Here is a 57,671-nt window from a genome sequence, read left to right as displayed (position 1 = left end):
ACATAATATCTGTGTGAAGTGTTGGGAAAGCTTGTTGTGCTTCTTTAATATGCGTAGAAACACTTCTTGTTAAATCTTCGGCCATCAATGCTTGCTTATGTAATGATTTAGCTGCTGTATCAACTGATTTAGCAAATTTATCTACACTTTTATTAAAAGTGTGTAAATCTTTAGCCATTGATTTGTATGCAGGTATTCTACCCTTAAAATCTTCACGCCAATCCTTTATCTCTGTAGCAGTATCTTTTAAACCGTTAGCTTGTTTTTTAAGCTCTTCTTGTGGTAAGGAATTCAAGAATTTTTCTATCGGTTCAATATATGCTTCTCCTACTTCTACTGGAAAACCATTATACATATTAAGTGACGCTGCAATTACATCCATGTATTCTGCACTGTATTCTGCTAATTGTTTTTTAGTTTCTGGTAACAGATTCTTGGCAGCCTGTACATTTTTAATAATATCCCCAGAGTCCTTATTGGCTTTATCTAAAACCATAATACTATCTTTTAATAGCATCAATTTATGTATTTTACTAAAATCATTTTCCATCATTTGCAGATTCGTTAGGATAGACTGATATTTTTCTTGCACATTTGGATCAGCTTCTTTTGCGTTTATGTTCTCAACAAAGCTCTTTATGTGTGATCCTTTTAATGTTGTCAGGAATTCATTCATGCTGTGTGCCAATTCACTTGATTCGAGTACAGCCGCATCAACATTTTTCGCCTGATTGGCATCAGCTAATCGTTTAGAGTGTATTTGAATTAATTCTAGACCAAATTTTAAATCGTCTACACCTTGACTAATCTCATTCATTTTATCTGATAAAGATTGGTCAAACACAACTACAAATAGTTTTTTTACAACGTATGTCTTCCCGTTGTAATTTACTCTAAACCATAAGGGACCATCTTCCCCCACTACTTCAAGAGTTTCATCGTCTCCAACTTGAATAGGATTATATCCTTTTAAAACTGTTCTTGAACCGTATATATTATGATCAAAAGAATTGATTTTCACCCATCCTTTGACCATTTTTCCTGTTCGATCGAATTGAAATTGTTTACCTTTGTAGGTTACATCACCTTTTTGAATTGCCCCATCATCATTTGCGAAGTACCAATGTGTTGCCTGCGGAAACCAGCCTTTCTGGGCAGCACCAGTTGTTCTATCAAAGTAATAGTCCTTCCCGTTTACAGTATTCCATCCCACTGCTAAATTACCATTTTGATCGAAGAGATATGTATCGTCTCCTGAACGCAATAATCCAGTATGTTTCACGCCTGGTTTGTCATAATAGTATTTCTTTTCTCCGTCTACAACCCAGCCAACCGCATCATTATTTTTTATATCTGATGTTGCCATGATTGTCCTATATAAGAACACAGAAAATTGCTCTCTTGTGACAAGTCCATTTGGATTAAAATTGCCATCACCAGTACCATTTGTGATTTTATTTCCAGCTAATATTTTGACATATTCGTTAGCCCAATGACCTTTCATATCCGTAAAGTCAAAATTCCCTTGCGGTTTTAAATTGAATGTTCTGACAAGCACTGCAGCCATTTCAGCACGCGTCATATTATTTTTCGGATTAAATTGTTTCTCTACATTTACGCTAAATATGCCCCGTGCAGTAAGTGCCAAAATTTCCTTTTTAAAATTGCTGTCACCAATATCAACAAATGGATTATTTGTACTATCTTGCGGTTTCAAATATCGATACAAGAAAGCAGCAAGATGTTCGCGAATAATAGGATCCGTAGCACCGAAATACCCATTTCCGTATCCTGTTATAATCTTATTCTCAGCCATATACATCATTTCTTTATATGCCCAGTGAGTTTTAGGAACGTCAATAAATGATGATAAATTTCCTTGATTATTTTGTTCTGCATACGCTGTTCCTACTGTACTGAATAATAAAATACATATCACAGAACTTAAAAATAATTTCTTAATTGTATTCATAATAGATCTCCTATTCAATTTTTAAAAATATAATTGCAAAATCAGCACTTATTTTATCCTTCATTTACGGCGTTTTATATAATTATTAAATTTCTATTCATACTGATATTTCGTATAAGGACAACCTAAGTCATTCTGTCTAAACAATAATTAATTCATAAGATGTTTCATTTTTTAAATGTAGTAGCCCGTTTATGGAACCTTCTTAATATACAGTAAAACCAAGTTTTTTAATTTGAAAATCCCTTAGTGTAAAATTCGCATTATGTTGACGAGATCCATAATAATACCAATCCCCTTTCTCTTTGACGCGGCCTATTTGATTTAAAACTTCGACTTCCTCTGTAAACATTGGTGCATAGGTAGAAAATAATTAAAATAATGATAATATAAGTCCTATGATTTTCTTCATACTCGCATCTCCTTATCAATTCGTAAAAAACCTTTTAATTATATATTAGGTTTTATTTGTATTTAAATAAAAAAATATAAATATGCATAATTACATATTACCTTCTCAATAGAGTGTACCCTATTGAGAAGAAATTCTTTCCTTGATATTATTAGTCTCAGAGACTCTCAATAACACTTATCAAAAATATATTTGAAATGAGGAGAAAAATGGTTTATGGATACGCTCGTGTAAGTGCACAAGATCAAAATCTAGATACACAGATTGAACAGCTCATGAAATATGGAGTAGATGAGATTATTAAAGAAAAAGTAAGTGGAGTAACCAAACAAAAGCCAGAGTTAGACTCTATACTTTCAAAACTAACTACTGAGGATACTTTAGTCGTAACTAGAATGGATCGTTTAGGTCGAAATACCATTCAGCTTTTACAATTAGTAGAACAACTTCGGGAAAAGGATGTTCACTTTGCGATTTTAAATTTAGGAATTGATACAAGAACTCCAACGGGTAAGTTCTTCTTAACTGTCATGGCTGCCTTTAGTGAATTAGATCGTGAAATGATTAAAGAAAAACAACATGCGGGAATAAAGCTAGCAAAACAAAAAGGAGTATATAGAGGAAGAGTGAAGAAATATACGGATAAGCACCCAGGTATGAATCATGCGATTGAATTGCGCAAGCATACCAATAAAACAGTAAAGGAAATATGTCAGATTACAGGATTGAGTCAGGCCGCTCTATATCGTAGATTAAAAGAACTTGAATAAATTTCTTTTTTATATTTGTAATTAAATCCCAGAGTGGCCCCTCATTTCCCGAATCGTTTCCGTACCCCTTCTGGTGGAAATAATACATATATATCTTTAAACACTATCTTCCTCCACTCTCTTTTTAAATGTTATATATTGATTTAACAATTATAATTCCATAGATATGTATCAAACCTCATGCAACCTTCAAATGCTTTAATCCCATTTCAAGCGCACCAGTTCCACCAAATCCTTGATTAAATAAAAGGGGGACATCATACTTCTTTGCGTACTCTTTTGCTACATCAATAGATACATGGCCACATGCACCTTTTTGAATGACAATAACATCGCATTTTTTTATAACACTTCGAAAGGTTTTCTTTACGCCTCCGTGATTTTTCCCATCATGGAAAATAACCTGGCAGTCTCTTTTTTTGACTAACTTCTCTAACGTTCTTCCATTTGATCCACCTAAAACTAGAATTGTACTCATTCCCATTCACTCTCCTTATCTTTCTTCTTAATGTATGTACTTGGTGATGTTAATAACACAAGTGTACAAGCAACAATATTCATTAACACAAAACAAACTATTAATAAAATAACGAAAATCGGGGACAACAAGATAAAAATAAAGCCACTTACTACCAAACAGATGAAAATGAAGCCATCGCTCATGTCTTCGTAACCATCTAATCCTCGTACAATATTTAAACTATGCATCCATACTGTGATACTATTCCAATTTTCTATTAACAGATAGCCACCACCCAACAGAAAAGCCCAGCCAAGCAACGTTCCTAATAATCCGGAATTTCGTCCTATATAATACCCCGAAACAAAATTCGCAGCTGTACCAATTAACATTCTCATTTGTATTCCTCCATATCTATCTCATTTTAGCGTTATATGCAAATTTCATTTAACCATGGTTTTATTATATCAGAAAATTATGAATATTCAATAAATAATTTTTAGGTACTCTTTATTTTTTTTATAAAAGGGTTGTGTTTTTTCTTCCACAACCCTCATTTCCTTCTTAATCCACAGGTACTTCTTCTTGTCCATGTGGAATTTGTGCAATTGGTGTTACAATTTGTGCATATTTGTTTACCTGCACTTTAAATTGTCGTGGTTCTAAGAAGTTTACCTGTTGAATTAAAACTTCAATATGAAACGTATCAACTTTTTTCCCACGGTCAATTTTTGTAATTCTCGCATTGTAAAACTGATCCCCATTTAGGAAATATCGTTGTACAGCTTCTGTAGCAAGCATACGCTCATTACTGGTCATTTTCATCGGTTCAATACCAAATCCAGCCTTTGTAAACAAATACGGGACATCATAACTACTATTAGAAATTTTTCGTAGTAAGTCCTCTACAGTTTTTGTCTTTGCGATATATTCCTCTTCTTTTGTATCAAATCCCTTTGGCTTATCTCCAAGCATCTCGATTTCATCTTGATTTACTTGCTCTTCCTCTTGTACTTGAGATTTCATCATGTAACGATGAATCGTATTATAGGTAGCAACGCCTACTACTAACATAATAATTCCCAATATAACTAAGTACTTACGAGGCAGATTCGTTAACACATTCATGACTTTCTTCATTTCTTCACATCCCAAATCAGTCTATAACATTACGGATTTGCGACATATGTTGTCCTCTTGCCGTATAGTTTAGACCTGTAATTTGTACACCCTTATTATCACCAATATGAATCATTTTCTGATTCCCTAAATAAATAGATACATGGTTCGGGTTTTCATAGAAAATTAAATCTCCTGGTTGTGCACGACCGATATCTGGCACCTGTTTTCCTTGTCCAATTTGAGCACCTGTCCAATCTCCAAGCTGGACACCTATACTAGTTTTAAACACATATTGTGTAAATCCAGAACAATCTGCACTACCTGCAGCTGGATTTCTAGCACCGGATACATAGCTTACTTTCCCTTGTCCAACCCATTTTTTTGCTTCTTCCAATACCTTTTGTCGTTTGGCATTTGTCATTGTAGGAGCACCACCTGATGATAACCCTGGATCATCATTTTTCTTAAAGAATTTCATTGGATCTGTTGGTTGGTCATTAATACGAATTTGGAAATCTAAATGGACGGCGTATCCATTCATATTAAGGAAACCTGTATCTCTATCAAAGTTAGAACCGCCCATTTCCCCAATAATTTGCCCTTTTGTCACCATAGTTCCTGGTGCAACTGATATTTTACTCAAATGTAAGTAACGAGATACAATACCATTTCCATGGTCTACATAGACACCTAGACCGCCACCGTTTACATTTCCTGTTTGGTTTGTTACAATACCCGCTTCCATCGACCATACGGGGTCCCCAGCTTTTCCGGCGGTCATGGCCCCAATATCTACAGCATTATGTTGTTTTCCACCACGAACTGCATCAAACGTATCTGTAATACGACCTGATTTCGTTGGCCATTTCCAACCTTTATCAGAAATCCATTCTCCAGAAACATCCGCCACACATCCTAAATCTTTGTAATATTTCAAAACTTTGGAAACGTACGTGTAATCCCCATAACACGCTCCAACTTTGGTTCGGAAGTTATTAGGGTCAGAACAACCTGCTGGATTTTCACGAGCATGCTCCCTAGAAAACGCAATGGCTGTTTCTTCTGAATATCCACCTTTTGCTAATGCATAGCTAATGAATCCTGATCCAAAATTATAAGATTGTAAGGCTAGGGCTATATCTCCATTCGCCTTTGCTAACACATCTTTAAATTCTTGTACGCCTGCTTCAATAGAAATGTTGGGATCATTAATACATCCTACACGTGCGTTCCCCTTGACACCTATACAAGATGGGCTCATATCTCCATAATGGCCCTCTGAAGCCTGCATCGGGTCATTTCCTGCTCCACCTGATTCCTGCATCATTTGGGCTGCTAGAATACCAACATATTGAGCAACACCATGTTTTTCTGCCATTTCTTTAATCTTAGGAAGATATCCTGTAACTTTTGCATTAAGGTTAACAGGCTCTCCGCCAGGACTCACATTACCTACACACATACCACCAATAAATCCACCAGTAGTAGGAGCAAGATGTCCATACAAACCTTCTAACATCCCGGCTTCTAATATCTCACGCGCACGCTCTTTTTGACTTTTACTAAACTTTGCGAGTTCCATCGCTTTCTCTAGCCCATGAGAAGATGTTGTCACTTTTTTACTTCCACTCGCATTAATCTCATCTATTTTTTTCTTAAAATCTGTATCTCCTAATATCTTTTTTACATCTGGTCCGGAGTAACTTTCAGATTTTGTTTTTTGCATCTCCTTTTTCTTTTTTTCGCAAGGACCATTCGGTCCTGCCTCACATACCTCTTTTTCCGTATATTCTTCATATTGGATATCCAAGAAATATGATATAGCATCGTGCGGATCTTTACCAGTCAAATCATTATCGTATCGCGCCATATCAAATGCGACAACCTCTTTCCAATCCACATTCAATGCCATTGAAACTTCCATATATTTTTTTACTTGTTCCTCTGTCTTACCTTCATCATCGGTAAAAGGTACAAAAGAGACTAAAATCACACACACAGCAATAATTACTCCCATAATTAAAGCGGCAGGTACTCCAACCGCTGCCACAACAGCACCCACAATTTTTAATATACCTGCTTTTAGCATTTTGGCAGCAGCTTTCGCTGCCGCCCTTCCTGCTTTTCCTGCCAATTTTGCCATCTTCCCGCGCGCTTGCATCCCTTTTTTCTTAATAAAGTGGGAAGCTACATCTTTTAAAGGATTACTTTTTTTCTGTTCATTTGGATCGTTAGGATTTTGACTCATAGACTTATCACACCATATTTTCCATTTTGAGAATTTCTTCCTCTTCGCTGTGCTAAGCGAGGGTTTGGCGCAAATGGAATCAGATTTTGTGGGTCATGTTCTGATAAATTTAAATGCGTCTCTGTACGGACTACTTCTTCCTGTGTTTGTGTTACTAAGATTTCTTCTCTTGGCTTAATACTACTGTCTTTCACTTCACAAGCTCTTTCTATCCTTTGGTTTGCTTGTAAACGCGTATCTCCTTTTCCGAATGGCGAAATACGTGACACTGTACCGTCTGTTGTTGTCGCAACCATGTAACTACGATCTCTTTCTACAACCATTTGTACATTCTTATAGCCACCTTGGTCTAAATCAGACATATAGAAGTGACCATTGTCTACTTTGTGATTGACCGTAAGTGGTGGTTCATTAAATACCAGTTTCTGTTGTAACGGTCTTTGATTTTGGTTTCCTACTAATTGATTTGGATTTACATTGATCGAGCGATTGATATTGATTTTTCCACCACTAGAATCTTGAACATACGCTGGTGTAGCTTTCATACCATTACGGTACTGCGTTAATTGTCCCTCCGAAATATTTAAATCTTGATATACGACTTGTCCCGAACCAATACTACTATCACCACTAGCGTAACGAGATACAACTTGCGTCACACCACTAGAATCTTTTGCTTCAATCCAGGATTTATTATTTGTCGTAACAAGACGTACTGCACCTTGAACAACCGATTGTTTTCCAGTAGCATCCGTTGTTGTTGGTACCATTCTCTGAATCTCTTGAATTTCTTTTGCCTCTGTTTGAACAGCATTGTTATAAGGATTATGTTTACTTACCATACGTGCAGTCGCTTGATAAGCACCCGCACCACCAATCACACCCGCGGCGTAACTTAAGCCTTTTGTCACATTATAGTGACGCTCTGCTGCATTCCCTCCTAATGATGTATTAACAGCAGCATTAGTTCCACTTATCACTCTTTGTACTGCATTCCCTCCAGATTGTTGTACAGCACTCGCAGCACTATAGTATGCATTTGATACTGTATCAATGCTATCCGCAAGCATAAGGTGTTTCGCACCTTCCATTACACTCATGCCAAGTTTTGTACTCTGCTGTGTCATACGTCCCACTGCAGATGTTGGGATAGACATTTTACCAGCACTTTGTGCAATATTTGCTACACTTGTTGATGCATCTGCATAAGAGCGTTCAATTTCCGCAACGGAAAGATCTCCTGCATGTGCTATACTCGCTTGCGTTTGTGTCGCCGCATATACAGCTTTATTGATTGCGCCACCTGTTGCAACACCATGTGAACGAACACCTTGAATCGCACTAGTAATTCCAGAACCGACTTGTTGACTCACCGTTCCAAGACTTGCATGGCTTTGTAATCCTTTCGTTAATTGCGAAGCAAAGGCATCTTTATTAATATACGATTGATTATGTAGACTCTTACCACTCGTATCTTTCGCCTGTACGGGCATCGCTCCCGCTTGTACTGCCGCTTGTTGCGCCACTGCTTTAAATTCATTTCCTTTTTCATTCAGGTGCGACTGCCAAGCTTGCTCTTTTTGTGGTTGAGACATAGTTGGAGACAACTTTTTCATAAAGCTTGCCTGTTGTTCTGCTGCATAGCCTTGTTTAAAGGATTCTGTAGAGGCTTGTACCAGGTTCTCAACATTACTTACTTGTTTCGCTTTCTGGCTTCCTGCTCCACTTCTCAAACCGTGCGTTTTCACACCGTTGACTGCCTTCTGAATGCCTGCTGTGCTAGATACACCCATAGCATTTAAACCAGGATCTTTTTGTAACTGTTGTGATAAATGAGAAGCGAAAGCTTCTTTATTCGCATAGTTTGTACCGTCTTTTTGCTGTACAATACCAGCTGATTCCACCGCTTGTTGCGCATGATTTTGAAATCCTTGTACTTTTTGATCTAAATGCTTATTCCATGCTGCTTCTTTTTCTTGTTGCGGCATATCTGCCGGGAATTGTTTCATAAATCCAACCTTATGGTCTGCACTATACGCTTTCTTAAATGCAGCAGTAGAAGCACCGACAAGGGCACCTACTTGTCCCATATTTTGATGGCCACTTTCTAACGTTTCTCCTTTTACATCCTCGACTGCTTTTCCGACTTTTCCTAAAGCAAGTCGAGAAGCAAACGCATCTTTATTCACATAGGATTTATCAAACAGATTATTTCCTTGCTTATCCTTCGCATCAACTGGCATAGCTCCCGCTTTTGTTGCCGCCTGTTCTGCGTGGTTTCTAAATCCTTGTACTTTTGTGTTCAGATGGTCGCTCCAGTGTTTCTCTTTCTCTTCTGCTGACATATTTTCTGGTAACTGACTCATAAGCGTATCTTTATGGTCTGCCTCATACCCCTTTTGGAATGCATTCGTTGCAGCGTTAACTAACTCTCTAGCATTTCCATATGGTGTAGCGGTTTTCTTCATATTTTGTAAATCTTGTTTCCGCTGATTTGAGAAACGAGATATCTGATCATTGTTTGTTTTCGCTACTTTTTTAGCAATCTCTGCATCGGAAGCACTAGGGAATGCTTGTTTTAAGCGACTTGCAACTGCAGAATCGGGATTATCCGCTTTCCAATTTTCAAAATCTTTTGTAGCTAAATCCTGTGCAATATCTTCATCGGTTAGTTCTGGATAAGATTTGTCATTTAGATTTGAATACGTATCCGCACCCTTCTTTACACTCGAACCAATATGTTTTCCTAAGGCTACAGCCCCTTCGCCAACTGCAGCAGCAGATCTTCCAGTAACTGCACCAGTAAATCCGCCCGCTTTACTGCCAGCAAATGTCCCTATTGCCATTCCTTCTGGTCCAAGACCAGCTCCTGCTGTCATACCTGCAAGTCCACCAGCCGCTTTACCAATTGAACTTCCAATTTGACCAGCTTTCAACATACGAGCTGCACGAGATGTTGTACCAACATCTGTCCCTAAATTCGCTCCTAATGCATCTTTCGGGTTATCAGCATCTTCTTTTGTCTTTTCTTTATCCCCTTTATCATCAGGTTTTGCTTTTGAATTACGGTAGTCATCACGAACACCTTTAACGAGTCCAGCCACACTTGCTAAAGCACCCATACCCATCATCGTACCTGCTCTATGAATGCCACCTGATGCATTGGTACTAAGGCCAATAAAACTTTTTACAATCTCACCTATTGGGATAAACATAGCAAGTAAAATTAATTTGATTAACGGACTATTTGCTGCTCCAATTAAAGAAATAATGAGCCATAAGGTAATTGCATGAATTGCTTGTATGAACACCGCTCCTATAAATTCACGTATCCAATATAATGTCTGTTGTTTCTTTTGTGGAAATAGCCACATGCCTACCATTAACGGACCAATTAACATTAAAACGTATAGTGACACCGCTCGCATTAAGTAGTAAAAGTTTGCCCAGACGATGAGACCAGCTTCTATAAACAAACCAAATATAATAAACATATAGTCATTTTCATGACCTTTCAAACCCAGCTCAGTAATGGTAAGTCCAGCCCCACCAAATCCAGGTTGTAGAAATTTAGTACCCTTATCTGGATCAAAATCCCCCCCACTTGCTACATTAACAGCGTCTCTAAACTCTATTATTATCCAAGAATTGATTTCAAATATGAGTGTATAGAAATAATCGAGGTGCCAAAGAAAAATTGAAATGATCATCAAATCCTTCGCATACTCTATTAATGCTGTTCTATTATTTGGATTAATAGCTGTTGCCGAATATTTTGCCGCCGTAATAACTACACTGACAAGGACACAAAAAGCAACAAGCTTGAACATGACAGGCATGCCTGTGTCTAATACTTTGGTTAGAGAATTACCTGAAAATAAGAAATCTAAGTTTGTCCCCTTTCCTTCTGTTCCCTCTCCTCCAAACACTAAAACTGGCAGCGGATCCAAAGTTGCATACACCGGACTAAGAAAAGCCTTTACTATAGCAATAATTAAGCCTCCGACCCACTCTACTATTTTCTCAAGCATAATTTCACCTTCCTTTTTAAGAGTACGCTATTATCCTGCGTACCCTTGTACTTTCTTCATATTGTTTAAAAGCTCTTGTAGTACCGCTTCATTCGATTCAATGAACATCATTTCTTTGTCAGATGGATCAGTTTGAATCCAAACCGAACTATCTCCTACTCGGAAAATCCCTTCTCCTTTTCCAGGGTTGTTGAGAATAATATCAAGCTCCCCAGCAGTTAAGTTAAAGTTCTCCTGGATCTTTTTCTTATCTATCTTATTTTGTTCTAAGAAGAAATAGGAGAAAGTAGATTGCAAGATACCACGAGCTTTTACATTTTCTAAAATACGAACGAAGTCCTGACTCGCCCAACACATACCAGCATTTCTTTTACGTGAACGACGTGCTACTTTTTCCAAGAAGTTAACCGTTTGTTCATAGTCGATAAACTGCCACATCTCATCCACATATAATACTTTTCGCTTGATAGCGTGTTCTGGACTCTTAATCCAATGCTCCCAAATATAGTTCAAGATAACGTGGAAAGCGATTGGTTTTAAGAATCCTTCTTCTAAATGACTAATATTAAAATTAACAACACGAGATTCATTTAACTGTGTTTCTACACCACGGCCAAAATGACTTTGTCCATCAAATAATGGTTTTGAACCATCGCGTAAGAATGGACGAATCGCAGCAATTAGCTCTTCTGCTTTCACATCGTCTCCATGATGTTCTACTATGACATCGTAGATTTCTTTTAACTCTGGTTCTGGCTTTCTCACTTGAGACTGAATTAATTGTCCATCCACCTTCTTCACTTCATCCATATATAAAGATGAAGGGTGTGAGGTAATACCATGTTTATCAAACACTTCACGAATTGCATCTTCTAGCATTGTACGCTGGAATACATTTAATCCTGGTTGATCAAAGTCTTGTCCGCGAATAATAATGTCAAAGAATCCAAGTATTTCATTGATTTTCTCTAAAATCGGTACAAACCTTACATACTTCACGCCATCACGCTCTACAAGTTCTTTCTTATCATATTGTTCAAGTGCTTCTAGCTCTTCATCTTTATCCGTAATCTGAAGTTCTGTTACAGCAATTGCACAAGGGTTGATAATGATATTACTTTCAGGTGAAATATTTAAATTAATGCCACCTAGACGTTTTGTAATTTTTACGAATTATGATGATAGGTAAAGCTTTGATGTAATCTCCACCTTTTCCCCCACCTCACACCGTACGTGCTAGTTTCCTAGCATACGGCGTTCCATCGTATCCAACTGACTCTATAAATTAATTTATATTACTATCGGTTCATTGCCAGCTTTGGTTCTTAGCACATTTAATTTATCCATTTGCTTCTCGTTAAGATTGAAAGACCGAAGGTATCGTTTAATCTTGGTGTGATTTGTCATGTGTATTAGCTTGTGTATAAACCAATCTACAATAACCAAGTTGTTGTACTTGTCGTTCCCACCTTGGTTAATGGGAATAATATGGTGACAATGTACACGATCAACACCGATTTCTTCACCGGTTATATAACACTTTCCATATTGAGCAACGTATTTAGATATCCGATTATCGTTGTACTCAATACTTCTACTCTTCGAGTAGGTGTTCATAACTTGATTAAGAACATCTTTTGGTATTGCTCTCAAATTACTATGCACTTTGTTACGTCCTTTCTCTGTATAATTACAGACAACCTGTGAGAAATTCCACGGATTTTTATGATGCACACCTGTAATTGGTAAGAGCGGCGTTCTTTGCACAACGTAAATTTTAGAATTTGGTTGTATTCCTCTGGCTTTCTTTTTGAAATTAGCAGATGTGTTACAAAATTTTATGTGCTTCATTTTATACCTAAGTCTGACTCTTATGGTTTTCCAAAGAGTATACTTCACCACTGTTAAATCCATATAAATTGTGACTGCGTATTTATAATAATTCTGTACACCAATAAGAGCTATGTTAAACTTGTTAACACTTTCTGAAGTAGGTACTTTTTGAATATCTTTGATTTTCTCTTTCAATAGTCGTTTCGTTTTAGTAACAGCCTTGTCAGACATACTGGTTTTAGCAATATATCCGAATTTGGCTTTACCTTGTTGTACAACTTTGATTTTAAAGCCAAGAAAATCCGATGCATTCTTCTTAAGATTAACTACTTTAGATTTATCTGGATTGATTTCCAATCCCAAACGGGATTGAAGAAAGTCAACAGTCGCATGATAAAAGCGTTGTGCTTCCTCATAAGTTCGGCACATTATTTTGAAGTCATCAGCATAGCGTACGATGTAACCACATTTTAAGTTTGTATATTTCCTGGCATACTGCCGAAATCCTAAATGCTTAGTAGAAATTCTATGAGGTTTATAGGTTTCCCATTGACTACTAACCCACCAGTCCAGTTCGTTTAGAACGATATTTGAAAGTAAGGGAGAAATAATCCCTCCTTGCGGAGTTCCTTTACTAGGAATACCCTCTCCTTCAATTTCAGATTTTAGGATTTTCGAAATAACACATAAAAGCGATTTATCTCTTATTCCCAGTGTCCACATTTGTTTTAGCAATTTTCCGTGGTCAACGTTATCAAAGAAACCTTTAATATCAATGTCAACACAGTAATGTTGGTTCCCTATGTTGATTAGGCTTACCACTCTACTAAGAGCATGATGGGCACTTCTGTTTGGTCTAAAACCATAACTATGGTTATGGAATTTCGCTTCACAAATAGGTTCTAATACTTGGAGAATAGATTGTTGTACCAACCTGTCCCAAATTGTAGGAATACCCAGAGGTCGCTTTTTGTCACTTCCCTCTTTAGGAATAAAAACTCTTTTAACAGCTTGTGGTTTGTAATCACCTAAACGTTTTCTGACTTCATGAATAATCTTTGTATCATTTAAATGCCAAATATCTTTAATAGTTAAATTATCAACTCCAGGAGTTTTACTCCCCTTATTGGTTTTAATGTTGCGATATGCTAATCGAATATTTTCTTCAGAACCGATAATGTTAATCAATTTGTAAAAATTGTTACCGTTAAGACTACTGGAATATAATTCATCATACTTACTTTGCATGTTGTAATATTCATTGTGTCTTAGTTTGGTTTTCTTTAACATGGACTGTAACCTCCTTTCAGTTTCGGGAGAATTACATCTCTTTAGTCTTACTCGAAACCATGTTAACCGTAAGTAACTGTCAGTCTTCAATCGACTAGTGGCTATCCCTCTGCGTTCATTACACGCTTCACAGGTACTGTGCCACCACTTTCACTGCCATAAATCTAGGTTATACATCTAACTAATATCATTAGTGTTTTCCCTAGAACCACTTCACAGGGATGCAAGCCCTCGGTGTCGGCAGCTTACCACGTTCCATCATTCCTATCTGTACATACACTGTTAGGTTTCCCCTATGAGCCTGCTACCTTGATATTGCCTATAACAATATATGGACTTTCATAAAGGAGAGTTTTACTCATCCACAGTAGCGACACTAATTGTGTCAGCATACCTTTCGATATGCTCCCGATATAGGCCCGTACCATCAGAGATTCGTCTGCACTACTAAAAACTCGCTAATAGTTTATCGTGCATCCTAACCATAAGTGTTTTATAGACTTCCGGCTTATAGGTTACACCGTCCACCTCTGGACGGCTTTCGTGTCTCTAAGACTTACGGTAACTCTCAGCCGACTTCACCGAGCTTCATACAGTAAGGTTCTTGCTAACTTCACTGCATGTCGAAGGATTAAAGGAAGCCCTTCAAGGCGTTACCCTATCGTTTGACTTCTCGGAATGATAGTTCACTGTAGAACTGTAAGTTCGACAATGCCCAAGCTTTTCACTTAGGAACGTGTCGCGCCTCCTTCTGGATCGATAATCATTGCATGCGTATCTGCAAGTGACGTTTCACGGGCTAACTTCATTTTTAAAAGTAAACTTTTTCCGGAACCTGAGATCCCTGTTACACCAATGTTATAGTTTGGAGGACGATAATCTGCATTCCCGAATGAATTTAAAAATTCTACTTGCCCAGTAATTTTGTTCTTTCCTATTGGTATCCCACCATTAAACCTTCCAGAACCTGACACAAAAGGTGCAAATGTACATAACGCACGTCTATCGATATTTCGATAGGTATCTTGTAACGTATTTAGTGCTCCTAGCGGCATAACAGCTTTCAAACCACTCTTCACACGATTCCAAGTACTTGCTATCTTAAAGTGAGATGCTTGCATTTCATCTTCAATATACTCACATAAAACGTCCAATTCTTTCTTTGATTCTGCGTAAGCAACACCCATTGTACTCACCATATAGGAGTCGTTTTCATTGAACTGGATTTCATCCATTAAATTGTTTGTATCTTGAATTTTTGCATCTAAGTCTTTTTCTTGGTCAATGTTTCCTCGTGTACGTTGGAAAGAAAGATTGGAACGTAACATCGTCAGCTGCATATCTAATGATCGCATTGCTTTAGCTTTTGGTTCTTTATGAATATCGATCATGACATCCACTTCCCCAGCCGAAGTTAACATGTTGAGCCAATTGGTTTGCATCATACGCGGGTACCCATCACGTGGAATATAAAACGGACGAAAGAACGTATTACTTCCTAAAGATTGTTTAATGACCCCATAATCTTCTGCATCAATTTTCATTCCTTCTGGAGCAATAACATCAAACACTGTTGTTTGATTGTCTAATTGCGTCGGTATTTCCTCTTCTTCCAACTCTTCCTCCTCTAGCTCCAATTCGTCCCTCTCTTCTGCTTCTATTTTTTTCTTTTCCTTTTTCTTTTTTCCGAACAACTTCATGTTTACGCCACCCCGTTATTTGATTTTTCTGCCTTTTCTTCCGCTAGCACTTTCTTCATTAACTCTAGTTTTCTTTCATTCGTTTCCCCTGTTGAATAGAGGGAGAAATTCTCGTTTTCAATTAAATCCTGGAAACGAGCTTTTATAGCTTTACGACGGTTAAATGCTACATATAAAAGTTCTATTAATTTATCTTTCGTTAACATTTCTACATTAATTTTTGCTTTCGATAGTAGATTTCGAGATGCATTATAACGACGATATAGTTCGTTAAATGCCTTATCTACAATCTTTTCTTCTAACTCGTCCTCTGTATCAGCCGTAATCGTACTAATATCAACCTTGTATGGATAAATTAAATAACGTTTTTGTTCATATCGAGGTTGCGAACGCTGCCAGTACTCTAAGTTATCGATAACTTCTTGTCCATATAGAACCGTCTCTGGTGTAAGGTCCTTCGCACCTTTCATCGTTTCTGTCATTTTGCGTACAGGATCTGTTAAATCCACAAACTTACTTTGAATATATACTTTCGTATTAAACTCTAATGTGGTTAACCATGATTCAATTTTGATATCAATTGCTTCTTGTTCCATATTGGAGAGCAAGTAATAGTTAACTGGATGTGCTTCCGCAATCAGGACAAATGTGTCATCATGATACCGAATCATATGATTATCGATTTCCTTAATGTCCTCTACAAAAGTACGAAAGAAGTCAACATTATCCTCATCAATTTCCGATTCAGCAGGCGTATTTTTTTTATTTTTCTTTCCAGTTTTTTCAGTAGTGTGTTTCTCTACTCCACCTTGCTTTTTCCCATTTTTCTTAGAACCAAACAGCGGTTTTCCATTCATTTTCCGATAAAAGAAAAATCCTACAATGGCTATCGCCGCAAAATATATCATTTCTAACATTTACAAATTCTCCTTTGCCCATGTAGTTGGCTCGTATCCTTTTCTCCACTTACCTTTTTCGGAGCGGCTACGCATTTTAATAAGTAAATACTTATCTAGGTACATGTGTTGTTTTTCTTTATATATAAAAGCAAACGCTATAACACCTATTACCGTTGGTAGTGCTAAAATTAAACAAATAAAAAATGCTACTACTGCATCAATAGGTGCAAATAGTCGCCATAAAAATGGTACATATAAATAAAGGGATGCTCCGCCACCCAATAGATAAATCAATTGGCGCTTGCTCAGCACACCTAGTAGTGTTTTTTGTTCCGAAGTCATATCAACAGGAACGGTTACTTTTCTCATTCTTTTTCCTCCCTTGTATAAGAGAAGCTCTCCCCAAATCGAGGAGAGCTTGTACAAACTCTTATGTTAGATTGTCGTAACCCAAGCAGCGATATCGTACGCTTTGATCATTACAAAGCCTCCAATTGCTGCGCAAGCTAAACCAATCATAGCTTGTGTACGGTTTTCAGGATTCTTCCCTTGTGCACCAGATAGTTTAATAGCTGCAAATACAACGCAAGCTGCCACCCAAATTCCCCCAAAACCAATTAAGGTTTTCACCAAAGTGTTCATGCTTTTTTGAACGGTTTCAGCATTGGCACCACTACCACTACCACCAAGACCCTTCGTAAAGCTACTTTTTGCCAATAGGAAATCTCCTACTGATGTTGTCATAAGTTTTGCAGACAACCAATTCAACATAATTCCTGCACCTCCAGGTGTGTTTTTGCTCGCAAAACGCAAAAAGACCTCAATACACGCACACGTCCCCTAAGGACATGGCGCATATTGAGGTCTTCTCTTATATGCGAACTGATTAATTTTATATTTTTATTGTAAAATCTTATTACCTTTATATTATAGCAATACGATTTTAAAAAAACAAGTCCTTGTTTACACCTTTATTTCTACCCTCTTTGTTAGGATCGTACCATACTATAAGAATTTTAAAAATATTACCGTCCTTAAGACCTAAAGCATTCATTTCTTCTTTCAGTGAGCAACATAATTCTATTTTATCCATTTTGGAATTTTATCACTAAGGGTATGCGCTTCTTTTTTCTTATTCATTTTAATCTCTCCAACAACTTATTATGCTCCTTAATAAGAGTATACTACCTATTAAGGAGTGTCTAAGCCTTGTGTTTATCAAACTATTCATTAGAAACAAAAAACAGGTAATTGTGCGTTTTTCACAAGTACCTGTTTTTCACTACTTCTATCTACTCTTTGTTTCTTAAAATTTCATTAACCTTTTCGACACTTAATTCAGTAGCTTCCGCTATCTTCTCTATAGGTAAACCTACTTTAATTAAATTGTGAATCATCTCTATCTTAGTTGCTATTCTAGCTTCTTTTGCTGCTTTTTCCGCGGCCTTTTCTTCTGCCGTCTCTATTTCTGATATTCTATCTTTTATTGCCTTCTCTCTCGCCTCATATAAGCGTAAAAAGTCCTTATCACTACTTAAACGCTCCCAATCCTCCATTGCCTTTTTCAAAACTGGATCTTTTTCCATCGCGATTCCCTCCAGGATTGTAGTTAATTTCTCATCTTCATATGCAGGAAATAATAATAGCCAGCGTGCTAATATATCCTCCCATGGATCCATTCGATCTTCTTGCCATTCTCGAATTACTTTTGGAATCTCAAGAAAGTGCAATTGCATATTCTCTGAAATTATGTGTTTCGATTTTTTATTCATGACTACACCGACATTATGAAAGTCTTCTTCTCCTGGAAACAGAATGAAATCCACTATATTAATACATATGGTTGGTCTTAATTCTGTATACTTCATCCCCTGAGTCATTTGGGAATAATACATACCAGCCCAGTAGAACAAAGATCGCTCAATCATGTCTTTTTTGTCGCGAACCTGTATCTCTATATTTAATTTTATACCATTATTCAGAGTAGCTCGCAAATCTAAAATAGACAATTTATCATCCTTTTGCTCCCTTGGAAGATGCGGATCATCTAAATGCAAAGAAATAATTTCCTCATCTAAAGAGGATTGTAATACCGCATTAAGAAAACCAATGAGTATCTCCTCGTTTCCTTCTACTCCAAACAAGCGCTTGAAAGCAAAATCAACTCGTAAATTCACTAGATTTTTTTTCATAGATGTATTCATATTCTCTTCTACCCTTCTTTTAGTTAATTGGATATAAGAAAAAGATAGAATTAAAAACTCTATCTTTTTCAATCTGCCTATTTATGAAAATATCAACCTACTTTATGACTTTCACAATCTCTGAAATACAGGTTTAAATCCCGCTTGCATTGTATCATCCAGCCCCTTACCTTGCGTTGGGTTCCATGCAGCTATGATTACGTTATAGTCCTCTGTCTTTAACTTTGTCGCAAAATCTATAAGAGCTTTTCTTACTTTTTGATTCTCTACTAAATCGGCATCAAACGCTAAATAGACATTTTCTACACCCATATCTTTTAATACAGGCATAGTAATTCGCCAAGCATTTACACCAGGAATCGCAAGAACGGTTGTTCCTATTTCAGAAAGCTCCTCTTTATTAAATCTTTCTGGAAGCAAATCAGCAACCAGATCTGCTTTCATAGCTCCCTCTGTAATCATTACTGATTTAGTTTGATGAAGTATACCAGAATTCCAATGTTTTAAATGAGAACTTGGTACCGCCACATGCACAGGAAGTGGATTTTCACTACCTCCTGCCCCAGTTCCATGATTTTTGTTTGCTGATGAGAGCCAGAGATATTTTTGTCCTTTATGTATCTTTACAACAATTTGTCCCTCTTGAAATGGAATCTCTACCTTTTTGCTCACTTCTAGTTCGCCTTCAAAGATACAATCACCATTTTTAGTTATCTTCACAACATTAGCCTGTTCGATTAATTCTGCTTTAACTCCAGTAGGTGCCGCTTTCACATGAACGGAGTTTTTCACTTCATCCACACGAACCTGCCATCCAACAATTTGATTGTACTGATTCCGAAAAGGAATCAATATACCAGGAGATCCTGACATCAAACGAAGAGAAAGTTGACCTTTTTTCATCTCATAGAATCCAGGGATTCCTTGCCAGCATTTTTTATTCCCCATCTGTTTAAATAGCTGCTCCCAAACAGTCGTATACATATTATCCTCCTCTAACACAATTTGTTGTTTTAAGAAAGAACGATATTGACGTACTTGTATTTGTTCCTCGCTCATTTTTCTATCTCTTAATAAATGTGCATAATGATGCTCTTGTAATGATATGAACTCCATTAATTTACGATTAAACACATTTAATTCCTCATTACTTTTCTTATCATGAATCTGAATTTCATCCACCTCAGGCAATTGATATTTATTTTTTCCTTTTATGTAGTGAATGTAGCTTGGATTACCCGTGTTTTTTCCATAAATCCATTTACTTTCTACACGTGTACATGCTACCTTATCTTGCGAAACGTGCAGCATACAATTACCTGTATCATAACAAACTGGACAAGGTATACGATAAAACTCCCACCAGCTACCTCTCGGATAAGCACTTGTTAAACGAAACTGTCCTTTTTGAATGTTATAATTCATTTTTCCCCACTCCTTATATACTGTTTATTATATATGGAACTATTACTTCCATTAAACATTTTATAATTACATTAGGATATTACGTATAATCACCTAATGGATATACAAAAGGATACGCATTAGAAACTAAATAATCATTTCTATGTTCTTGATCTTGCAAATCCGATTCTACGTATGCTTCAAATGCTCTAGCAAACATCTTGTGATTTGTAGACTAATACTTTTTGCTTCTCTTCTTATCTAACTTAATTGTTGTATCACAAAGTACACAGACACTTTCGCTCGATAAGACATTCCATCAAATTTTCCACCTATTTTTCATAAAAATAAGCCAAAATTTGTGTAAATCTCTTGAATTCTTTGTCAATCTTACGTTCCATACGTGTCTTTATTGCTCCTGATAAAATAAAAGATAGAAATTCATAGTAATTCTTCACTACGAATTTCTGTCATTCCCTCTGACTACATATTTCCATATGGTTCTGTAAATTATTCATTACGATACGCTGACACCTGTTAAAGAGAATACACCCTCTTTTATCGGATTAAGTGCTTGTAATGCACGTAAACTTTGAATAGGACCATCTGGATGTGCAGAATAAAATAATGATACTTCATAACAGATAATCATAATTAAGTCCCCTAAATAAAAATTTTTTCCCAATGTGATAATGGGTTCTCCAATCAAACAGATTTGGAAACAACACAAAAAGGACTTCTTCAAGTCGATTAAAAATGTATATAGCAAAATAAGCTATATATACACTAATCGGCTCAAAGAAGCCCTTTCAGAATTAAAACAAGACGCAGCTTGCTTCTACAGCTCAACCACAACTCCTAAAGTGTGAGAATAAACAGAATCAAATAAACAATAAATACAATTACATATTAATGAATTCACATAAAAATTTCAACAACTTTATATTTCCTTAAGATTTTTCGCTCCATTCTACTTTCCAGTGAATATTTTTGTAGAACCATAAGTTTCTACCGTGTTAAAAAAATAATAAAAAAGAGTGATATTAAAATATGCACTCTTTCAAAAGACTTTACCAATCTCGATGGTCACCATGATCATGCTCACGATCGCGGTCATGATTACGTCTACGACGACACTCATCACAATCGCAGTCACGTCTACAATGACAGTCGTTAAAATCGTTTCTTCTTCGTCTACGGCCGCAACCGCAAAATACTAAATCATCCCAAAATCTATTACAATCTCGAGAATGTCCAAAATTATTATCCCATCCCATAGATATGATTCCCTCCTCTAAAATAGAATTCATCATATTCTATGATTAAAAGGTAGAAATAGTTTGTTTATTAGTCCATGTTTCAAACTAATAATATTTCAATTTGCAAGTCTATCTCACGCCTTATCTTTCCTTAACAGCAAACAAGATACCATCCCAATTATGGCAACGCCCACGATAATTCCTATACACTTAATCAAAAATATTTAACCTAACATCATTTATTTCTTTGCTTCCATACCCCATTCTCTTTACGATAAGTATTCTTCCCATTCATGAATCCAGCTGTATTACCAGGGATGCTATATTTCTTATTCTTAGTCTTTTTCTTCATCCTCTTTTCTTCTTGAACAGCCTGCAAATCTACCTTCCATTGTTTCAACAAATCCTTTTTACGTCGCATCGAATTTGTACCCCTCAGATTAAAATGAAAATCCATTAATCATATTATATATATTTATGTTTTATTTTCAATATAAAGAGAGCACCCTCGCTATTGGCGCTCTCAATGTGAATTGGGGTTTATTCTGAGCATTGAATAGGACACGAAGAACTCGTCCTATTACATTATATGCTTGTCCTTATCAGAATGTGCAAAAAAAGCACCCTCGCCCAGGCGCCAAAAGATACATATACTTTGAGGTAACTAACACGTTAGAAAAGACCCTTCCATATCATTGTATGATTATCGATTATCTTTATACCTAGATGACTCATTAAATACGTTTAATGTGTAATTTCTATATAACTATGAAAAAAGCAACCGTTATGGACGTTTTCCTCATCTTACCTACTCAACTACATAAAATAGCTATTTTGTTCACATTTTTGATACATTTATGAAACATTCATGTGTTATCTTCAGTAAGTTCTTTTCTTTTCATAAACCGTGTGGGTTATACCAACACAAGAAGCTCTAGATCCCTAAATCTAGAGCTTCTTCGTTTTAATAACTATTTTGTTCAACCGTGTATAGACAACTATATATTTAGGTTTTAAAATATTATTGTGATTCCCACGTGGTTTCACATACGACTTTTTTCTTCGATTATGGGGTTCTTACGTAATTTAAGGACCATTTTTTATTCAAATAAGGACTTTTTTAAATTTTATATGTACATATTTTTCAGCATATAATTAAATTATCAATATATTAGAGACAATAATGATTTTGTAATATATTTGTTTCGGAATGAGTGCTGTTTTTAGCATACTAAAGAAATTTCGAAAGCCTCAGATAAACCGGTTCTTGGTTTTAGTTGATTCTTTAATTTTGCTTGGAGCTTTATTCCTAGTAGGTAGCATCTGCATCCCTCGTTTAACCCTTGAGTAAAAAGTAACGTTCTTACTGCCTTTCTTTCTCACTAATTCCAAATGCACTGCGTACACTTTTCCCTTCTTTGCTGTTTCATATGAATTCATACCATTTTTGACCTGTTTGAAGAAGGCCGACTGGCTTATTCCATTCCGTTCAGCTGGTGTTATCATCCTAGAATTAATGTCAGCTTTTATCTTTACATATTAAATAATATTCGGATAGGAGTCCTAATAAATATTATTAATATTAAGTGGGTTCACGTCAGAGGAAGGTACCTTAGGTTGTCTTTTTTTTTATTTTTGTTCAACATAATATGACAATATACGAATTAATAATTTGCTATTATTATCTAGAAATCTTACATTTATCTACAAATTATTATTGTATTTTTAATTTTTTAAATGTAAAATATTTCAATGTAAATACATACCATTTAGGGAGATGGAGAAAATTATGAAAAAATTATTAGCTTCAGCAACAGCGGTAACACTATTAACAGTGGGGTACAGTTCTTCTGCATTTGCAGCTAAGAGTCCTAATGATACAAAAAACTGTGGACATTTTAAAAGTCAACAAGATGCTCAAGCATTCTGGGATCAAAATGGATATGGTGTTGGGAATGATCCACATCGTTTAGATAATGATAAAGACGGCATTCCATGTGAAGATTATAAATATCCAAAGAGCACAAATACTACAACAGAAAATAAAGAAACTACTAATCCTCAAGAACAACCTAAACAAGAAAACAATAAACAAGAGAATTCAAAACAAAATAACCAAACAACAAATAATAAACAAGAACAAACTAAGCCTCAAACAACTGTAAAAGAAACAAAGAAAAATACTAATACAACTGTGAAAAAAGAAACGAAAAAACAAGGTGAGAAATTACCTAATACAGCATCAAACGGTGTTACAATGATGTTAGCAAGCTTAGGATTAGCATTAGCTGGATCTGTATTAATGTTCCGTCGTAAAAAGACAAACGCATAAAATAGTTCCTTAAAACGGCAGGAGAAATCCTGTCGTTTTCAAATGGAGTGATAAGAGTGAATAAAAAACAATGGATAGGCTTATGTTTAACTATTATTGGACTTACTATCTTTTCCTATTATTTTCTAGAATGGTATAGTGCTAGACAATCAGCAGAATCGTTAACAACTAACGAGGCTAAACACTATGAGACCTCCACACCTTCTAAAGAAAATGAAGCGCAAAATAGCAATCAAACAGAGACAGAGACGGAAACTTCATTACAACCTGAAGAATCTGTACAAATTCCCGCTTCAAAGGTAAACCATCAGTTAGGAGATAAAGTAGCGTATTTAATTATCCCTAAAATACAAAAGAAATACTCTGTATATTGGGGAGCTGATGATAAAGTACTAAAAAAGGGTGTAGGTATGTTTGTTAGTGACTTAACTACTACACCATCTAGAAATGGCCATACAGTTTTAAGTGTACATAGAGATACTGTTTTTACCGAGCTTGGTCAACTAAAGGAAAATGACCAACTTATTGTGGAATATGAAAATAAAACATATACATATACAATTAACAAGCATTGGATAACAGATTCAGAAGATCGAACAGTTATTGTAGAAAAAAGTGAGCCAACATTAACATTAACAACGTGTTATCCTTTTGACTATATAGGAGACGCTCCAGATCGGTACATAATTGAATCATCTCTACTTTCCATTCGGTGAGGATGAGAGTCCAAAAATTAAAGTGGTTTAAGTAGGAAGAAGGCACCTTTGGGTGTCTTTTTTTATGAGTAAGAAGTACTGCCAAGATGCGAGGAAAAATAGGTCATAAGACGGAATTTCAGCCTGAAAATTCTAAACTATCTTTTTTATTTCCTTTCGACATAATATGACAATATCTTTATATATAGTTTGTTATTATTAGCTTGGCAATCTTATATTTTACATAATTGGAGGAACAAACGTGGGAAAAATATTTAAATTTGGATGCCTAGGCATTATAGCTTTATTTGTAATCGGAATAATTGCTATGGTCGCTGGTGGTGGAGACTCAACAGAAAAAACTTCAACAGACACTAAAGCAGTATCAAAAGAAGGTGTATCTTCTGATGTAAAAATCGCTGTAGGATCTATGGAAACAGTAGATTCTGTGGGTAATGAATATACAAAAGAACAAGCACAAGGTGTCTTTAAAATTTTAGAAGTTACACTTACTAATAATCAAAAAGACGCTATTACTGTTGATGCTAATAGTTTTAAATTAGTAGATAACAAAGGTCGTGAATTCACATATTCAACACAAGGTCAAACATCTTTTGACTTAACTAATGGTGGGAAAACTGACTTCTTCTTAAAACAATTGAATCCCGGTCTAACACAGACAGGTAAAATTGTATTTGATATACCAAAAGATGCTGAAGGTCTTTTCTTAAAAGCTAGTGGCGGTATGACAGGTAAAGAAATTAAGTTAAAAGTAGAATAGGAAAAAGGCACTCGAAGGAGTGCCTTTTTTCTTAACAACTGGCATTACTTAATGCCGTAAAATAACACTTAAATAGGGGCCCAATACATATTATTAAAATTAAAGTGGATCAAGTCGGAGGAAAGCACCTTTTGGTGTCTTTTTTTCTACATTAAAAAGCCCACCTATTTCTTCCGTAGGCGAGCTAAATGTAATTTTGCACAATTAATTTATAGCAAAATCATTTGTAGCGAAAGTAATTAAATTTAACTTTGTAACCCTAATACCTTAATAATCTCAATTGTTTTATTATCTTTTATTTTAAAATAAAGCCTTTTCCCTATACGTTCACTAATTACAATATTTCCAAAGGCTAATTTACGCAAATGTTGTACAATCAAATCCTCTGTAATTCTTGTTTGCTTACTTAAATCAGAAACTGACAACGATCCATATGTAATCAATTTACAAACAATTGATAAACGATTAGAATTCCCTAATAATCCTAAAACTTTTATATTTTCTGTATAGAAACTAAAATCCATATGAAAAGCATATAACAGATCTTCCAACCTCCTAAAATAAGATGAATAACAACCAAAATATCTTAACATAAAAACAGTAAAAAACAACCTAAAATATCCCAATTATTCATTGAGAAAAATGATACTTGAATGGGAGACCAATACATATTCTTAGAATTAAAGTAATTCAAGTTAGAGGAAGGCACATTTAGTTGTCTTTTCTTTTGTACATTATCTCTATTACGTGCTCATTGATTTTCTATGTACGTTTGATACAATTACTGTAGTAGTATTACAGTAATTGCTTGCGTATATAATAAAAGAAGAGATGCGCTAACATTTCTTCTAATAACTGCTACCATCAGGGTGGTGGTTATATCATTTATTTTTTACGAAACCCACCCTTTTGCTTTGGACGGCGACGAGGAGTGGGTTTTTTGTTATCTTTTTCTAAAATTTTTTTCCTAAAAACATACGCAGAAACTTCACGTACAATGGCTTTCACAAATTCTTTTAGAAGCTTAAACAAAAACCCCATAGGTATATCACCCCCTTTCCTTCCAAATGGAAAGAAGGGATAACCATTCACCCTCACAATATACAGTTAATCCTCTTCTATCATACTAGTACAATCTCACCAATATAAAAAAGACCACCATTAGGCAGTCTTTTTTGGGTAGTTTTAGAGATAAAATTATAACATATTAATATATAAATTATAAATATTTTCCCAAAAGATACTATAAGTTTTTTATAATTATTGATTTCTCAATCTTCATTGTATGATAAATTTTCCTATAAGGATTAACAAATAACAGTAAAATTATCAATCCATTAGATTATTAGAAAAAACTGGTTATCCGTATAACCATTTGGTAAAATATAGATATTGATTAAGAAGATAAAGTTAATATAGATTAACTAAGTAATCCAAAAGAAATGTTTTATTACATAAAAAAAGGCTCCATTGCTGGAGCGCTCCAAAATAAACAAACGAATTAAAACAAGAAACAGACAATTTAATTATATAGATAAAATATAAATAAATCTATATATATGTAATATTGCATATAAAACTTTATTTATTGATGCTATAATAGACTTACTCGATGATTGTTATATTTTTTTATGGTTTTTAAGCAATACAATACCTTCTTAACACTAAGTGTACAAGTAAAAGAAGACATTTTAATCGATATCTTCTTTTTTTATAATAACAACACAATAAATTTCTTTATGAATTAGAGGAAACTCTAAAACAAGAAAAAGTATTGTTGTAATCAAAAACTGGGCATCAAACAAAAAGAATAAAAAACAGGTAATTGTTCGTAATCACAATTACCTGTTTTTTATCATTTATATTTACTCTTTATTTTTTTAAAATTTCATTAACCTCTCCTACACTTAATTCAGTGGCTTCCGCTATCTTCTCTATAGGTACACCTACTTTAATTAAATTGTGAATCATCTCTATCTTAGTTGCTATTCTAGCTTCTTTTGCTGCTTTTTCTTCTGCCGTCTCTATTTCTGATATTCTATCTTTTATTGCCTTCTCTCTCGCCTCATATAAGCGTAAAAAGTCTTTATCACTACTTAAACGCTCCCAATCCTCCATTGCCTTTTTCAAAACTGGATCTTTTTCCATCGCGATTCCCTCCAGGATTGTAGTTAATTTCTCATCTTCATATGCAGGAAATAATAATAGCCAACGCGCTAATATATCCTTCCATGGATCCATTCGATTTTCTTGCCATTCTCGAATAACCTTTGGAATCCCAAGAAAATGCAATTGCCTATTCTCTGAAATTATGTGCTCCGATTTTTTGTTCATGACTACACCGACATTATGAAAGTCCTCTTCTCCTGGAAACAGAATGAAATCCACTATATTAATACAATATAGTTGGTCTTAATTCTGTATACTTCATCCCCTGAGTCATTTGAGAATAATACATGCCAGCCCAGTAGAACAAAGATCGCTCGATCATGTCTTTTTTGTCACGAACCTGTATCTCTATATTTAATTTTATACCACTATTAAGGATAGCTCGTAAATCTAAAATAGACAATTTATCATCCTTTTGTTCCCTTGGAAGATGTGGATCATCTAAATGCAAAGAAATAATTTCCTCATCTAAAGAGGATTGTAATACCGCATTAAGAAAACCAATGAGTATATCCTCGTTTCCATCTACTCCAAACAAGCGCTTGAAAGCAAAATCAACTCATAAATTTACTAGATTTTTTTCATAGATGTATTCATATTCTCTTCTACCTTTCTTTTAGTGAATTTAAATCCTCTGTAGTAATTGAATATAAGAAAAAGATAGGATTACAAACTCTATCTTTTAAAATTTACCTTCAGAAAGTTTACTTTTTTCTGCACGCTTAACCACTTCTAGCACTCCATCATGATGCACAATCATTGCAAGATCATCTTTCTTAAAAAGACAATCCACATCTGCAGTTTCTACATGATAGCTGTGTAGAATCGGCTTCCATTTCTAGCAAATCACTGATTGCAGTAAAGCAATAACTTTTCCCTCTAAAGCATCTCTCCATTGAACTACCCCCACTTTCACTTCGTTTAGAAGTGAGGGATTCCTAAGTAAAGAGTTCTATCGAACTCTAATTGATTAGGCTAACCCCGCAGTCCTTGCGGTTAGAAGCCTTATTGCTTCATTCTTTAGATTGATACTTGCGTTAATATCCCTATCATGGTTTGCACGACAAGAAGGACAGTCCCATTCACGTAGGTTTAGATTTTTAACGTCTTTATTTTGATATCCACAACAAGAACATAATTGGCTGGAAGCAAATGTTTTCGATACGACAATAACTTGTTTGCCATACCATTTTACTTTGTATTCTAACATGGATCAAAATTGCGACCAAGATACCTCACTAATTGCTTTTGCTAACTTATGATTCTTTAACATATTCGATACTTGCAAATCCTCTATACCGATAACATCGTGGTTTTTGATGATTTCAGTTGAATTTTTTACTACCAACCATTAAAATATTTTATAATCGTTATATATAAACTTGTTTTTAGGAGTAGATAGAATGCCAGTTACACTCGAACTTATTCTTTTCATTCTTATAGCAATTAGTGCTGTTGGCTATTTGATAAAAGAATCTCAAAAAACTAAGAAAAGAACCCTTGGAATTTCACTAGAACTTTTAGTTCTTTTCTGGTCAATATGGAGAATATCGACTATCATAATCCAAATTTCAGAATATAATCTCTCGTGAATAAAATTCAATATTCCGTCAATAATGTATATGACATCAGATTTTCTCCTTGTTCCCCCTTGGAGAACCGAGCAGTTAGCTAATTTGGCTAGCTGCTTTGTTGTGTAAAACAAAGCATTTATAAAAAGCTTTCTCAACATCCAATCAATGGAAGTCAATTACCTTTTATGGTAATGTGTTGGTAATCCCATAAAGATCTATCGTTCCATTAACAGGACCCGTCCCCCTAATCGGGTCCTGTTAAATGTTCTCTATTAAAACAGTGTTTTTGTTCAACTATCATCTTCGCTTCTTCATATTCTACAATTCCATATGCAATATTACATATCCTATATGTTCAATTTATAAACATGTAATAATTGGTTTATAAAATATTTAAAACTAATATTGAAAGGAGAATACTAAATGTCTTTCTTTTCATGGTCTCCTCTTATTTTCTTAGCAGTTGTTGCAATTATGATTTCTATTAAAAAGAATAAGAAACAATAGTTTTAAATAGTTACAATAATTTATTTCTAGGAGGTGTATTTATGTCATTTACAGTATGGAGTGCAATTTTTATGACTTTAATCGGCGCAATGTCCGGAGCAATCTTTGGTACAATTTCTTCTAAGAAGAGTAAAAATACCAACTAAAAACCTACTAATAAAAATGAATTTTTATTTTAGTGACAGCTGATACGATTTTAATATTTCAGCTGTCATTTTCCATTCAAATAACTATTTTGTTCACTTTTTTGATACATTTACGAAATATTTATATGTTATCTTCAGTAAGTTCTTTTCTTTTCATAACATTGTGTGAGTTATACCAACACAAGAGGCCCTAGATCCCTAAATCTAGGGATCCTTCGTTTAAATAACTATGTTGTTCGATTTGATGTATAGACAACTGTATATTTAGATGTTAAAATATTATTGTGATTCCCACTTGGTTTCACATACAACTTTTTTTCTGCGATTATGGGGTTCTTACGTAATAGTAAGGACCCTTTTTTTATTTAGTGCCCATAGCCAGTAAATCCGAGGCCCATATTTCTCCTTTCTGATTCCAATAATCCCAACGTTTCTACTAACGCTATGACGCCTACTGGTGCCTCGTTTAATCAAATGAGTTTCTGCCCTTTAAATGCGTCATAACGCTATTACGCTTCAAGAATTTGTCCACGGTACTTGTTGCGGTATAATCAAAACTTCCGACTACATCCTCCAATGTTAGTTGCTTCATGCCCCTAACCCCATTGGACGTGATTTGATTTTGTTCTTATCTGCCTGATCCATAATTAATGCAGCGATTTCTAGTTGATGCCTTCCTAACTCTTTTGCTATTTCAAGAATATCTTTATCCTCATCCCACATTTCTCTCAATTGAATCACTTCGCTTTCATCAAACACTAAATCCAACTCTTCTAAAGCAATATATAAGTTACGACGCGACTTCTTCATGTACTTTCCCTGCTGCAACGCCATTGTGTAATTCTCCTTTTCCAAATCCGTTCCAAGTCTTGGAATCCCATTTCCCCTCCAGTTGTAATTGATGAATTTCTCTTAACTCGGCCATAACGGCATGACGTCTTCTATCCACTTCTTCAGGACTGCGATTCCCTGCTTTGCAAATACTCGGAGGAAACGAATTATGCAAAACTCATTTTATACAAAGTGGTGGTTTTGGTTTATCATTGCCGTTGTCGTAATTGTTGTTGGCGGAAAAAACACTAAAGAAGAAGCTACAACAACTCCAACCGAACCAAAAAAAGAAATAAAACAAAAACAACCCAAACAAGATGTTCAAGTTCAACCAGAAAAGAAGGAACAGCCTAAACAAGATATTCAAACTCAACCAGAAAAGAAAGAACAACCTAAACAAGATATTCAAACTCAACCAGAAAAGAAAGAACAACCTAAACAAAATGTTCAACAATCTGCATCGGGATTCACAAATCCTATAAAAAATATTGATAAAACAGCTGCTATGAATGCCGTCAAAGAAAAAGCAAAGAAAGACTTCCCAGATGATTACATGACACAGAATTATTTAGCAGATGAACAATCTAAGGCGTTTGATTATCTAAATGGTATTGAACTCAAATCTCAGGAAGAAGTAAACGTTATGAAGAAAGTAATCAACGACTTCCCTAATAACTTCATGCCTACTAAGTATGTTTATGAAGAACAGATAAAAGCTATGAACAAGCAATAATAAGATATTATGCTTTTCATTTTTTCGTAAACAAAATATGGATAAATACGTTAAAACAATATTCGGATGGAAGTCCAATACATATTATTAAAATTAAAGTGGTTCAAGTCGGAGGAAGGGACCTTGGGATGTCTTTTTTTGTTTATTGTTTTATTTATAAAGTGTTTGAATTCAAAAAAGACATAGAATAGAACTTAATATAATAATCCCAATAAACCGATAATATCAATAACCTTCTTATTTTCTACTCTACAATAAAGCTTTGTACCCTTGCGCTCGATAATTACCATATTACCTTTAGTTAGTTTTCGTAAATGTTGTAAAATCATAGGTTCCGAAATATGCGTCGCAGCGTTCAACTGGGAAACTGTCAAGGTCCCACTTACAATCAATTCACGTACAATTAATAAACGACTTAAACTGCCTAATAATTCTAAGATTTCAGCACCATTTTCATAATTACTAGAATTTATATTAAAATCGCCCAACATACTATTCATCTCCCTAATATTGATACAAATACTAGCTCAAATAGCTTAACATAAAAATCGGATGTATTATCCTAATAATTTCTATAAAAATGTAAAAATTTCAAGTTTTGATGGTTCAAGTCGAAGGTGGGCACCTTAGGGGGGATTTTTTTATGAAATTAGGGAAATTAGCATTAGTCGGAGCTTTAGCTTTAGGTGGTTTCACAGGTTTAGCAACATTGGACGCAAAGCCAGCGGCAGCAGCGGAAAATGTACAAGTAGCATCAACAACTTTGGGCGACCCAGCAACATTATTTGATTTAGCACAAATTGCTTGGAATTTCCCAGCTTATTTATCGGATGATGTTAAGCCTTCTTATAAAACTGGTGACTACTTCACAGTTAAAATGGGTTGGTACAACGGAGTAGATGGCAATCCAATGAAGATTTATCGTGTTCTCGATAATAACTCATTAGTTCGCTACAAAACTATGTATCCAATTCCAGTAAATAACGGCACTCTTAACGAAGCTGTATGGAGTACTGATATTAATTCAGTATACGAGCCAGGTCGTTACATTGCTGTTGTGAATATTGATGGCAATTTCTATCAAAGTAATATCTTTACAATCAACAAGTAATACGTTTCTGTCCTGAGTATGACAGAATAAACTACTCTCTTTCATCTAAGACCTCACATAATTGAACTCATAAACTATTATATTCCTGAGGAGGAAACGGATTATGAAAAAATTATCGAAGGTAGTATTAGCAGGAGCTTTAGCTTTAGGTGGATTTACAGGTTTAGCGGCACTGGATGCAAAGCCAGCGGCAGCAGCGGAAAATGTACAGAAAGCACCGACGGTTGACAACTGGCCTTTCAAAACCCTCTATGAATTAGCAAAAGGCACGACTGCATTACCAGATTTTTGGATTAATCAGTTCAAACCTGCTTATTACACAGGTGATACATTAACATTTAGTACGAATTGGGTAGACCAAGCATCTGGGAACGCATTGAAAATTTATCGTGTATTAGATGATAAGGAATTGACGTTAGCTCGCTATCAAACACTTTATCCTAACAAAGATTGGAATGGAACTGAGTGGAGAGCTGCATATAGAACACCTATCACTTCTGTTTACGAGAATGGTAGCTATATTGCAGTTTTAGATGTTGATGGCACTTACTATCGTAGCCAGGTCTTCACAATCAATCAATAGTAATACCTTCCTAAGCAAGACGGTATAAACTGCTTACCTTCATCTTAGATACTACAGTGATGATTTCATACATAAAATACAATTATCAAGTCGGCGGAAGGCACCTTATGGCGTCTTTTTTTGGTACATTAAAAAGCCTCGCCATCCTATGGAGATGGTGAGGTGCTTATGTATATTATTCACTATCTTGTTTTCTCTAATACTTTCTTCTTGATTGAACATCTATTGCGTTGCAAACATTGCAAAAAGAATCATTACTACAATTACAAGTACGGAAAAAACATAGACCATACTACTAGTACCTTCCTTATTTTGCTTGTTCTCTTCTTTCATCCGTTGTACAGCATAAAAGAAATCACATATAGCAGAAAAAATTTCTAACAATATCTGCATAACTTATTTGCCTCCCCTTATAATATATGTGCAGTATTAATTAACTAATAATTTCCTTATATATTATATCAGTTAGGGTCCATGGAAGAATAACTAATTATTTTTATAAATTAATGTATTAATCAATATGGCATTAATACAGGATAGTCCAAGTTAGAGGAAGGCACCTTAGGGTGTTTTTTTATAAAAAAGAACTCCTAAAACGCCTTAAATTAGTCAACTTCAATATTACTCTTTTTTATTAGTTTGTTTTAACTTAATATATTAATTTTAAGTTAAAAATTTGTTATAATTAGTAAATGATTATATTAATTAGATGGAGAGGATACAATATTATGGGTTATAAGTTTCGTAGAATTATCCAAGTTTCCCCGGGTGTGAAAATTAACTTTACACATACAGGTATGGGAGGGAACTCCATTCCACCTGAATCAAGAACAACAACTTATATACCTGGAACTGGAATCTCGTATATGCCACGAATATCTGAGTCAAACAACTATTATATACAACGAGGGTATCAAGGACCAAACACTTCCTATCCCACTATGGATGAACAAGATTACAATACGGTAAATGCATTTGAGCCAGTAAAAGAAACCCAAACTTACCTTGTTACTGCTTTTCGTAAAAAGGATAATCAAGTAAACTCTGTAGGTAGAAAACTAATGAAACCACTTTCCATAATTGCAGGCGTTTTTGCGGGCCTATTCTTACTTATGATGCTTGTTATACCTGCTCTATTCCTGGCAGCCATGTCTTTCCTATGTTATAAAAATATAAAAACACCATTTGCGGTTGTATGCCCAGAATGTGATGCTGAGAATTTATTCATTTTTGAGGAAGAGAAGATTGCTTGTCGTAAATGTGAGAGCACTCTTATAATCCAAAAATAAAAGGTTCTTGAATACACTCCCCAAAAATGAATTGTGGTATTGAATTTCAAGATGGCCCTTGAAGGCTCCAGCTCTCTTTTTTATTTCCTTTCGACAATATATGACAATATAAAGATAAATAGTTTGTTATTATATTTAAGGATTTATTTATATTAGGAGGAATGAACAACTATGTTTAAAAGATTAGCAGTATTACTTATTGGAGCTCTATTATTATTTGGTTTGTCCGCTTGTGACAGCGTTAAATCAATGACAAGTAATGTCACGGTTGGTAAGGTAATTGAAGAATTTAAAGCTGCAGGATTAGAAGCTGACAATCCTAGTGACCTACCAGAAAAAGAATTTGGAAATACTAGAAAAGAAGCAAAGCGCATTCTTGTTCCAGCATTAGGTGAAGATAGTGGTGGTAGAATATTTGAGTTTAAAAACAAAGAAGATCTTGAAAAAGCTAAGAAATACTATGACGATTTAGGTAATGGTAATCAAATGCTATTCTCTCATACTTACGCAAAAGGTAACTTCCTTATACAAATGAATGGTGATATGGAAGATGCACAATTTAACAAATATAAAGAAGTTATGGACAAAGTAATTAAGTAAGTTAAATAATCCGCTTTCATTTATATGAAAGCATGTTAGAATTATCTTTGGATTAACGTCCAATACATATTATTAAAATTAAGATGGTTCAAGTCGCAGGAAGGCACCTTTGGGTGTCTTTTTTTTATTTATCTTCGACAGTGAAAATCATACATTACACATTTATGATGAGATTTCTAACATCACAAGCGGAACAAATGCAATTAATAGAATCGGTAAATATCTAATCATTAAAATGTATGAATTATAAAATTTAAAAGACTATAAAAATGCAAAAGTACTTATTTATTTACCTGAGTCACATAAAGATTTTGGTTTAGTATCTTACGGTTATCATGCAGAAATAGATGCTTTCGATTTCGGACTTGATATTAGTGATGTGACAAAATATCAAGCATTTATAGAACTCGCTAAAAATCATGTATAGTTCACGAAACTGTTAGAAGAAATAGCAAGAAAAAAAGACAAAAGTATTATAACTTTTGTCTTTTTATTTTAAGGTTATCCATTCGTAACTTTCCCATTCTTTAGGCTTCTTATCATACTTTAAACGGCCAGTCGTACAGAATGAAGCAATTATCCATTGAATAAAGTTCATCTTGGCATATGGATCTATACAATCTTCTAACTTCTTTAGCTGATACCCTGTACTATTTTTCTGCCAAATTGTATATAAACGAAAATGAGTTGTCGTTACAAGTCTAGCTTTTGTTGTAACTTGCCATTTAGAAATTTTCGTTAAATCCTCTTTGACTTTTCTCTCATACTCTTGTTTTATCACTTTATAAGTCTTATCTTTATTAATTAATCCATTAGAGATTGTAAAAGGCATTTGATGCACCTCATAAACTGTTCCTTCTTCATCTCCTAAAATATTTGATTCTACTAGAAACATATTTTTTAGTTTTAATTGTTCTGTTAATTCTTTCCCGCTCCGATAAAATGGCTTCTTTATCTTCTGCAACAAGATAACCTGCACAATTAATCCTATCAGTAAAGGATATGTTAATACAAACAATATATTAATAAACATGTTTAAAATAAGAACGCCTATTAGCGCAAAAATTGTAAAGTAAATATAGGTTTCCCTTTGATGAATGATTCTACTGTTCAAGCCAAGATACCTCCATTTTGATAGATAGTGAACACAATATAAATCGTCGCCCCTAGTAAAATAGAACAAGCCCCAGGAAAGCTCTGTATTAGCTTTATTTCTTTCTTAGGCAGTTTCACACCAAATATAGACGCAGCATGCTCCAATTGGTCTTTAATCGCTCCTACAAACCCTAAAATTTTAATTAATCGATAAACACTAGCAATCCAAAAGAATAGTAAATGGAAAGCTGTTAATGTAATCGCGGTAAGTATAGCCGATTCTTCTACTACATTGCTAACATATAGAGCTGCCACCACAAGCATTTTCGTATCACCGGGTGAAGAAAATTTAAATGTCTCTAACAATAAGCCACATACTAAGGCCATAGTTAGTACAATTACAATCTCTTTTCCCGTTCGAATTCCAGTAAAATACGTGATACCTAAACCTACTATTAAAAAAATGAAATGCCATATATTTTTTGTTTTTCTATACTTTAAGTCGGTAAATACATTAAATACCATATAACTTAGAAATAATCCCATGATATACAGGCTCATTTTCTTTACTCCCCTCTTAATTTCATATAAAAATACTGTGTAAAAAAGGGAACCACTTTTAGAGTAGCCCCCTCGTTTATTTTTATATTTATTTTTTGTTCCAAGAATCAACATCTGCATTGCTTGATGCTTTTGTGAATCGAGCTAGAATTGTATCATAACCACCCTGGATTGCTTTCCATACGAACGGGCCAATTACTAATACAATAATCACCGCTAACGCGATTAACATACCGTTTTCTGATGATAATTGTGAGTCTTCGTTTTTTAACCAGCTTTTCATTTTTGCTAACATTACATTTTATCTCCTTTATATATCGATTTTAAGTATCTACTAAAATTAGAACTTATCTATTTAAATCTTTAATTACTTATTCCAAGAATTTACGTCTGCATTACTTGATGCTTTTGTGAATCTTGCCAAGATCGTATCATAACCACCTTGGATTGCTTTCCATACAAACGGGCCAATTACTAATACGATAATCACCGCCAAGGCAATTAACATACCGTTTTCTGATGATAACTGTGAATCCTCATTTTTTAACCAATTTTTCATTTTTGCTAACATGATTGAATCTCCCTTCTCCATTTATTTGAGCTATACGTAATAAACATCATTCATCTAAAACTTCTATTACTTGTTCCAAGAATTCACATCTGCATTGTTTGATGCTTTTGTAAATCGAGCTAGAATTGTATCATACCCGCCTTGAATTGCTTTCCATACAAACGGGCCAATTACTAATACGATAATCACCGCTAACGCGATTAACATACCGTTTTCTGATGATAATTGTGAGTCTTCGTTTTTTAACCAATTCTTCATTTTTGTTAACATGTGTAATGCTCCTTTACCTATTCCATTTTTGATAACGTCTTCTATAAACTTGCAAATCCTTGCATTAAGGATTGAATAACAATCACCATTGGATAAATCACAATACATCCAATAACTGCGACGTTAAATTTATTCATTTCCATCGGCTTATTTTGAATGAGACGGTTATAGTTCTCATGTTTTAACTCACGCATCATTTTAATCTGTGCATCCATAATACGAAGACTCTGTACCTTGTCCGTTTTTTGCGCTTGTTGCAATGCAATCGTAAAGGTATTTACTTCTGGACTATTTAAAGCAGCAGCAAAGTTTCGAAATGGTTGATCCGAGCCAGCATACATTTCTAATTCCGCAGTAAGTGTAGATACATACGGACGAAGATGTCTTCCAGCATATATCTCTGCCTTTTTTACTGCTTCTAATGTTGTATGTGTTTTTAACAGCTGCAGCATAGGAATTAGATACTCTGGTAATTCGAACTTCCTAGCTTCTATCGCCTGCTTGATTCTTCTCTTTAATAGATAATCAGGATAGAAGTAAAGCAGTGGTGAAATCAAAACTCCCACTTTAAATAAGTAGTAATCATGGAACACCGTACATATCAAGAAAACAGAGGTGAAAATGATGGGATATGCTACCTTCATCTTTAAATATTCTTCTGGTTTCGTATCCAGGCCAGCTTCTTCTAATTTTTTCTGAATCTGCTCTTTCTTTTCTTCTGTCAGGTACTTATGTGATAACGACTGGAAGGGCGCGAGCATCATTTGATTTAAATTCTTCTTTTCAATTCGTTTTGCATTTTCTACATAGTTCGTAAGTAAGCTACCGCTGTCTTTTTTACTTTGTAGAAAGGTAGAGAATACCCAATACATGACAACGAATACCACTACAGCTAAAATCGTAGCCACCTTATTCCCCTCTTTCTGTTGGGTTATAATTTGCAATCTTTTCTACACGGGTTGCTAAGAAAAAGACAATTAACATATTTACCGATAACGCGATTTTCCCCATCATAGAACCTGCTAAAAATCCATATGCTTCTTTTGACATCAACATAATAACAATCGGCATAGCAATGACGATTAAGCAGTTCTGTACAAAAGCACGTTGTGCTTGCGACAAACTAGAACGCAATCTTGCCAGGTATAGTTTTTGTTTTTCAAAATCTTCTGCAATATCTAGTAAGACTTGTACTGGATTTGTTCCACCTTCTCGACTGCACACTTCCAACATTTCATGGAAGAAAACCAATTCTCTAAAGTTAAACGTTTCATTGAATCCTCTAAATGCACGATGCATTGTGGTTCCACCTTCTAATAAAAGAGAAACTTTTTCTATTTCTTCTTGAATGCTTTCATGCATCATTGGTTTCACCTGAACTAACACCCGTTTTGCATTGTTACTAATTTGAAGTGCATTTGCTACAGCTTTCATATAGATAGAAAGACGATCAATGACAACCAAGTAGTAACGTTTTTTTCTTCGATAGAGAAGAAACCTTGGAACTAAAAACCCAGATAAAACGGTAATCAGTGTAAAAGGATCTCTACCAAAGGAAAAATAGAATACTGCTGCAATACTCATTCCGGAAAGAATCGTATATACCCAGTACATACTCTTTGTCAATTTCCATTCGTACTTTTGAGCTTCTTGGATAACGGATTGTGGTAGATACATTCGTATCCCTTTAATATTCCTTAATTCCAAACGCCTTTCTTCTTTCTCGTTTTCTTGTACAAATTGAGAGAGAGCAGAACCCTTAGACTTTGTAAAAAGTAAAACGAGCAATCCAACACTAATAAAGATTAAAAATATACATCCATAAGCCAATAAACTATGCATACTGCACCTCCTGTTGTGAGAGGAATGGCGCATAAAGAGCTGGATTTACAGTAGAAGAAAGGAATTTCTTCTCCATTTCAGCTGACATTTTTGCTGTAATGATATGATCTCCATGAATCTTTCCTACTCTCTCATTCATTTCATCGTATTCCTTACCCGACGGAATAAATTGAGAAAGCTGATTGAACTGTATATCATCTTGATAATCCAACAATTCAATCATCTCTGTAATATAGCGATTCCCATCATCTTTCTTTTCTAAAAAGACAATCACATCAAATGTCTGTGAAATTAATTCATATAAATACTGAGCATCAATATTCGCACCACTTTGCAGACACATAAGCATTAAACGCCTAACTGCTTCTTTTGCACTTCTTGCATGTACAGAGGTGAAACCAGGATGCCCTGTTTGAAAGAAGTTAATCATTTTTAACGCTTCTTTCCCCCTCGATTCCCCTACAATTAATCGCTTTGGTCCCTGACGTAAAGCATTTGTTAACAGTCTGTCAAAATCGATTACATTTTCTTCTACTTCCGATGCCCTACATTGCATCGGAACGAAGTGATGTTCCGGAAATATGCGATGTAAATAGAGTTCGGGGTTATCTTCTACTACGAGAGTACGTTCTTTCTTCCTCCCATTTGGAATATGAGAAGCAAGATACTTCATAAACTCTGACTTTCCTGTACCTGTTGCTCCAGCGACTAAAATATTCATTTTGGCTTTCACAGCTGCAGCCAAAAAGTGTAACATTTCTTCCGATGCTTGATTGGTAGATAAGATACGTTCTTTAGAGGCACGGAGGTGATCTGCATTCTTACGAATCGTTATTGTTGTTCCTAGCCCCCCTAGCTCATCTAGGGCTATATTGATTCTTATATACGGAAATACGCAGTCCACATACGGCTTTGCTGTATTTAATGACTCTGATGTACTGTTTACCATCTTATAAGCTAGGGCTTTCACTTCTTCTTCTGTCTCAAATCGGTAAGGAAATGTACATTCTCCCTCTCCGATTTTTTCGTAAATGATTTCTTTTGTGCCATTGATATAAATATCAGTTACATCCTTATCTTCTTTTAAAGGTTCTATAATCCCAAATCCAACAATTTCATCACACACCATATTTAGTAACTGTTCCGAAGGTACATCTGAAACAACGACTTGATTGCTTAGTAAAAAGCCTTTAATAATTTGCTCCACAGCTGTTCTCTTCTCTTTATTCATAAAGGATTCGCTTAAGATATCACGATGTTCTTTTACTAAAAATGCACGAATTTCATCTGTAATATCTTTAATTTGTTGAGCTGTAGTTGTTCCTAACTTTCGAACCGATTTAGAACGAATCCTATAACCAAAGTGATATAAATCCACTCGATTTCGCTTTAAGGATACTTGTTTTTCCTGTAAATAGCCCCACATACTACTTGCCACCTTTTTAATTTCGTAAACCAAAGAGACCCTTTTTCATAGAGGAGTGCTGGGATGGAATATTAAGACCAGCTACTTCCATAATATGATGGACCTTTGCATTAATTTGCGGGGAACCAAATTGCATCCCCCATTCATAACTCGTACGATCTCTGTCATACGGAATTGTCACTGCAATGTTTTGGGAAGAAAGCTTTTCAATATCTTCTACATAGTCCTCGTCTCCCATATTCAAAACATGAATCATACGAGGTAATGTTAGCTTTGCTTCTTCTATTAGTTGTAATTCTCTTTTAATTGCTAACGCACCACGAGGGTTGCCATTTAGCACATGAACAACAAGGTCTGATTGGTATAGGATTGGGTAACTAAGCACCTCGGATAATTCAGTTGGTACCGATAGGATGATGTAGTCATATTCTGTATCTACAAGTGATTCGATAAATGTCGTTACAAACAATTCTTTGTTTTGAATCTCTGGAAATTGAGTTAAACTATAACCTGATGGAAACACCAGAAAATCCATCTTATCGTGTAATTTTTGCGTCAACCTTGGATTCACTTTTTTTTCTAGTAAATCTTGCTTGGTACAAATATACTGCAAGAGATTGTATTCATTTTCTTTTCTTACAAGCCCTAGCATATTTTTACTCTCATGGCTAAGACCTGTTCCAACCGCGAAGTTTGGTCTTACTTGGTCCGCTTCTACATAAAGCACCTTTTTCCCTAAATAAGCTAACTCATTTGCCATCGCAATACTTAACGTACTTTTTCCTACGTTTTCGTTTGTCGCATAAAAGGCAACCATTCTTACTTGCCGGTCCATCTTAAAAGCCCCTTCCTTATTTTGATTCGTTCAGATACTGTGCAACATATTCTTTTACACTTTTAGATATGGGGTTGGTTGAATGCTTCTCTACATAGTCTAAAATATTTTTCTGATCAGATATTTGCGAGAATCCTTCTGCTGGTTCTAATTCTTTCCCTGTTTGTTCTACCTTTTGTCCAACTGCAACAGGAATTACATCTCCAAGTGTTTTCGCACGATTTAGATATTGAAGTTGTTCTGGTGAAACAGCCAATGTATATAATCGCGTTACTTTTGGCTTTTGTTTTCCTTCTTGTTCCTCTTTTGATTCTTTCTTTTCTAGTACAAATGCATCTTCTGTATTGCTATCCTTTGCAGCCGTAACACGTACACGTTGGAAAAGACCACCGAATACTACCTTCTCATTGTCCCCGTCCTTCACAACCTGCTTAAAATATAAGTCCACATAAGTGTTAGGAATGATACTATTACCTGAACTTGTTTCCAAATCAACGAGTAACGGGAATGCAACTTCTCCATCTTTCAAATTTAAAATGGCAGAGTCAGGTAACTCCTCTTTCTTTACTACTTTATTTTTAAAAAGATAGCTATTTTCGGTGATTGGCTGCCCATCATTTGTCCACTTACCTATAACCTCTTTTTTACTTACACGTAATGCATTTGGAGGAACCCCATCACCAGGTAATGTTCGTTCCACTAGCATTTCTTCTTTAATCTCTGTATGCGCAGGTATATCCTTTGCAGCTACAACAACTTTTGTTGGTTTTACTGCATTTTCTACTGCAAAATGATTGTATCCATAGATACCCGCTACTGTTATAGCAGCTAAACCTACCGCTGTAATCTGCTTCTTTTGAAACTTAGACGGCTTCAATGTTTATATTCCTCCTTATGTAGCCTTTAAACGCAAAAAAGGACACACCTATGGCGTAAAACGCCTTAGGTGTGTCCTTTTAGCTAATCTAAAGTCTATATGAAAATGTTGGATTTATTTTCTTTAATATTACAATCTCAATATTATGATATATATAGTTTCATGTCAATCATTTCTAAAAAATATCTGTTTTTTCTATTTAAAAACCACGTAATCGATAATTAATCTCGCTCCAAAAACCCTGTTATAACAAGGTTTCTAACCTATTAAGCATCCCAAAAATATGTTGTAATTAATCTAACACAACTGAATATTCCAAGGTGTCGGTTGCTATCCTTTCTCTTTCATTTTATGGAGAAAAGAAGAGATCATTTGGAAATACTTTTCACAATAGTTGATGCAAGAGGCAAAATTATTATTAAAACGAAATCAATTTTGTTCCTGTTTCAAAATATTTTGCAGGAGCATAACTTTTCCCATTCCGATCCTGAAATTCACTTCCAATATATAACGATGCAATCATTACGATAATTCCAATGAAAATTACACGTTTCATACGTTGTTTTTTCTTTTTATCCATTCAATATTCCCCTTTCTACAAAAAAAAGACACATCCCATTAAGGGATGTGCCTTTGGTTTATCCATTCAGCTACTAGTTTAAGAAGGATATCTTATTGTGTTGATTCATCTAATTATACTATATTTTATTCTCATTTCCTATTTCTCATGTAATACCAATCTGTTAATTTATAAAGTACGTCTTCCTTACCAACCCAATTCCAACCAACTCCACTTCCTCCAGGGAATGGATCGTCAGGAAATACTCTTCTTTTTATGAAATCATCATACGCAACACCCTTAATCTCTACTTGCTCAGTTAAACATAAACTCATTTCATTGATACCTGCTGGAGCTGTTTCTACATTAAAAGTGTATACACCATCTTTTGTCTTCAGTGGTGAATACCATTTTTGGCCACCATCAATGATTTTCTCTTGTCCATCCCAATATAAAGACTTAGTTGGTCTTTTACTATCAAAAACATGTCCTGTTGCTTCAGATAAATACATATTTTTAGGTAGGAATTTTGCTGTAGTATCTTTAAGTTCTTTCTTCTCTAAATCTTGAGTAGACTTTAATCCTTCGTCTGCAAATGGGTATTGTGCCTTAGCAGCAGTAAATACACCAGGGTAATTCGCATTCCAATCATTTTTGTACTTACCGTTTACTTCATACGAAAATCCATAACCAGAATGTAGCTTAGAAGGAGCTAAATTACCAATACTCCCTGTCAAAGTTTCATAATACATTTCCCCAGTTATATCTTCTTTTGATACACGTTCACTTACTGTTTCTACTACACCTTTTACACTCATTACACCACACATTGCCTTTTCTTTTGAAGGCTCATAGATTGCTGTTTTAATAGGATTATTTTTGTACGTAGTTTCCTCGATGTCTATACGATTACCAGCAGGGTTAATTTCCGCTTGAATTGTTCCTTTACCTTTATGTTGCCAGTCAAGGTTCAGGGTTTTCTTTTCTCCCTCAGTTAATCTTACCTTTTGTAAAGCTACTTGTTGTCCGTTATGTTTTAACACAACTACTGTTTCAGGATTCATATATTTTTCTTCTAATACATCTAACTTTTTAATTTTATTCTTCTCTTTTTCTAGTTTCTGCCTTGCATTATCTAGCCTACTTGCCGCACTATCTAGTTTATTTTCTTCCCAAGAGCAGTCTCTATCATAATAGTGGTCCTTTCCCTCGGCATCTACTTCATGAATTGGATTACGACGACAATAACTTAAGCTGGATTGTGCACTATCTCTATCAGATTCAGTGCTGTTTATTTCTTGTTGAGACTTATTAATATTGTTGTTTACTTTTGCTCTATATTGATCACGCTCTAGTTTAAAATTATCACGTGATACATCTACTCTTGTTTTGATATTCTTTCCTTCTCTTGCTGTTTCTCCTTCAATTCGATCAGCAGAAAAATCAATTTTATACTTAAAATCATCTTCATCTCCTGGATCTGGGTTAGGTGTTACTTCAGTACCACAGTTACCATCTATGGTGAAATCAACAGTTTTCTCGTTTGATTCCCTCTGAACAGCATCAAGGACTTTAATTTTCGCAGTATATCGGCCACACATTTGTGGCTGCCACTTTAGTTCTTCTGACTTAAATTGCCCTGCATCTCCTTCATTTGGTTTTTGGTTATCTTTTTGTGGAGTTGAACGTAAGTAATTTTCTTGATGATGAACAGTTTCGCCATCTTTTATAATATCAAGAATCCACTTGACTCGATTACGTTCACCTGCAGCTCTTTGATAAGGATTTACTGTTGTTCCATTAGGATCTCGGTCATTGTATCCTTTATTTTTACTTACATATTCAAAACCGTTAAATGTAAATTTTACGGGTATATCTTTTTTCCCACTCGTAGCTTTAAAATCTTTTATTTGAGGTTTACTTGTGCGTACATACCACAAGCTATACCTATTCACATCATTTACACCACCAGCACCTGCGTATCCGCCAGAAAGATAGGCAATGTCCCTAATCCAATAGAACTCTCCATAAGATTTATCTGAAAATTCATTTTTAATCCTATGCGGAACTATATTTCTTAAAACGAATTCAGGGTTACCCCAATATTTACTTGCAATTATATCGTTTGTAATTCTCTCCATTTCGGTTACCATACGGTCTCCCACTGTAACTGAAGGATTAATGTAACCATCATTTGAAATGCGAACAAAGGGTTCTGAATGGTCTTCATTTTGGATAAGGTTTTCCCTCGAATTTCCCCAATTAAAGGAACCATTATACACAGCAGGAAAATGTACATTTGCTTTATAATTGAACTCTTTTGATTTATAACCTCTTCCTGGTCTAAGTAGCTTCCCATTCAATTGTAATTCAGGTGATTTTACAGACGTGTCTTCATTTCCATTATAAAATGGAATATCCCCATTATTTGCACTTGCTACTGATGGCCATACCAATATCACCGAAACACAAGTTAATAATATCTTTTTTCGTAGTCTCATAACCTCTCTCCTTTTAACATAAAAAAGGACACACCCGTACCTTGGTAGGTACGTAAGGTGTGTCCTTTACGTAAATAAATTATATATTCATTAATTGTTATACTAAATATTTAAATATAACAATTAAATTTTTAAATGCAATAATATTATACACGCACTTGAATGTACATCATATGATCAGCTGTAGAGTGCCCTACACGAACTTTATACTTTCCTTTTTCATAGTTATTAATTTCTTGAGCATCTACAGTTTCCTGAATTTCTTTATCTAGAACTAAATCTGAATTTAACATCGTAGTCCACTTTTTAGCTAACTCAATAGTTGCTTCATTATTATCTAGGAAAATAATTTTAAAATCATTTTCACTTACCGCATCAATATAAACTTGTGCACCAATTGTACCTGCTGGTAAGTACATATTTTTATCAACCAGTCTAATTGTTCCATTTAAATCCGCATACTTAAGGTTAGTACCATATTTACTATTCACACTCTTAATAAGATTTTGTGCTTCAGTAGAAATGGATTTTTGAGCTATCGGTTTTTTCATAGCGTTTGGATTATACGTAACTTCCTCCGTAACTAAACCTTTATCTATGCTTGATGGTAAATTTGTATCTGGTTTTGTTTCAGGTTTTGGGTCTGGCTTTACTTCTGGTTTTTCCTCTGGTTTTGTTTCAGGTTTTGGATCTGGTTTTACTTCTGGTTTTGTTTCAGGTTTTGGATCTGGTTTTACTTCTGGTTTTGTTTCAGGTTTTGGATCTGGTTTTACTTCTGGTTTTGTTTCAGGTTTTGGATCTGGTTTTACTTCTGGTTTTGTTTCAGGTTTTGGATCTGGTTTTACTTCTGGTTTTGTTTCAGGTTTTGGATCTGGTTTTACTTCTGGTTTTGTTTCAGGTTTTGGATCTGGTTTTACTTCTGGTTTTGTTTCAGGTTTTGGATCTGGTTTTACTTCTGGTTTTGTTTCAGGTTTTGGATCTGGTTTTACTTCTGGTTTTGTTTCAGGTTTTGGATCTGGTTTTACTTCTGGTTTTGTTTCAGGTTTTGGATCTGGTTTTACTTCTGGTTTTGTTTCAGGTTTTGGATCTGGTTTTACTTCTGGTTTTGTTTCAGGTTTTGGATCTGGTTTTACTTCTGGTTTTGTTTCAGGTTTTGGATCTGGTTTTACTTCTGGCTTCTGCACTTTTTCAATTACATTAATAGAGTTATATAAAAATTGACTATACGCTTCACGTGTTACAAACATTTTTGGAGAATACATATTACCTCCAGTACCAATTGTAACCCCATTTTCCTCTAATGCACTAATTGCACCGTAAGACCAAGAATTTTTATCAACATCTGCAAATTTTGTTGTTTTCGTTGCCTTAAATTTAAAAGCATTTGTAAGTACTTGTGCCATTTGTTCACGAGTTAAAATATCATCTGGACCATACTTCCCATCACCAAAGCCATTTACAAGTCCTGCTTTAGCAAGTGCTAAGATTTCTTTTTCAAACAAATGTCCTTTAATATCAGTAAAAGGATTTTTGAGGCTAGCATCTGCATCTGCTGGTTTTACGTACATATAAATCATACGAGCAACTTGCCCACGAGTTACATTATCACCAAAGCCAAAGATATTATTTCCGTACCCTTGCACTACTTTACGATTTGTTAAATCATAAATTGCTTTTGTAGACCAGTGATTTGCTGGAACATCATTGAATTTTAATGAGTCTGTGTTATCAGCCTTAGCAGTAAATGCTCCTGCTCCTAGTAATGATGTACCCATAATTGTTAGTGCTGTTGCTGTTTTTAAAAATTTGTTAGCCATTGATTGTTCCTCCAAATATATTAATTTTTCATAGATTCTTTTATTGTACCTAATTTAAACATAAAATCCAGATAATTTAACATACAAATTAATTAATTAACATTTTTTATAACTTCTGTTCTATATAGGTATATTTTCCTGGCAAAAAACTATACTTTTCAGCATAGTCTTTTATAGTACAAATCTTAGAATTTTCATTATTTAAAATATACTTGTCCCAATCCCTCTTTACTCGCCCATATCGGAGCTTTTATGCCATCTACACCAATCAGCTTAAATATGAAGAAATGGTGTTCTGTTTTCACCTTAAAAGAAAGGGATTGATTATGATCGATGCGTCCCTTTGTATACTCATACTTCCATCCATCCATCTTTTCTTCTTTCATTCTTTTCTCTATCCCAGGGACTAAATCCACCCTTTTTCCATTGTAATCATATTGAAATCCACCCTTATTTTCTGCGATTTCTACTATATCAGCAGCAAAGTTATGTGCTTTCACTAACTGTATTCCATACAAAACGCCTTCGGGTAAAAGGCTAATTAATAATAAAGAAAAGGTAAGGAATAGAGCCGTAGTTACTGTATTTTGCATTTTTAATGCACCTACTCTTTTTCTTTATTTTACGTTTCCACCTAATTGTTTTTCTTTTCCATTTGCATCATAAATAATAATACTTCTCGCTTTACTCTTTATCGTTTCTTTTTTTTCATCAAATTGCTTAAAATAACTAGCAGCTTCTGCATCACCTTCGACAGCAATCATTGCTGGTTTTTCCTGTACATCATGTACAGTGAAGTTACGTTTTGAAGCGGGATCTTTAAAATCCGCATTACCGTTATACGCCTTTTCAAACTCTTGTTTCGCTTTTTCTGGATCAATAGCTATTTCTTCTTCTGCACGCAGAGTACCTACTTTTACAGACTTAGCCACAGCTATCTCGCCTCCCCTTTCTAAAGACGATTTATTATCAGTATGTGTTGTATCTCCAATCACCATATCAGTTACAAAGAATAGACAACCTACAAATAACAGCAACATACTTGCTGCAACAATAAACTTTTGCATTCCTCTTCAGCCTCCTTAACTTTCAGACTTTCGAAATCGAAATCCACTTAAAATGGAACTTTTTTTGGAATTCAACAATTGATTTGGTAGCAATAACTCTGCTATTTCCTTCATTATTCCTTCTAACTCTTTATAATAGTTGCGACTTGATAGTAACGTACTACTATTCAATTGTGACTCGAACACATCTTCTATTTCATATGGTGGTAAAGCAGTTAATACCTTATCTCCAAAGCATTCTTCTACTATTTCATGCTTTAAAAGTACAGGAGAAAACTTATTCCCAATGATCCTCACTTTCTCTAAACCTAAGTAAGAAACGAGCTTTCTCTCTTTTTGTGTAAGAGGATGCGCTATCTTTAGCAATTGATGCAGATCTGGTTCCGCTACAAAGAATATGTAATCCGCCATTTCACATATCTCATGGTATAAATCTTTATCCCAATCGCTCCCTGCATCAATAATAGATATAGGTGCTTCTTGGTTGGCCAATAAAACCTTAATAAAATGGTCGAGGTCCTGCTCTGTTTCGTTTTGAAGCTCTTGGTCAACTATAGGATTCTTTACAATATAATTTATTCTTCCTTGCTTCCATTTTGGAATTAATAATATATCAGATTCCTTCTGTAGCATCTCTTTATATCGCTGCAACATAAATTCACTACGATAGTTTTCTGGCGCTTCTGTATATCCCTTTAATAACGGATACGTATAACCATCATCATATAGATTCTCTATATAATTCACATCAATCTGTAGTTCATTTAAGTAAGCGGCTAAAAGATGTGAAACAAAAGTGGCACCACTTCTCCTATTCATGTTGGCCACAACAATTGTTCTTCTTGGAATAGCAATACCAATTTGTTTCTCATATACTGGCTCAAAAGCCAATTTATACTGTTTTTTTATAATTGGCGCTTTTGGCGTTTCTTCCTGAATAGACTTACGCTTTTGTTTGTTTTTAAATAATTTTAAAGTAGAGTGTGATTCACTGTTGTTACCTTCCTCTAATTCACTTGATACTTTCTCTTCTTCCTCATCAAAAGGAACTTCAGGCAATTTCGTATGTTGCGGTGCTTGACTTGCTCCTACAATTTCCACCACATTTTTAATATCAGATTCCTGTAGCAGCTGCGGGATGACTTTATTATCAATATCAATTTTACGAGAGTTAAAAATGTCATAGATACCTAGATAAATCAGTTTCGCTAAAAATTCATCATTATTTTCACGCTCTGTAAATACTACTATGCGAATATCTCGCTGAAAGCGAATGTCTCTTAACTTCTGTAAAATAATTAATTCTCGCTTATCTTCATGTCCCGCATCAATATTTAATCGTTTGTCATTAATACATAGAATATCAGGTTGCTCCGTATCTAGAATTTCATCTAAATACTTTATGTGCATGACATCACTATCAGCTACTTCAAATCCTGCACCAACAAAATCCTCACGTAAATATGCCGTATACACAGTATCACTAATAGCTAATACAATCTTTTTCATTATGAAAAACTCCTCTTTGATAGAAAATCACTTTAAAGTAATAGCATGTTTTCAAAAGGCACTTTTGTTGCGTTTTGTATTTTTGTTAATAGTTCGGTGAGAAGTGATTCTATTTCAAACCCCTCCAAATTACATGGCATATTATCAATAAGGTTATATTTGACTCTAACCTCTAAACGATCCTCTATTTCTTCTAACGGTATCGCACTAAATAAACTTTGTTCATATATAAATCCATCCCGAAGATTTTTTTGTATTTCTGTCTTGTCTTTGTAAACAATGGTTACTTGTGCTAATTCAATAAAAGGATTATCTAAAGTTAGTTTTGTATTCCAGTTTAGACTCCAGATTTCACAGCGGCCGTCCGCATGCACAACATTAGCAGCTACAGATGGAGTAATTGTAAATAAACGATCTACTGGAACATTTGTAAAAGTAGTTGTTTTTCCTTCAACTACTTTCAGTCCTCTTTCCTCACGTTCATGCTCAAGCGAAATTTCCGCACCAAACAATGCAATTTCACAAAATACTTGCTCCATTATGGGTTTAATGCCTTCATACGTTCGAACAGCAAATACACTAAATTCTTGTGTTTCATCCGTTCGAACTAATTCATAAATGCTAAATTCCGCTGCATTTACAATCGCAAAAGGAATATCTTGTACAAAATTAGGATTTATAAATAGAGAATCCGGAATCACTGTCTCTGGATGTTTGAAAAACTCTAAGCCAAGCTGATATCCTTTTAGAAATGCATTCTTAGCAGCAGCTGGAAATAATGTTTCAAATCTTTTGAGATTGCTTTTAAATTGCTTCTCTTCGACCTCGTTATTAAATTCTCTATCTTGTAAAATGTTTACACGATCAGCAAGCAGTAAAAAATAGTAGTTAATAAGAGAATTAATTCTCTCCTCAAAAACTTGATTATCTTTACAATATTTATCAAATCTTCTTTTGCTTTCACTAATAATTTCATTCATCCTTTAATACTCTCCTTATCATTTTCTAGTTATTAAATAAAAAAAGACACACCAATGGCAGGTATATGCCCTCGGTGTGTCCGTTTAGCAAGAATTAAATATCTCTCGATTCGTATATTAATTTTAATCAATAAAACTTATGTATAAGATTATCTCTATAATATCTAAATGTCAATACTACTTCGCAATTATTAATTAAAGTCACAAAAATAATGCTTCTAATTGATTAACCTTTTTCTTTTTTTGCATATGTCATTTAATCACCTAATTCAGGTAATACTATTGATATATTTAAGTAAAAGATTTTTATACCAAAATTTCATTTTTTTATTTACAACTGAATTTCAAAAGTAAAAAACAATCATTTAATATATTCCTCGCCTTAGGGAACTTAAGATATAAAACAATCTTTATAGTACTCATAGCATAACTAACAGTAAACGACTAAAACATATTAATGTTATGTAAACAATCAGGCGACATAAACATGTTCAGTTGATATTAACATATCAACTGACATTGACATGAAATTTCATATTGAGAGATGAATACAAGTTAAACTAACCCATCCAGTTCATACCTAAGCTAATTTATTAATTACATTATTTCGCAAACAAATATTATAAAATAGCTTGTAAGTTCCTATTTTAGTTATTAGACAAAAAAGCACGCTAATGATGAATATACATCCACAACATATTTTTCTTGTAACAATTAAAATGACTTCTAGTTAGTATATACTTATATTTGAATGATGCACAAAATCATTTCTTCTACTCAAATACTATAAAAACTACAATCTATAATTATAGATTGTAAAGATATTAGCTGCACTTTTTTTATCATAGAAAAGAACTCATACTTATAGTATGCCCAAATAAATAAGTCGTATACCTAAGTATTACAACTGCTATTTATAACTAAAACTCCCAATATGCTACACCGTTCTTTTTATAAAACCCCTTGATCAAGAAGGTTTCAAAGAAAGTCTATCTCCATTTAATTTTTAACACAATTTGAAGTACACAACCCGAATTTGTTAATGTCATATAAACAATTAACTAACACTAATACCCTTGAATGAAATTAACATGTAAACCGACATTGATATGAAATGAAACAAAAATGTGTAGATGTTAATTTCATATTGATATTTTACATGTTATATCAATCCGATGATACTCAGATATAAATTAAAGTAAAACCAATTAGTAGATCTACATTTATTATCATTAGTTACTGGAATGTAATAACTAACAAACCAGCGCATGCTATATTTTATTACTAATTACTTTTATTAACTTTTTAATGGGTATCTAAGTCATAAACACCCATTAGAATAACTAATATCTCTAAATGTAAATGGCAGTTTCTATTTCTGATCAACATGACATTAACAATTAGGATGATTTATCCTTTGTTTGGATGTTTTTTTGTTAATGTCGTATTAATCTCATAGCAATCTCTCATTTCATGTCAATGTTGTCTTTATGGATATTCGAAGTATGCTTATCTAATTTTCGTTAACATATCAATCTCATTGTCTTATTTATGAACTTATTAATATATGCAAACGTACACTATAAATCGGATATCTACAAAATACATCACTTGGATTATGCTAGTATTCTGAGTCGAACCTTAGTATCTTAAAAACTTCCTCAAAATTATCTATAAAATCCTTCGTTTATGGTTCACATTTCATGTTAAAAGGTAATCTTTTTAGATCAACATGTATACAAAGGGTTGATCTATATCTATTATAGTTAACAAAACATTAACAATAGGTGTTCGTATGTTATTAGTAGGTGGTTGTAGTATCAGTTTCATGTCAATGTCATGTTTCATGTTAATGTCAACTTACGGGCTCAATCTGTTCTTTAATGCTGATAAAGATCATTTTGTTGATACTGACTACATAAATTTCTATCACGACATGCAATATACAACTTAAATTGTACATTCTACACTAAATTAATATACATAAGTAGATCCTAACTTTTATGTAGCAAGTAAATAGGGAGTAGGACGAACCTCTTCGAAGTATTATGATTGTGCTCCTATATCCTTGAATACCGTTTTGTTTATTGAACAATACTAACTCTACATTAATATTATTTACTTTTTACTAGTTTTTATACGTGATAATTAGATTTTGGGCGTTACTTTTTGTATTTTCCGTTATATACCCGGATTATATCCTTATAACTTATTTACAAAATAGCTTTATTTCCTTATCATTAATATTAAGTAGCCTAATTTGTTAATCTCATAGCAACTATCAATAGCGCTACTACAATAATATATATATTCCCATTAACAAAACATTACCAATTATATATTTCAAATTGGTAATAAAGTTACTGATTCACCGAATTCTATACTGAACGTTAATGTTCTGTTAACAAGTATATGTTTACATGTTAATTCTATATTTCATGTAATTCACTGGATTGGTAGGGATTTTTACTTATATTATCGAAATACTAGCTAACATGTTAATCTCAGCTCACATGTTAATTATAATTAGTTATTTATGAGTTGATTTTTGAGGAGGTAGTTACAATGATTGAGCAAAAAAATGAAAAACAAGACCATCAAATTAACGATGATGATATATTAGATGATAATGTTTTCGAAAAAGCATGGCGGATAACAGAATTCTCAAAACTAGTAGGACGTCATCATAATACAGTTTATAATTGGTTCAATATCCTAGAAGAAAAGGGACTTCATGAAACTTTAAGAACTCAAAATACAAATGAAAAACTCTATAATGCTTTAGATCTTGAAATTGCTCTATTTATAAAGCAGAAAAGGGATGAGAAATGGTCTCTAGATGCAATTATTGACCTTTTACCACACCAATTTGATTTAAGACCAGTTTCACCAGAACATCAAACAAATGAGGTATCCACTGAATTAAACCTTCAAGCTACTGCTGAAATTATTGAAAAAATGGTAACTAAACAGTTAGAAGAAAAAATAAAACATATTGAATCTCATTATGAAGAGAGGGTAGAAAGTATATTAAAGCAGTTACCACAACCAGAAGATGTAGAAACGCTAAAATTGCGTCAACGCCAAGATAGGCTTGATAATTTTATTATTGAGCATAGGGCACGTCAGGAATTAAGAAAACAAGCAGAGAGCTTATGGAATAACAAACCTGAGGAAGAGCGCACTAGAAAAGCAGGCTGGTTTAAAAAAGAGGAAGACTTGAGTAAAAAACAACTCTTCATAGAGCAGTACATACAAGATAATATTATTGAGTATATAAAATCTCTTATGGATTCAGTGGAATAATAAAAAAGTCTGGAACTTAGTCCAGACTTTTTTATTATTTTGTAGTACCAAACATCTTATCTGGATCTAGAAAATCTGCTAGATCTTCATCTTCATTTGCTCCAGCATTATTATTTTCTTCGTCACTACCCATATCAATAAAATCTCCAAATGCAAAACCTAAATCCTCATCCTCATCTATACTTTCAATCGTACTAATTTGAGACTTTTTATACTGAATTTGGCTTTGTCTTTCTTTAAATTCATTAAATTCTTCAACTAAACCTTTAGATAATCTCGATGGTAATGCATCGGTTTTATAGAAGGTATATACAGTTCCTAAGAAATCATTCTTACTTACCAAATATCCATTAAAAACTGTACCATTTATAGGTAAATTATTTGAAACTTCTACCTTAGCGTCATCCATAAAGGAATCATTAATATTCTTTTGCTCATCTAGGATAGCAAGCATACCAAAATGATGTACTTTTGATGCTTCAACAGAACCATCATCGTTCTTCTTCATCAAATCAATCGGGGGATGGAAAGAGCTTCCTCTTAATGATTCTTGGAACATTTCTATAATTGCATGGCTATTTTCTATTTGATTCATATTACGTGAAACCTTATTAATTACTAAACAGCCCGTTTTCTCAAGTAAAATACGTTTAAAATCTTGAGAATCCAGTATTACAGATGTACCAGATCCATTAGCAGCGGTATTTAACTCATGAATAATTTCACTAATACGTTGATTTGCATAATCTCGTGAATTAGCGATACCTTTTTTCTCATTTTCATTCAATTCCTTAAATTCATCGTAAAAATGCTGGTTATCAGCAAACACAACAAATGCTACACCTTTTGATTTATCATTTGCTAATTTCCAAATTTCCTGTGAAAATTTATTTACTTGTCGTAATACATCAGGCCCATCTGCTCGGACGGGAAGAGTTACAACAATCCCCATTTTAATAAAGTCTTTGCGCTCAATAGCATTTTCAAAGGCTATTCTCGCAAACTTCGCTTGATTCGCCTTGATTTCAGACATTGGATATAGCTGCGCAACTTTTTGTAATTCTTGTCTGATTACTGGCTTGTTATGAAAAGCCGAAAATTCTTCAATAGCCTTAATGATTGTAGAAGTTCCAGTTCCTCCACCTAAACCTGCAAAAAATAAAACAAGTTCATCCGAAGGTCTTACTCGTTCAGTAATAAATTCTTTTAGCTTTTCTTTTGCTTCCTCATTTGAATCAAGGACTTTTACTGCACGCTCAGGATTCTTACCTAAACCACCTAATTTCAGTGAAACTTGATTACTTTTGGGTACATTTTTTAATTCAGCTAGATCTCCATCATTACTGTTTAGTGCTAAGCAATTATATACTGCTGTACCATCTGTATGTGTATATTCCGCAAATTTATCTACCATTCTAGTACCAGCTTGACCAAAACCGACCATCGTCATTTTAACTGCCACTTCATTCTTCAAGAAGTTTTTTGCCATTATTTTATCTCTCCTTATTTATCTTTTTTCTTTTCCCTAACTCAATCAGTACTTGTTGCCCTCTATAAGTTGAGATCAAAAATTTATATGGGTGCATGGTTTTTTCATAGATTAAAGACATTGATGATAGTGTACTCACACTTATTTCAGCTGAACGTCTAGATATATTCGTACGTTCAACCTCTAAAGAATAGGATTTTCCCTTTTTTTTCTTTACTCTCCTATCAATAACTACATTTTCCACTATTTCATTAATAGATATGCCCCTCATGTACTTCGTCTCTTGAAATTGTTTATTTACTATGTTTCCTATGTATAGAAATACACTATAGAGTATCTCATCTTGTTCAAGTATATCAGCAAACATGTTTACTACTTCATCTGCAAACTTGATTGTTTGATATTTTTCACTTAAAACTTCGTTCAAGTCGTCCCCCCCTTAAAACACTGGTTAATTATTCCTAGAAACATAGTACATCATTACACGTCGTATATCAAGTCATTATAAATAAAACTTATATACAGGACTTGTATATAAGACTTATAAAATTAAAAATAGAATTAATATATATTTTATAAGGGTTTATGTATACGCCTTATATATAATGCGTATACATGTTATATCAATCTTAAATTTCATGTGATTGACATTTCAAAAAAGATTATTTAAAAAACCAAATCAAAATTCTAAAAAACAGATTAAAAACCACCAATTTTTTTAGCATAAAAATTCCAGAAAAATTTATACACCTTATATATAAGCTTTACATATAAAATGTATAAAATAATGCTTTTATATCGTAGTTAAACCGAAAAATAAATTATCTATTTTACATACAAGTTTTATATAAGACACTTATATAAAACTTGTATGTAAACCGTATTTGTAAAGCTTATATAATTCAACTAAACTTTTTTAATATTCCAACAATAAATATTGTTCGAGTGTATTTATATTACTAGGTAGATTTCAAGACATTCTTATAGCAATTCACACTAAGTTTTTCTTTGTTATCTAGCTGTTTTAACGGGATTTATCACTTATAAGACCACTCATTGTTAATGTTATGTTAATGTACTGTTCTTCACTTAGTACTTGTTAGTTCACATTATTATATATGTTATAAGAAAAATTATCCTCTTTTCCTCATTTGAATTCAATTCCTTGTCAATTTCATTCATTCCTCAAAAGCCAGTAGAAAAGGTTGTTAATTTCATATGAACAGCATCAATACCCTCAATATTCAACATATTAAAAAGGGAGTACTAGGATAAATCAACTTTGACATTCTAAAAGTAGTAGGCTAACAATCACATCTCTATTATAAAAAAGAAACATTTGTTCAAACTAGATTATTAAAAGTGAAATCTCATCTTATTAACATCAAAGTGATACTTACATTATAATAAAATTTTTTGTAATGCAGGAGGAATGATGATAGCAATTACAACCTCACATAAAATTAACAACTGTTCAATTTTATTATTTCAGTTAAGATAACTCCTTGTTTAACGAAGAAAAAGTGAAGGTAATTCAATTGACTAAAACCAATATGTTAAGTATCTATAGACATATTGTTAACTTATTTATGATTTGGTATAAACAATTAATATTATTTGTCTAAGTGAATTTATGATTCTATACAAGAAAAAAACATAAAAGAAAAAGTTAGAATTTTACATTGAGCAAATAGTAGAAGTTGAAAAGAGCGTTTCATCACTAATAAAAAGTTGAATTTCGAATTAAGGATAGAAAAAATTATTCTTTATTATCAATAAACCTTTTTATAAATCTTGAATAATTTTAATCAATTAAAATAGTAGTTTGGCTATCTAATAAATGTTAGGACGTCATAACATTATTTTATAAATAGAATTTCATTATAACTATTGTTAGGTATCTAGTAGTAGCTCGTCCTAACAAAACAAACGATTTAATAGAGCCTTATAAATCAATAATTTATAAGAGATTTATAAGAGTAGTTTTCATCTCAACTTCAACGTACAAAAT

Annotated in this window: 50 protein-coding genes and 8 pseudogenes (1 of these 58 running past the window's edge); 11 read left to right on the top strand and 47 right to left on the bottom strand. The window is 34.1% G+C overall.

Going from position 1 to position 57,671, the window contains the following annotated elements; genetic code table 11:
* Positions 1 to 1,972: the 5' portion of an S-layer homology domain-containing protein gene (locus tag NST27_RS28885; protein WP_080451369.1), read on the bottom strand. The gene continues 740 nt to the left of window position 1, outside the view; 1,972 of the gene's 2,712 nt are visible here — the first part of the coding sequence; the start codon lies at positions 1,970 to 1,972; its stop codon lies off the left edge, out of view.
* A 621-nt stretch (positions 1,973 to 2,593) separates the two neighbouring features.
* On the opposite strand from NST27_RS28885, the gene NST27_RS28880 reads away from it, so the two are divergent.
* The gene (locus NST27_RS28880) at positions 2,594 to 3,154 is read left to right on the top strand and encodes a recombinase family protein (RefSeq protein ID WP_061661850.1); all 561 of its coding nucleotides are present in this window, start codon (positions 2,594 to 2,596) and stop codon (positions 3,152 to 3,154) included.
* Positions 3,155 to 3,332: 178 nt separating this feature from the next.
* Here the strand turns inward: NST27_RS28880 and NST27_RS28875 are convergent, their stop codons facing one another.
* The 18 genes and pseudogenes from NST27_RS28875 to NST27_RS28790 all read right to left on the bottom strand — a co-directional run bounded on the left by NST27_RS28875 (position 3,333) and on the right by NST27_RS28790 (position 22,025).
* The gene (locus tag NST27_RS28875; protein WP_080451370.1) at positions 3,333 to 3,638 is read right to left on the bottom strand and encodes a DUF2325 domain-containing protein; all 306 of its coding nucleotides are present in this window, start codon (positions 3,636 to 3,638) and stop codon (positions 3,333 to 3,335) included.
* Positions 3,629 to 4,012, bottom strand: a complete 384-nt coding sequence (locus tag NST27_RS28870) for a hypothetical protein (protein WP_061661852.1) — start codon at positions 4,010 to 4,012, stop codon at positions 3,629 to 3,631. The genes NST27_RS28875 and NST27_RS28870 overlap by 10 nt, the downstream gene beginning before the upstream one ends.
* A 166-nt stretch (positions 4,013 to 4,178) precedes the next feature.
* Positions 4,179 to 4,754, bottom strand: coding sequence for a hypothetical protein (locus NST27_RS28865; RefSeq protein ID WP_061661853.1), 576 nt, complete (start codon positions 4,752 to 4,754; stop codon positions 4,179 to 4,181).
* Between the two features lie 16 nt (positions 4,755 to 4,770).
* Positions 4,771 to 6,984 (bottom strand): lysozyme family protein, encoded by a 2,214-nt coding sequence (locus tag NST27_RS28860; protein WP_061661854.1) that lies wholly within the window; start codon positions 6,982 to 6,984, stop codon positions 4,771 to 4,773.
* A complete protein-coding gene (locus NST27_RS28855; RefSeq protein ID WP_061661855.1) occupies positions 6,981 to 11,015 on the bottom strand; it encodes a hypothetical protein in 4,035 nt (1,344 codons plus the stop codon). The genes NST27_RS28860 and NST27_RS28855 overlap by 4 nt, the downstream gene beginning before the upstream one ends.
* A 30-nt stretch (positions 11,016 to 11,045) precedes the next feature.
* Positions 11,046 to 12,188 (bottom strand): annotated as a pseudogene (locus NST27_RS28850) (VirB4 family type IV secretion system protein); the annotation flags it as partial.
* A 117-nt stretch (positions 12,189 to 12,305) separates the two neighbouring features.
* The gene (gene ltrA, locus NST27_RS28845) at positions 12,306 to 14,138 is read right to left on the bottom strand and encodes a group II intron reverse transcriptase/maturase (protein ID WP_000914971.1); all 1,833 of its coding nucleotides are present in this window, start codon (positions 14,136 to 14,138) and stop codon (positions 12,306 to 12,308) included.
* A gap of 746 nt (positions 14,139 to 14,884) precedes the next feature.
* Positions 14,885 to 15,838 (bottom strand): annotated as a pseudogene (locus NST27_RS28840) (hypothetical protein); the annotation flags it as partial.
* A gap of 2 nt (positions 15,839 to 15,840) precedes the next feature.
* Positions 15,841 to 16,755: a hypothetical protein gene (locus NST27_RS28835; protein ID WP_061661856.1), complete on the bottom strand. Its 915-nt coding sequence runs from the start codon at positions 16,753 to 16,755 to the stop codon at positions 15,841 to 15,843.
* Positions 16,756 to 17,106: a PrgI family protein gene (locus tag NST27_RS28830; RefSeq protein ID WP_017762560.1), complete on the bottom strand. Its 351-nt coding sequence runs from the start codon at positions 17,104 to 17,106 to the stop codon at positions 16,756 to 16,758.
* 66 nt (positions 17,107 to 17,172) lie between these two features.
* A pseudogene (locus NST27_RS28825) lies at positions 17,173 to 17,594 on the bottom strand (hypothetical protein).
* Positions 17,595 to 17,680: 86 nt separating this feature from the next.
* A pseudogene (locus NST27_RS28820) lies at positions 17,681 to 17,877 on the bottom strand (hypothetical protein).
* 152 nt (positions 17,878 to 18,029) lie between these two features.
* Positions 18,030 to 18,941 carry an Rpn family recombination-promoting nuclease/putative transposase gene (locus NST27_RS28815; RefSeq protein ID WP_047387594.1) on the bottom strand — a complete coding sequence of 304 codons (912 nt, stop codon included), beginning with the start codon at positions 18,939 to 18,941 and terminating at the stop codon, positions 18,030 to 18,032.
* A 111-nt stretch (positions 18,942 to 19,052) separates the two neighbouring features.
* The gene (locus tag NST27_RS28810; protein ID WP_047387592.1) at positions 19,053 to 20,366 is read right to left on the bottom strand and encodes a DUF3854 domain-containing protein; all 1,314 of its coding nucleotides are present in this window, start codon (positions 20,364 to 20,366) and stop codon (positions 19,053 to 19,055) included.
* A gap of 13 nt (positions 20,367 to 20,379) precedes the next feature.
* Positions 20,380 to 20,770 (bottom strand): annotated as a pseudogene (locus NST27_RS29690) (LPD1 domain-containing protein); the annotation flags it as partial.
* 92 nt (positions 20,771 to 20,862) lie between these two features.
* Positions 20,863 to 20,997, bottom strand: a complete 135-nt coding sequence (locus NST27_RS28800; RefSeq protein WP_000582546.1) for a hypothetical protein — start codon at positions 20,995 to 20,997, stop codon at positions 20,863 to 20,865.
* Between the two features lie 418 nt (positions 20,998 to 21,415).
* On the bottom strand, positions 21,416 to 21,622 hold the full coding sequence (locus NST27_RS28795) for a hypothetical protein (protein WP_002164663.1): 207 nt from the start codon (positions 21,620 to 21,622) through the stop codon (positions 21,416 to 21,418).
* 217 nt (positions 21,623 to 21,839) lie between these two features.
* Entirely contained in the window at positions 21,840 to 22,025 is a 186-nt protein-coding gene (locus NST27_RS28790) for a hypothetical protein (protein ID WP_001253140.1), read from the bottom strand.
* Between the two features lie 1,368 nt (positions 22,026 to 23,393).
* Between NST27_RS28790 and NST27_RS28785 the strand changes: the two genes are divergently transcribed.
* The 3 genes from NST27_RS28785 (at position 23,394) to NST27_RS28775 (ending at position 25,412) form a co-directional block, all read left to right on the top strand.
* Positions 23,394 to 23,936 (top strand): excalibur calcium-binding domain-containing protein, encoded by a 543-nt coding sequence (locus tag NST27_RS28785; protein WP_000734542.1) that lies wholly within the window; start codon positions 23,394 to 23,396, stop codon positions 23,934 to 23,936.
* Positions 23,937 to 23,992: 56 nt separating this feature from the next.
* The gene (locus NST27_RS28780; protein WP_098289717.1) at positions 23,993 to 24,652 is read left to right on the top strand and encodes a class D sortase; all 660 of its coding nucleotides are present in this window, start codon (positions 23,993 to 23,995) and stop codon (positions 24,650 to 24,652) included.
* 241 nt (positions 24,653 to 24,893) lie between these two features.
* On the top strand, positions 24,894 to 25,412 hold the full coding sequence (locus NST27_RS28775) for a DUF4352 domain-containing protein (protein WP_000516002.1): 519 nt from the start codon (positions 24,894 to 24,896) through the stop codon (positions 25,410 to 25,412).
* A 245-nt stretch (positions 25,413 to 25,657) separates the two neighbouring features.
* Here the strand turns inward: NST27_RS28775 and NST27_RS28770 are convergent, their stop codons facing one another.
* From NST27_RS28770 to NST27_RS28755, 5 genes and pseudogenes are all read right to left on the bottom strand, one after another.
* Positions 25,658 to 25,936, bottom strand: a complete 279-nt coding sequence (locus tag NST27_RS28770) for an ArsR/SmtB family transcription factor (RefSeq protein WP_047387609.1) — start codon at positions 25,934 to 25,936, stop codon at positions 25,658 to 25,660.
* A 361-nt stretch (positions 25,937 to 26,297) separates the two neighbouring features.
* The gene (locus NST27_RS28765; RefSeq protein ID WP_016078554.1) at positions 26,298 to 26,453 is read right to left on the bottom strand and encodes a hypothetical protein; all 156 of its coding nucleotides are present in this window, start codon (positions 26,451 to 26,453) and stop codon (positions 26,298 to 26,300) included.
* Between the two features lie 831 nt (positions 26,454 to 27,284).
* Positions 27,285 to 28,178 (bottom strand): annotated as a pseudogene (locus NST27_RS28760) (Rpn family recombination-promoting nuclease/putative transposase).
* Between the two features lie 85 nt (positions 28,179 to 28,263).
* Positions 28,264 to 28,477 (bottom strand): annotated as a pseudogene (locus NST27_RS29685) (hypothetical protein); the annotation flags it as partial.
* Positions 28,478 to 28,551: 74 nt separating this feature from the next.
* A pseudogene (locus tag NST27_RS28755) lies at positions 28,552 to 28,920 on the bottom strand (RNA-guided endonuclease TnpB family protein); the annotation flags it as partial.
* A 64-nt stretch (positions 28,921 to 28,984) separates the two neighbouring features.
* Between NST27_RS28755 and NST27_RS28750 the strand changes: the two are divergent.
* Positions 28,985 to 29,173 (top strand): hypothetical protein, encoded by a 189-nt coding sequence (locus NST27_RS28750; protein WP_001145518.1) that lies wholly within the window; start codon positions 28,985 to 28,987, stop codon positions 29,171 to 29,173.
* Positions 29,174 to 30,396: 1,223 nt separating this feature from the next.
* Here the strand turns inward: NST27_RS28750 and NST27_RS28745 are convergent.
* Positions 30,397 to 30,642 (bottom strand): hypothetical protein, encoded by a 246-nt coding sequence (locus tag NST27_RS28745; RefSeq protein ID WP_002099119.1) that lies wholly within the window; start codon positions 30,640 to 30,642, stop codon positions 30,397 to 30,399.
* The gene (locus tag NST27_RS28740; protein ID WP_080016504.1) at positions 30,599 to 30,814 is read right to left on the bottom strand and encodes a hypothetical protein; all 216 of its coding nucleotides are present in this window, start codon (positions 30,812 to 30,814) and stop codon (positions 30,599 to 30,601) included. Before NST27_RS28740 ends, NST27_RS28745 begins: the two co-directional genes overlap by 44 nt.
* Here NST27_RS28740 and NST27_RS28735 point away from each other — a divergent pair.
* Positions 30,809 to 31,372 carry a hypothetical protein gene (locus tag NST27_RS28735; protein ID WP_016078556.1) on the top strand — a complete coding sequence of 188 codons (564 nt, stop codon included), beginning with the start codon at positions 30,809 to 30,811 and terminating at the stop codon, positions 31,370 to 31,372. The two genes, NST27_RS28740 and NST27_RS28735, sit on opposite strands and share 6 nt — an antisense overlap.
* Before the next feature lie 194 nt (positions 31,373 to 31,566).
* Here the strand turns inward: NST27_RS28735 and NST27_RS28730 are convergent, their stop codons facing one another.
* Complete coding sequence (locus NST27_RS28730) at positions 31,567 to 31,863, bottom strand: ArsR family transcriptional regulator (protein ID WP_000900153.1); 297 nt, start codon at positions 31,861 to 31,863, stop codon at positions 31,567 to 31,569.
* A gap of 152 nt (positions 31,864 to 32,015) precedes the next feature.
* Between NST27_RS28730 and NST27_RS28725 the strand changes: the two genes are divergently transcribed.
* Both NST27_RS28725 and NST27_RS28720 read left to right on the top strand, forming a co-directional pair.
* Positions 32,016 to 32,483, top strand: a complete 468-nt coding sequence (locus NST27_RS28725; protein ID WP_061662007.1) for a DUF5065 family protein — start codon at positions 32,016 to 32,018, stop codon at positions 32,481 to 32,483.
* 103 nt (positions 32,484 to 32,586) lie between these two features.
* Positions 32,587 to 33,066: a DUF5065 family protein gene (locus tag NST27_RS28720; protein ID WP_016078558.1), complete on the top strand. Its 480-nt coding sequence runs from the start codon at positions 32,587 to 32,589 to the stop codon at positions 33,064 to 33,066.
* Between the two features lie 222 nt (positions 33,067 to 33,288).
* On the opposite strand, the gene NST27_RS28715 is transcribed toward NST27_RS28720, so the two are convergent.
* Positions 33,289 to 33,459 carry a hypothetical protein gene (locus NST27_RS28715; RefSeq protein ID WP_016078559.1) on the bottom strand — a complete coding sequence of 57 codons (171 nt, stop codon included), beginning with the start codon at positions 33,457 to 33,459 and terminating at the stop codon, positions 33,289 to 33,291.
* Positions 33,460 to 33,794: 335 nt separating this feature from the next.
* Between NST27_RS28715 and NST27_RS28710 the strand changes: the two genes are divergently transcribed.
* Both NST27_RS28710 and NST27_RS28705 read left to right on the top strand, forming a co-directional pair.
* On the top strand, positions 33,795 to 34,355 hold the full coding sequence (locus NST27_RS28710; protein ID WP_047387579.1) for a DUF4236 domain-containing protein: 561 nt from the start codon (positions 33,795 to 33,797) through the stop codon (positions 34,353 to 34,355).
* Between the two features lie 171 nt (positions 34,356 to 34,526).
* A complete protein-coding gene (locus NST27_RS28705) occupies positions 34,527 to 34,955 on the top strand; it encodes a hypothetical protein (protein ID WP_000476458.1) in 429 nt (142 codons plus the stop codon).
* A gap of 490 nt (positions 34,956 to 35,445) precedes the next feature.
* On the opposite strand, the gene NST27_RS28700 is transcribed toward NST27_RS28705, so the two are convergent.
* The 17 genes from NST27_RS28700 to NST27_RS28620 all read right to left on the bottom strand — a co-directional run bounded on the left by NST27_RS28700 (position 35,446) and on the right by NST27_RS28620 (position 50,865).
* The gene (locus NST27_RS28700; protein WP_025690585.1) at positions 35,446 to 36,069 is read right to left on the bottom strand and encodes a hypothetical protein; all 624 of its coding nucleotides are present in this window, start codon (positions 36,067 to 36,069) and stop codon (positions 35,446 to 35,448) included.
* Complete coding sequence (locus tag NST27_RS28695) at positions 36,066 to 36,611, bottom strand: hypothetical protein (RefSeq protein ID WP_025690584.1); 546 nt, start codon at positions 36,609 to 36,611, stop codon at positions 36,066 to 36,068. The genes NST27_RS28700 and NST27_RS28695 overlap by 4 nt, the downstream gene beginning before the upstream one ends.
* A gap of 88 nt (positions 36,612 to 36,699) precedes the next feature.
* Positions 36,700 to 36,906, bottom strand: coding sequence for a hypothetical protein (locus NST27_RS28690; protein ID WP_000879960.1), 207 nt, complete (start codon positions 36,904 to 36,906; stop codon positions 36,700 to 36,702).
* A gap of 72 nt (positions 36,907 to 36,978) precedes the next feature.
* A complete protein-coding gene (locus NST27_RS28685) occupies positions 36,979 to 37,182 on the bottom strand; it encodes a hypothetical protein (protein WP_000879955.1) in 204 nt (67 codons plus the stop codon).
* Positions 37,183 to 37,248: 66 nt separating this feature from the next.
* Complete coding sequence (locus NST27_RS28680) at positions 37,249 to 37,452, bottom strand: hypothetical protein (protein WP_000956352.1); 204 nt, start codon at positions 37,450 to 37,452, stop codon at positions 37,249 to 37,251.
* Between the two features lie 41 nt (positions 37,453 to 37,493).
* Positions 37,494 to 38,360, bottom strand: coding sequence for a hypothetical protein (locus NST27_RS28675; RefSeq protein WP_000201168.1), 867 nt, complete (start codon positions 38,358 to 38,360; stop codon positions 37,494 to 37,496).
* A gap of 1 nt (position 38,361) precedes the next feature.
* Complete coding sequence (locus tag NST27_RS28670) at positions 38,362 to 39,294, bottom strand: type II secretion system F family protein (RefSeq protein ID WP_061662008.1); 933 nt, start codon at positions 39,292 to 39,294, stop codon at positions 38,362 to 38,364.
* Entirely contained in the window at positions 39,287 to 40,720 is a 1,434-nt protein-coding gene (locus tag NST27_RS28665; RefSeq protein WP_061662009.1) for a CpaF family protein, read from the bottom strand. The genes NST27_RS28670 and NST27_RS28665 overlap by 8 nt, the downstream gene beginning before the upstream one ends.
* Before the next feature lie 16 nt (positions 40,721 to 40,736).
* Positions 40,737 to 41,555 carry an AAA family ATPase gene (locus tag NST27_RS28660; RefSeq protein ID WP_061662010.1) on the bottom strand — a complete coding sequence of 273 codons (819 nt, stop codon included), beginning with the start codon at positions 41,553 to 41,555 and terminating at the stop codon, positions 40,737 to 40,739.
* A 16-nt stretch (positions 41,556 to 41,571) separates the two neighbouring features.
* Positions 41,572 to 42,432 carry a Flp pilus assembly protein CpaB gene (gene cpaB, locus NST27_RS28655; RefSeq protein ID WP_061662011.1) on the bottom strand — a complete coding sequence of 287 codons (861 nt, stop codon included), beginning with the start codon at positions 42,430 to 42,432 and terminating at the stop codon, positions 41,572 to 41,574.
* Positions 42,433 to 42,850: 418 nt separating this feature from the next.
* The gene (locus tag NST27_RS28650; protein WP_000358416.1) at positions 42,851 to 43,012 is read right to left on the bottom strand and encodes a hypothetical protein; all 162 of its coding nucleotides are present in this window, start codon (positions 43,010 to 43,012) and stop codon (positions 42,851 to 42,853) included.
* Between the two features lie 131 nt (positions 43,013 to 43,143).
* On the bottom strand, positions 43,144 to 45,492 hold the full coding sequence (locus NST27_RS28645; RefSeq protein ID WP_061662012.1) for a hypothetical protein: 2,349 nt from the start codon (positions 45,490 to 45,492) through the stop codon (positions 43,144 to 43,146).
* Positions 45,493 to 45,638: 146 nt separating this feature from the next.
* Entirely contained in the window at positions 45,639 to 47,309 is a 1,671-nt protein-coding gene (locus tag NST27_RS28640) for an S-layer homology domain-containing protein (protein ID WP_341035308.1), read from the bottom strand.
* A gap of 197 nt (positions 47,310 to 47,506) precedes the next feature.
* Positions 47,507 to 47,902 (bottom strand): DUF4320 family protein, encoded by a 396-nt coding sequence (locus NST27_RS28635; RefSeq protein ID WP_061661849.1) that lies wholly within the window; start codon positions 47,900 to 47,902, stop codon positions 47,507 to 47,509.
* 24 nt (positions 47,903 to 47,926) lie between these two features.
* Positions 47,927 to 48,376, bottom strand: a complete 450-nt coding sequence (locus NST27_RS28630; protein WP_001168897.1) for a hypothetical protein — start codon at positions 48,374 to 48,376, stop codon at positions 47,927 to 47,929.
* 15 nt (positions 48,377 to 48,391) lie between these two features.
* Positions 48,392 to 49,885 (bottom strand): hypothetical protein, encoded by a 1,494-nt coding sequence (locus NST27_RS28625; protein ID WP_061661848.1) that lies wholly within the window; start codon positions 49,883 to 49,885, stop codon positions 48,392 to 48,394.
* Positions 49,886 to 49,917: 32 nt separating this feature from the next.
* A complete protein-coding gene (locus tag NST27_RS28620; protein WP_001002555.1) occupies positions 49,918 to 50,865 on the bottom strand; it encodes a hypothetical protein in 948 nt (315 codons plus the stop codon).
* Positions 50,866 to 53,430: 2,565 nt separating this feature from the next.
* Between NST27_RS28620 and NST27_RS28615 the strand changes: the two genes are divergently transcribed.
* Positions 53,431 to 54,171, top strand: coding sequence for a MerR family transcriptional regulator (locus tag NST27_RS28615; protein ID WP_000572539.1), 741 nt, complete (start codon positions 53,431 to 53,433; stop codon positions 54,169 to 54,171).
* Positions 54,172 to 54,205: 34 nt separating this feature from the next.
* Here NST27_RS28615 and NST27_RS28610 read toward each other — a convergent pair whose 3' ends face one another.
* Together NST27_RS28610 and NST27_RS28605 are read right to left on the bottom strand one after the other, a co-directional pair.
* Positions 54,206 to 55,660 carry a cell division protein FtsZ gene (locus NST27_RS28610; RefSeq protein WP_001097031.1) on the bottom strand — a complete coding sequence of 485 codons (1,455 nt, stop codon included), beginning with the start codon at positions 55,658 to 55,660 and terminating at the stop codon, positions 54,206 to 54,208.
* Between the two features lie 4 nt (positions 55,661 to 55,664).
* A complete protein-coding gene (locus NST27_RS28605; RefSeq protein WP_001006726.1) occupies positions 55,665 to 56,087 on the bottom strand; it encodes a hypothetical protein in 423 nt (140 codons plus the stop codon).
* Positions 56,088 to 57,671 lie beyond the last annotated feature (1,584 nt).

Origin of the sequence: Bacillus sp. FSL W8-0770, assembly GCF_038008705.1 — a bacterium.
GTDB lineage: Bacteria > Bacillota > Bacilli > Bacillales > Bacillaceae_G > Bacillus_A > Bacillus_A cereus.
Note: the sequence above shows the minus strand (reverse complement) of the source record. Positions and strands in the feature narration are given on the sequence as shown.

Bases quoted from the DNA above. Each gene is read 5' to 3' on its own strand.
- NST27_RS28880 (WP_061661850.1), top strand. From the start codon at position 2,594: ATGGTTTATGGATACGCTCGTGTAAGTGCACAAGATCAAAATCTAGAT.
- NST27_RS28875 (WP_080451370.1), bottom strand. From the start codon at position 3,638: ATGGGAATGAGTACAATTCTAGTTTTAGGTGGATCAAATGGAAGAACG.
- NST27_RS28870 (WP_061661852.1), bottom strand. From the start codon at position 4,012: ATGAGAATGTTAATTGGTACAGCTGCGAATTTTGTTTCGGGGTATTAT.
- NST27_RS28865 (WP_061661853.1), bottom strand. From the start codon at position 4,754: ATGAAGAAAGTCATGAATGTGTTAACGAATCTGCCTCGTAAGTACTTA.
- NST27_RS28860 (WP_061661854.1), bottom strand. From the start codon at position 6,984: ATGAGTCAAAATCCTAACGATCCAAATGAACAGAAAAAAAGTAATCCT.
- NST27_RS28855 (WP_061661855.1), bottom strand. From the start codon at position 11,015: ATGCTTGAGAAAATAGTAGAGTGGGTCGGAGGCTTAATTATTGCTATA.
- ltrA (WP_000914971.1), bottom strand. From the start codon at position 14,138: ATGTTAAAGAAAACCAAACTAAGACACAATGAATATTACAACATGCAA.
- NST27_RS28835 (WP_061661856.1), bottom strand. From the start codon at position 16,755: ATGTTAGAAATGATATATTTTGCGGCGATAGCCATTGTAGGATTTTTC.
- NST27_RS28830 (WP_017762560.1), bottom strand. From the start codon at position 17,106: ATGAGAAAAGTAACCGTTCCTGTTGATATGACTTCGGAACAAAAAACA.
- NST27_RS28815 (WP_047387594.1), bottom strand. From the start codon at position 18,941: ATGAATACATCTATGAAAAAAAATCTAGTGAATTTACGAGTTGATTTT.
- NST27_RS28810 (WP_047387592.1), bottom strand. From the start codon at position 20,366: ATGAATTATAACATTCAAAAAGGACAGTTTCGTTTAACAAGTGCTTAT.
- NST27_RS28800 (WP_000582546.1), bottom strand. From the start codon at position 20,997: ATGATTATCTGTTATGAAGTATCATTATTTTATTCTGCACATCCAGAT.
- NST27_RS28795 (WP_002164663.1), bottom strand. From the start codon at position 21,622: ATGGGATGGGATAATAATTTTGGACATTCTCGAGATTGTAATAGATTT.
- NST27_RS28790 (WP_001253140.1), bottom strand. From the start codon at position 22,025: ATGCGACGTAAAAAGGATTTGTTGAAACAATGGAAGGTAGATTTGCAG.
- NST27_RS28785 (WP_000734542.1), top strand. From the start codon at position 23,394: ATGAAAAAATTATTAGCTTCAGCAACAGCGGTAACACTATTAACAGTG.
- NST27_RS28770 (WP_047387609.1), bottom strand. From the start codon at position 25,936: ATGGATTTTAGTTTCTATACAGAAAATATAAAAGTTTTAGGATTATTA.
- NST27_RS28765 (WP_016078554.1), bottom strand. From the start codon at position 26,453: ATGGGGTTTTTGTTTAAGCTTCTAAAAGAATTTGTGAAAGCCATTGTA.
- NST27_RS28750 (WP_001145518.1), top strand. From the start codon at position 28,985: ATGCCAGTTACACTCGAACTTATTCTTTTCATTCTTATAGCAATTAGT.
- NST27_RS28745 (WP_002099119.1), bottom strand. From the start codon at position 30,642: ATGGCGTTGCAGCAGGGAAAGTACATGAAGAAGTCGCGTCGTAACTTA.
- NST27_RS28735 (WP_016078556.1), top strand. From the start codon at position 30,809: ATGCAAAACTCATTTTATACAAAGTGGTGGTTTTGGTTTATCATTGCC.
- NST27_RS28730 (WP_000900153.1), bottom strand. From the start codon at position 31,863: ATGTTGGGCGATTTTAATATAAATTCTAGTAATTATGAAAATGGTGCT.
- NST27_RS28725 (WP_061662007.1), top strand. From the start codon at position 32,016: ATGAAATTAGGGAAATTAGCATTAGTCGGAGCTTTAGCTTTAGGTGGT.
- NST27_RS28720 (WP_016078558.1), top strand. From the start codon at position 32,587: ATGAAAAAATTATCGAAGGTAGTATTAGCAGGAGCTTTAGCTTTAGGT.
- NST27_RS28715 (WP_016078559.1), bottom strand. From the start codon at position 33,459: ATGCAGATATTGTTAGAAATTTTTTCTGCTATATGTGATTTCTTTTAT.
- NST27_RS28710 (WP_047387579.1), top strand. From the start codon at position 33,795: ATGGGTTATAAGTTTCGTAGAATTATCCAAGTTTCCCCGGGTGTGAAA.
- NST27_RS28705 (WP_000476458.1), top strand. From the start codon at position 34,527: ATGTTTAAAAGATTAGCAGTATTACTTATTGGAGCTCTATTATTATTT.
- NST27_RS28695 (WP_025690584.1), bottom strand. From the start codon at position 36,611: ATGAGCCTGTATATCATGGGATTATTTCTAAGTTATATGGTATTTAAT.
- NST27_RS28690 (WP_000879960.1), bottom strand. From the start codon at position 36,906: ATGTTAGCAAAAATGAAAAGCTGGTTAAAAAACGAAGACTCACAATTA.
- NST27_RS28685 (WP_000879955.1), bottom strand. From the start codon at position 37,182: ATGTTAGCAAAAATGAAAAATTGGTTAAAAAATGAGGATTCACAGTTA.
- NST27_RS28680 (WP_000956352.1), bottom strand. From the start codon at position 37,452: ATGTTAACAAAAATGAAGAATTGGTTAAAAAACGAAGACTCACAATTA.
- NST27_RS28670 (WP_061662008.1), bottom strand. From the start codon at position 39,294: ATGCATAGTTTATTGGCTTATGGATGTATATTTTTAATCTTTATTAGT.
- NST27_RS28665 (WP_061662009.1), bottom strand. From the start codon at position 40,720: ATGTGGGGCTATTTACAGGAAAAACAAGTATCCTTAAAGCGAAATCGA.
- NST27_RS28660 (WP_061662010.1), bottom strand. From the start codon at position 41,555: ATGGACCGGCAAGTAAGAATGGTTGCCTTTTATGCGACAAACGAAAAC.
- NST27_RS28650 (WP_000358416.1), bottom strand. From the start codon at position 43,012: ATGGATAAAAAGAAAAAACAACGTATGAAACGTGTAATTTTCATTGGA.
- NST27_RS28645 (WP_061662012.1), bottom strand. From the start codon at position 45,492: ATGAGACTACGAAAAAAGATATTATTAACTTGTGTTTCGGTGATATTG.
- NST27_RS28640 (WP_341035308.1), bottom strand. From the start codon at position 47,309: ATGGCTAACAAATTTTTAAAAACAGCAACAGCACTAACAATTATGGGT.
- NST27_RS28635 (WP_061661849.1), bottom strand. From the start codon at position 47,902: ATGCAAAATACAGTAACTACGGCTCTATTCCTTACCTTTTCTTTATTA.
- NST27_RS28630 (WP_001168897.1), bottom strand. From the start codon at position 48,376: ATGCAAAAGTTTATTGTTGCAGCAAGTATGTTGCTGTTATTTGTAGGT.
- NST27_RS28625 (WP_061661848.1), bottom strand. From the start codon at position 49,885: ATGAAAAAGATTGTATTAGCTATTAGTGATACTGTGTATACGGCATAT.
- NST27_RS28620 (WP_001002555.1), bottom strand. From the start codon at position 50,865: ATGAATGAAATTATTAGTGAAAGCAAAAGAAGATTTGATAAATATTGT.
- NST27_RS28615 (WP_000572539.1), top strand. From the start codon at position 53,431: ATGATTGAGCAAAAAAATGAAAAACAAGACCATCAAATTAACGATGAT.
- NST27_RS28610 (WP_001097031.1), bottom strand. From the start codon at position 55,660: ATGGCAAAAAACTTCTTGAAGAATGAAGTGGCAGTTAAAATGACGATG.